This is a genomic window from Pseudomonas sp. sp1636 (assembly GCF_030376615.1).
In the GTDB taxonomy this organism is placed as follows: domain Bacteria; phylum Pseudomonadota; class Gammaproteobacteria; order Pseudomonadales; family Pseudomonadaceae; genus Aquipseudomonas.
On record NZ_JARRAB010000007.1, the window covers coordinates 1 to 57,671 of the forward strand.

A 57,671-nucleotide genomic window follows, 5' to 3' on the forward strand; every position below is an offset into this window, starting at 1 on the left:
GTATTCCAAACCCCCCATCCGTGAAAACGGGTGGGGGGTTTGTCTTTGCGCGTGAGAAACACCGGCTTAATATCTCGCATCTAAATTTCCCTTCTGAGGCTGGAATTACCAATGTCCACCCCTGCGATCCGTTCCGGGCTTGCTGCTTTGCCGGACGCCTACAAAGCAGTGCTTTATGTGTTGGCACTATCTTTCCCTGGCAAACATAAAACCGCTTTGCTCGAGCAGCTGCGCGACATGGGGGTGCGAAACTCCCCGACCAGAGCCCTGGATGGAGCAGCATTGGGCGAGATATTGGCGATGCTGCACAAGCTCGACTGGGTTTCCCTTGGCGGCGGCGGGCAGCCCTATTGCTTGCCGCCAGAGCGGCGCAATCTGGTGTTGCAGCAGCTCAATAGCGACGTCAGCAAAGACAGCTGGTTGCTCGCGTTACGCAGCAGCATGGCGCCGCCGCGCAGTGCCTGGGATATACCTAGCCAGGCGAACCAGCGGTTGAGTCTGTGGTTAGACATTCTGGGCGGGCAAGCGGACGACGTGCAGCAGGGTTTGGCTCTGCTGCAGTCGAGTTCGCTGCGTCATACTCTGACGGACGAGTCGCCTTGCCAGCAACTGCTGGCTGACGAGCCGGGAAAGCAGGTGTTTGCCACGCTCAAGCATGAGGTCAAAAGCCTGTTGCTGGAGGATTATCTGAGCCAGGTGAACTGGCAGCTGCAACCGGCAGAAGAGGCTTATCGGCAGGGGCTGGCCTTGCTCGTGGGCTCTTCGCTCAGTCCGGATTTGTCGTTGCAGCTGATGTTGCAGGCTCTGTGGCGTGGAGACTGGGTGCAGTATGAGGTGCTGGGGCAGGGTGGTCTGGCGTTCATGCAGCAGTTCATTCTGCAGGTGTTGCGTGGTCAGTATCCGCAAGCCTTGCTGGCAATGCAGGAGTGGATGCAGGCGATCAAGCGGCAAAGTAAGAAGCGCAAGGTCGACCTGCCGCCGATACTCAATGGTTTTTATTGCCTACTGTTGCTCGCCAGTGCGGACAAGCAGCTGTACCCGGCGCTCAAGCAGGCGGTCAGCCTGGGGCTGAAAGAGTATTACGGCCGTGCTTATCCGGCGCTGCAGATGCTGGTCGAGCAGCAGCAGGGCAGTGTCAGGCGGCCTGATCCAGAGTTTAGTGGGGCGTTGTCGCTCAATGGTTTTGATGGCTTGCTGCTAGCGCTGGGCTTGTACTGGGCAGATGCTGCGGTGGTGCGTGAGCCGGCTTGGTGCGAGCAGCTCGGCGGCTTTCGCGACAAGCTTGCGGCGGCTGGTTATCACTGGCTAAGCGAGGAGCTGGATGCTCTGCTGGCGCAGCAGTTTGGCCAGCCGCGGCGACAGCCGGACTGGCATCAGGTGGCCGGCCTGGTGCCGCTGGTCGGCCTTTATCAGCGTCAGGAAGCCTGGCAGCATGCCCTGACCGCGCTATCTCTGCTCAAGCCGGGCAAGACCGAGTCGAACACGACGCAGGCCCAGAAGTCGGCGCGACTGGCCTGGTTTGTCACGTTCAGCCCATATCAACTGAGCGTCGAACCGCGCGAGCAGAAGCTCGGCGCCAAGGGGCAGTGGAGCAAGGGGCGCGCCGTGGCACTCAAGCGTTTGTTCGAGGACGGCGACAGCCTGGATTTCCTGCTGGAGCAGGATATCCAGGCCATCCGCCAGATCCAGCTCGGTAGCGATTACTACTATGGCGGGGCGCGCTACGAATTGCCTGCGGAGCAGGCTTTGCCTCGGCTGCTTGGGCATCCGGCCTTGTTCTGGGCCGATGCGCCAGATGTACGGATCGACCTGCTACCCGGCCAGGTCAGCTTGCAGCTCAAGTCTCAGGGGGCGCAGATCCACCTCAGGCTCGAGCCGAGTGGCGTGCAGGGCAGCCCAGGTGTGTTGTTGCGCAAGGAGACGCCGACGCGCCTGCTGGTTTATCCGATCAGCCGTGAGTTGCGCCAGATCGGCGATATCGTCGGCGACGGCCTGAGTGTGCCGCAGGCCGCCAAGGCGCAGTTGATCGAGGCAATAGGTGCAATAGCGCCGCTGTTGCCGATTCACTCGGATCTGCCCGAGCTGGCTGGTCATCTCGACAGCGTTTCCGCAGATGGCACGCTGTATGCCCATTTGTTGCCGCTGGAGGCTGGCCTGCGCCTGCAGCTGTTGGTGCGACCCCTGGCCAGCAGCAGTTGGTTCAGGCCTGGCCAGGGATTGGAAAACGTGCTCGGTGAGCTGGACGGTAAAGCGCTACAGGCCAGTCGCGACCTGCGCGCAGAAACTGCTTCGTTGCAACGAGTGCTGCAGGCCTGCCCGGCGCTGGCACAGGCCGACAGCGATGGTCAGGAGTGGCAGCTGGCCGAGCCGCAGGATGCCCTGCAGGTCTTGAGTGAGTTGCAGGCACTGGAGGGCGACTGGCTGCAATGCGTCTGGCCGGAAGGCGAGCGCATGCGGATCAAGGCTCGGCCGGGCATGGGCCAGCTCAAGCTCGGGCTCAAGCAGCAGGGCGACTGGTTCGTGCTCAGTGGCGAAGTGCAGCTGGACGATGGCCGCGTGCTGCACCTGCGTCAGCTGCTGGAGTTGCTCCAGTCCAGCCCTGGGCGCTTCCTCAAGCTCGGCGAGCAGGACTGGCTGGCGCTGAGCGAGAGCCTGCGCAAGCGTTTGGACGAACTGACCCACCTGGCCGATCGGGTCGGCGATGACGGTCTGCGCCTGAATCTGCTGACCACGCCGCTGTTGGCCGGCTTGGCGCAAGAGGCCGGCGAGTTCCAGGCCGATGCCGGCTGGCAAGCGCACCTGGACAAGCTCGAATCGCTCAAGCACTTCCAACCGCAGCTGCCGAGCACCCTGCAGGCCGAGCTGCGCGACTACCAGCGCGAAGGCTTCGACTGGCTGGCGCGCCTGGCCCAATGGGGGGTCGGTGCCTGCCTGGCCGATGACATGGGCCTGGGCAAAACCGTGCAAACCCTGGCCCTGTTGCTGCACCGGGCGCCGGCCGGGCCGCAACTGGTGGTGGCGCCGACCTCGGTGGCGCTCAACTGGCAGGCGGAAACCGCGCGCTTTGCGCCAACGCTCAGGTTGCACATCTATCAGCAGAACCGCCACCTCGAAGGGTTGGGGCCGCTGGATCTGGTGATTGTCAGCTATGGCCTGTTACAGCAGGACAACCAGGCGTTCGCCAGCCAGCACTGGACCAGTGTGGTGCTGGATGAAGCCCAGGCGATCAAGAATTCGCAGAGCAAGCGCTCGCAAGCGGCGATGACCTTGCAAGCGGACTTCAAGCTGATCGCCAGTGGCACCCCGGTGGAAAACCATCTGGGCGAGCTGTGGAACCTCTTTCGCTTTATTAACCCGGGCCTGCTCGGCAGCCAGGAGCGTTTTGCCCAGCGCTTTTCCACGCCGATCGAACGTGGCGAACCGGGTGCGCGCAAGGCGTTGAAAGCTTTGATCCAGCCGTTCATCCTGCGGCGGCTGAAAAGCCAGGTGCTTGACGAGCTGCCATCGCGTACCGAGATCACCTACAAGGTGCCGTTATCCAGCGAGGAGAAGCACCTCTACGAGGCGCTGCGCCAACAGGCCCTGGATACGCTGAGCACCACGGCGCCGGGCAAGTCGCTGCAGGTGTTGGCGGAAATCACCCGTCTACGGCGCTTCTGCTGTCACCCGAGCCTGGTCGTGCCGGGTTGCGGCCTGAGTGGCAGCAAGCTGGCGGCCTTTGCCGAAATTGTCGAAGAGCTGCTGGATAATCGCCATAAAGCGCTGGTGTTCAGCCAGTTCGTCGACCATCTGAGCATCATTCGTGGTTGGCTCGACGAGCAAGGCATCAGCTATCAGTATCTGGACGGCGCCACGCCGCCGAAGGAGCGCCAGGCGCGTATGGCGGCCTTCCAGGCGGGCAGCGGCGAGATCTTCCTGATCAGCCTGAAAGCCGGTGGCACCGGGCTCAACCTGACCGCCGCCGACTACGTGATCCATCTCGACCCCTGGTGGAACCCGGCGGTGGAGGATCAAGCCAGCGACCGTGCCCATCGCATGGGGCAGCAACGCCCGGTGACGATCTACCGGCTGGTCACCGAACACACCATCGAGGAGCAGATCGTTGCCCTGCACGGACAGAAGCGCGACCTTGCCGACAGTTTGCTGGGCGGTGGTGAGGTCAGCGGCAAACTCGATGCCGATGCGCTGCTGAGCCTGCTCAAGGGCGACCAAGTGCAGCAGATAAGCTGAGGCGCGGGTGGCTGCGAGGTCGGTGCCTGAAACGACAAAGCCCCAGATTTCCACCTGGGGCTTTGTCGAATATTTGGCGCACCAGGCGGGATTCGAACCCACGACCCCTGCCTTCGGAGGGCAGTACTCTATCCAGCTGAGCTACTGGTGCAGCGCGGGCGCAATCATACGCATGTCGTGAGCGGGCGTCCATGCTGGCGGTTTGTGTGTGATTGCGCACGCATACGGCGGTTTTGTCGGGGCTGATCACCGGGGTCACCCTTGAGCGGCTAGTTCGTTAATTTTTTCGAACAGACTATTGCCCTTTACCCCTCGTGACCCTAGGATTCGTTTGAGATTTCAAACGTTCTCGCTAGCCCCGTTCGAAACCCTGCGCAACCGGGATCGTTCGTACTCTAGGCTGATGGCCAAGAATTGATCGCGCGCGGCAGCGCGCCTGCCAGAAGATTTTTATATGGGCGCCTGCCCGTGTGCCAACCACAATCGTCCGACGCCTGGGTGTCGGGAGTTTAGGAGACTGCCATGCAATTGAAAGACACCCAGCTGTTCCGCCAACAGGCTTATATCGACGGCAATTGGCTGGACGCCGACAGTGGCCAGACTATCAAGGTCAACAACCCGGCCACCAATGAGATCATCGGCAGCGTGCCGAAGATGGGGGCCGCCGAGACCCGGCGCGCCATCGAGGCGGCCGACCGTGCCCTGCCGGCCTGGCGTGCGCTGACCGCCAAGGAGCGCGCGACCAAGCTGCGTCGTTGGTTCGAGCTGATGATGGAGAACCAGGACGACCTCGGCCGGTTGATGACCATGGAGCAGGGCAAGCCACTGGCCGAGGCCAAGGGTGAGATTGCCTATGCCGCCTCCTTTATCGAGTGGTTTGCCGAAGAAGCCAAGCGCGTGTACGGCGACACCATTCCCGGCCATCAGGCTGACAAGCGCATTCTGGTGCTCAAGCAGCCGATCGGCGTGACTGCCGCGATTACGCCGTGGAACTTTCCGGCGGCGATGATCACCCGCAAGGCTGGCCCGGCCCTGGCTGCCGGTTGCACCATGGTGATCAAGCCGGCTTCGCAGACCCCGTTCTCGGCCCTGGCCCTGGTCGAGCTGGCGCACCGTGCCGGCATTCCCAAGGGGGTGCTCAGCGTGGTCACCGGCAGCGCCGGCGATATCGGTGCGGAGCTGACCGGCAACCCGATCGTGCGCAAGCTGTCGTTCACCGGCTCGACCGAGATCGGTCGCCAGTTGATGGCCGAGTGTGCCAAGGACATCAAGAAGGTATCGCTCGAGCTGGGCGGCAACGCACCCTTTATCGTGTTCGACGATGCCGATCTGGATGCCGCGGTGGAAGGCGCCCTGGCGTCCAAATACCGCAACGCCGGGCAGACCTGCGTCTGCGCCAACCGCCTGTATGTGCAGGACGGCGTGTACGACGCCTTCGCCGAGAAGCTGATGGCCGCGGTGGCCAAGTTGAAGATCGGCAACGGCCTGGACGATGGCATCACCACCGGCCCGCTGATCGACGCCAAGGCCGTGGCCAAGGTTCAGGAACACATCGCCGATGCGGTCGGCAAGGGCGCCAAACTGGTCGCCGGCGGCAACAGCCTGGGCGGCAACTTCTTCGAACCGACCATTCTGCTCAATGTGCCGAACCACGCCGCGGTGGCCAAGGAAGAGACCTTCGGTCCGCTGGCGCCCTTGTTCCGCTTCAAGGACGAGGCCGAAGTGATCGCCATGTCCAACGACACCGAGTTCGGCCTGGCCTCCTACTTCTATGCCCGCGACCTGGGTCGGGTGTTCCGTGTGGCCGAGGCGTTGGAGTACGGCATCGTCGGCGTCAATACCGGAATCATCTCCACCGAGGTGGCGCCGTTCGGCGGAATCAAGGCCTCCGGCACCGGCCGCGAAGGTTCCAAGTACGGCATCGAGGACTACCTGGAAATCAAATACCTCTGCCTGGGTATCTAGTCGGTCGCTACTGCGCTTTGGCGATGCCGCGTTGGCGGTATCGGTAAGGCAAAAGAATTATGCCCCCGTGGCCGGGAGGGCCGTAGCAGTCGATCATCGTATGCTGCTGCCGCGCTAACCCGGTCATTTCATCCTTGAGCCACGCCGACCGATGAGCGGCGAATGAGGACACCATGAGCAAGACCAACGAATCCCTGATGCAACGCCGCACTGCCGCCGTCCCCCGTGGCGTCGGCCAGATCCACCCGATCTTCGCCGACCGCGCGCAGAACGCCACCGTCACCGACGTCGAGGGCCGCGAGTTCATCGACTTCGCCGGCGGCATCGCGGTGCTCAACACCGGCCACCTGCACCCCAAAGTGGTGGCGGCGGTGCAGGAGCAGCTGAGCAAGCTGACCCACACCTGCTTCCAGGTGCTGGCCTACGAGCCCTACGTCGAGCTGTGCGAGAAGATCAACGCCCGGGTGCCGGGCGACTTCGCCAAGAAGACCCTGCTGGTCACCACCGGCTCGGAAGCGGTGGAGAACGCGGTGAAAATCGCCCGCGCCGCCACCGGCCGCGCCGGGGTGATCGCCTTCACCGGCGGCTACCACGGTCGCACCATGATGACCCTCTCGCTGACCGGCAAGGTCAATCCCTATTCGGCCGGCATGGGCCTGATGCCCGGCGGCGTGTTCCGCGCCCAGTACCCCTGCGCATTGCACGGGGTCAGCGTCGACGACGCCATCGCCAGCATCGAGCGGGTGTTCAAGAACGACGCCGAGCCGCGCGACATCGCCGCCATCATCATCGAGCCGGTGCAGGGCGAGGGCGGCTTCTATGTGGCGCCGAAAGCCTTTATGCAGCGCCTGCGCGCCCTCTGTGACCAGCACGGCATCCTGTTGATCGCCGACGAGGTGCAGACCGGCGCCGGGCGTACCGGCACCTTCTTCGCCATGGAGCAGATGGGCGTGGCCGCCGACCTGACCACCTTCGCCAAATCCATCGCCGGCGGGTTTCCCGTGGCAGGCGTGTGCGGCAAGGCCGAGTACATGGACGCCATCGCCCCCGGCGGCCTGGGCGGCACCTACGCCGGCAGCCCGCTGGCCTGCGCCGCGGCCCTGGCGGTGATCGAGGTGTTCGAGGAAGAGAAGCTGCTGGAGCGCTGTAAGGCGGTGGGCGAGCGTCTGGTCACGGGCCTGAAAGCCATCCAGGCCAAGCACAAGGCGATTGGCGAGGTGCGCGCCCTCGGGGCGATGATCGCCGTCGAGTTGTTCGAGGACGGCGACCTGCACAAGCCGAATGCCGCGCTGGTCGGCCAGATCGTCGCCAAGGCCCGCGACAAGGGCTTGATCCTGCTGTCCTGCGGCACCTACGGCAACGTGCTGCGGGTGCTGGTGCCGCTGACCGCCGAAGACGAGTTGCTGGATCGCGGTCTGGCGATCATCCAAGAGTGCTTCGACGAACTGGCGTAAGCGCAAACGCAGCATGGAAAACCCGCTTCGGCGGGTTTTCTTGTATCCGGGGTGCCGTGCTCAGCATTGTGGGGTTACGCCGCGTCGTGAGCGTCATGCCAGCTTCGTAGCCTGGATAAGCGCCAGCGCAATCCGGGAGCGGTTTGGCGCCGGGCATTGCTCCCCGGATTGCATCCGGGCTACGAAGCGGGCCACAGGCCACCGCAGCAGGCCGTAAGCATCCATCGGCGGCGACGAAAAACAGGTTCAAGCGGCGTCTGCGTAGTCCCCTGGGCCGGTGCGGCGATATTGTCGTCAGCCGATTCTGCGCTAGCTGTATAAGCTTGGTATAACCAGTTGGCGCCAGATCATTGGCCGCGTCTGTAACAAACAGGCATAACCGCTCTCTAGTTCTATATGCCAGACACACGTCGCATGGGCATCGGCGCGGCCAGCGGATCGGCCGTAGCGTGGCCGCGACGTTCTTCGCCAAGGAGTAAACCGTGCACGCCATGCTTCCCCTGCTCGACCAACTGGCTTTCCCGGCGATTCGCCGCGGTTCGCTGGAAGCCTTGCAGATCAACCTGACCTATCGCTGCAACCAGCGTTGCCTGCATTGCCACGTGAATGCCGGGCCGAGCCGTAGCGAGGCGATGACCGACGAGAGCCTGGCCTTGCTGCATCAGGTGATAGACGCCCATCCGGTGCAGACCCTGGATCTAACCGGCGGCGCCCCGGAGATGCACCCGCGTTTTCGCGAGATCGTGACGCACGCCCGCCGCGAAGGCTTACGCGTTATCGACCGCTGCAACCTGACCATTCTCGGCGAGCCCGGCTATGCAGATCTGGCCGATTTTCTTGCCGCACAGGGCGTCGAGGTCAGCGCCTCCTTACCCTGCTACTCGCGCGATAACGTCGACCAGCAGCGCGGCGACGGCGTGTTCGATGCCAGTATCAAGGGCCTGCAACAGCTCAATGCGCTCGGCTATGGCCAGGCCGGCAGCGGCTTGCTGCTGAACCTGGTGTACAACCCGCAAGGGCCCAGCCTGCCGCCGCCGCAAGCCGCGCTGGAGGCCGACTACAAACGCCACCTGCTGGAAGATTTCGGCATCCGTTTCAATCACCTGCTGTGCATCACCAACCAGCCGATCGCGCGTTTCGGCAGCACCCTGGTCAGCAAGGGTCAGTTCAATGCCTACATGCAGCTGCTGCGCGACAGTTATCGTCCGGAAAATATCGAGCCGTTGATGTGCCGGTCACTGGTCAGCGTCGACTGGCAGGGCTATCTGTACGACTGCGACTTCAACCAGATGCTCGACTTGCCACTTGAGTTGCAGGGCCAGTTGATCGCTCGTCAGCGCCCCCATTTGCGCGATCTGCTGGGCGCCAACCTGGCTGGCAACCCCATAGTCACCCGCGATCACTGTTTCGCCTGCACGGCCGGGCAGGGCTCGAGCTGTGCTGGCGCGTTAAATTCATAAGGATCGAACCATGCAACCCACCAGCATCACCGGGCTGTTTTTCTGGGGTTTTCTGCTGGCCTACGGCGTCTTGATGCTGGCGCTGGCGCCGCGCACGGTGACCCTCGGCGGCTTCTTCAATGGCGAGGACAACCGGGGCCGCGGTGCCGCGCCCTGGCTGCTGACCTCGAGCATCTTCATCAGCTGGATCTTCGCCAAGTCGGTGACCAACGCCGCCAACCTGGGCGCCAGCTACGGCTTGGTCGGCGGTCTGGCCTACGCCATGTACTGGCTGTCGATCCCGCTCACCGGCTTCGTCATCTACCGCCTGCGCCGCCGTTTCGCCGCCACCGGGCTGGTGAGTTTCCTCAGCCGCCATTACGGTCGTGGCGCCGCCCTGGCCTTCTCCGCCGCCATTCTGATCCGCCTGTTCAACGAGGTGTGGAGCAACACCGCAGTGGTCGGCGGCTATTACGGCGACTCCGGCAGCCTCGAATTCATCGGCGCCGCGTTGCTGTTCACCGCCGTGACCCTGGCCTACAGCCTGCGCGGCGGCCTGCGCAGCTCGATCCTCACCGACGCGGCGCAGGCGGCGATCTTCGTCGTCGCCCTGGTCTGGGTGCTCGGCCTGGTGCTGCCGCAACATTCGCCCGCCGAGCTGGCCAGCACCAGCCACTGGGCGCTGAATGCCGGCGTCGACCTGCTCCTGGTGGCCGGTCTGCAAGCCTTCAGCTACGGTTTCCACGATCCGGTGCTGACCGACCGCGGCTTTATCAGCGACGAAAAGACCATGCGTCGCTCCTTCGTGATCGCCGGGGTGCTGGGTTTTTTCGCCATTCTGGCCTTCAGCCTGATCGGCGTGCATGCCCAGCTCAGCGGCCTGGCCGCCTCCGACAACGTACCGGCGGCGCTGGCCAAGACCCTGGGCATCGGTGCCTTGCTGGTGATGACGGTGGTGATGGTGTCGGCTGCCGGTTCGACCCTGGACTCGACCTTTTCCAGCCTGGCCAAGCTGGCCGGGCGCGAATTGCCGCAATTGGCCGGCCGCGACCTGGGCCAGCAGGCGATTGCTGTGGGCATGGCGGTGATGGTGGTCTTTGCCCTGCTCGGCAACCTGCCGATGCTCGCCGGCACCGACATCCTCAAGGCCACCACCATCAGCGGCACCATGGTCATCGGCCTGGCCCCGGTGTTTATCCTGCACGGTCTGACCGTACCGACCCGGTTGGGTTTTCACCTGAGCTTCTGGGGCGGGCTGGGCCTGGGTGTGGCCCTGACCCTGGGTTGGATTCCGCAGAGCTGGGCCATCGGCGAAGGCAAGTACGCCCTGCTACTCGGCACTAACCTCTATGGCCTGGGCCTCTGCGTGCTCGGTTATCTGCTCCCCGGCTGGCTGTGGGGTCGAGTCTGATGCGCGCCGGCCGCGATTGCCCGCTGGATTACCGCCTGCCCCGCGATGCCTTCGCCGGCGAGCCGCTGTTCGACTGCCAGAGTCTGTATGTGGTCGGTGGCCTCTACGGCAATCGTCAGGCCCTGGCCGCGCTGGAACAACGCCTGGGCGCAGAGCCGGGTGCGCGGGTGGTGTTCAATGGCGATGCCCACTGGTTCGACCGCGACCCGGTTATTTTCCAGGCCATCGAGCAGGGCTTGGGCGGACACCTGGCCTTGCGCGGCAATGTCGAAAGCGAACTCGGCCGTGCCCACGACAGCGGCGCCGGTTGCGGCTGCGCCTACCCCATGACGGTGGATGACGGCGTGGTCGAGCGCTCCAATGCGATTCAGCTCGAATTGAAGCAAACCGTGCAGGGCTTGCCGGGCATGGCCGCGCGCCTGGCCGCGCGGCCCAGCACTGCGCTGGTCAGCGTCGGCGGCCAGCGGGTGGCGATCAGTCACGGCGACGAGCATTCCCTGGCCGGCTGGAACTGCGCCCGCGAAGCGCTGGCCGAGCCCGGGCGTCAACGGCAATTGGACGACTGGTTGGCTGCCAACCGGCTCAGGGTGCTGGCCACCAGTCACACCTGCACGGCCGTGGCGTTGAACTTGCGTCAGGGAGCGTTGATCAATAACGGCGCGGCCGGCTTGCCGAATTTTGCCGGCGGCCGCTATGGGCTGCTCAGCCGCATCGCCACCACGGCCCATCCGGCGGCGTTGTATCGCTGCCAGCGCGAGGCTCTGTTTATCGAGGCACTGCCGTTGCACTACGCTCACGATGCCTTTCTCGCCGATTTCGACCGCCAGTGGCCAACCGCCAGCCCGGCGGCGCAGTCCTATCGCCCACGCATTCTCGGCGCCGGCGCGGAGCAACCGCAGCGGGCTCTGCTGGCCGGCTTCAGCCTGTGCCAAGGCCTCTGCGCACTGGAGGCGCTGGATCGATGAACAGTCGCAAACTGGCCTTGCTGGGCCTGATCCTGGCTTTACTCGGCAGCTTCTGGGTCTTCGACCTCGGCCAGTACCTCAACCTGGAAGCGCTCAAGGCGCAGCAGGCGGCGCTGAATGCCCAGGTCGCGAGCGATCCCTGGCAGGCGGGCGGGCTGTTCTTCCTCGCCTATGTCGCGGTCACCGCCTTGTCGCTGCCCGGCGCGGCCTTGATGACCCTGCTCGGTGGGGCGCTGTTCGGTTTGTTCGAAGGCTTGCTGTTGGTGTCCTTCGCCTCCACTCTGGGCGCGAGTCTGGCCATGCTCAGCAGCCGCTTCCTGCTACGCGACTGGGTACAGGCGCGCTTCGCCCAACGCCTGGCCGGCATCGATGCCGGGGTCGAACGCGAAGGCGCCTTCTACCTGTTCGCCCTGCGCCTGGTGCCGGTGTTCCCGTTCTTCCTGATCAACCTGGCCATGGGCCTGACCCGCCTGCCGCTGCGCACCTACTGGTGGGTCAGCCAGCTGGGCATGCTGCCGGGCACCCTGGTCTACGTGAACGCCGGTCGCGAGCTGGGTCGGCTGCAGTCGCTGGGCGGGATTCTCTCGCCGGGGCTGCTCGGCGCCTTCGTCCTGCTCGGCCTGTTCCCCTTGCTCGCACGCAAACTGCTCGACCTGGTGCAGGCGCGCCGGCGGTATGCCGGCTGGCATAAGCCCAAGACCTTCGAGCGCAACCTGCTGGTGATCGGCGCCGGTGCCGGCGGCCTGGTCAGCGCCTATATCGCCGCGGCGGTGAAGGCCAAGGTCGGCCTGATCGAAAAGCAGCAGATGGGCGGCGACTGCCTGAACACCGGCTGCGTGCCGTCCAAGGCGCTGCTGCGCTCGGCCAGGCTGGCCCATGAATTGAAAAAGGGCGAGGCGCTGGGCTTCGCCGGCGTGCGCGGCGCGGTGGATTTTCCTGCGGTGATGGCGCGTATTCAGCGGGTGATCGGCGAGATCGCGCCGCACGACTCGGTCGAGCGCTACAGCGGTCTGGGCGTCGAAGTGATCCAGGGCGAGGCGAAAATCCTCTCGCCCTGGACGGTGGCGGTGAACGGCCGGATCCTGAGCAGCCGCAGCATCATTATCGCCGCCGGCGCGCGCCCGCTGGTGCCGAAGATTCCCGGCCTGGAACAGGTGCGCGGCTACACCTCCGACGACATCTGGAGCCTGCGCCAACAACCGCGCTGGCTGCTGGTGCTGGGCGGCGGGCCGATCGGTTGCGAGCTGGCCCAGGCCTTTCAGCGCCTCGGCAGCCAGGTGATCCAGGTGGAACTGGCCGAGCGCCTGCTGCCGCGCGAGGATGCCGATGCCAGCGCACTGTTACTCGCCAGCCTGCAGGCCGACGGCGTCGACGTGCGCCTGCAGCACCGCGCCGAGCGCTTCGAGCTGGTCGATGGCGAGCAGCGCATGGTCGCCCGTCGCCTCGACACCGGCGAAGAGGTGACCATCGCCTTCGACTGCCTGCTGCTGGCCCTCGGCCGGGTGGCCAATGTCAGTGGCTACGGGGTCGAGGAGTTGGGTCTGACCCTACGCCCCAACGGCACCCTGGAAACCGACGAGTATCTGGCCACCCGCCTGCCCAACATCTATGCGGTGGGCGATGTCACCGGCCCCTATCAATTCACCCATGTCGCCGCGCACCAGGCCTGGTATGCCGCGGTCAATGCGCTGTTCAGCGGCTTCAGGCGCTTCAAGGCGGACTACCGGGTGATTCCCTACTGCACCTTCACCGACCCGGAAGTGGCGCGGGTCGGCCTCAGCGAAGGCGAAGCCAGGGCGCGGAACATTGCCTATGAAGTGACCCGCTACGGCATCGACGACCTCGACCGGGCGATAGCCGACGAGGCCGCCCAGGGCTACGTGAAGGTGCTCACCGTGCCGGGCAAGGACAAGATTCTCGGCGTGTGCATCGCCGGCGAGCATGCCGGCGAACTGCTCGCCGAATACGTGCTGGCGATGAAGCACAACCTCGGCTTGAACCAGATCCTCGGCACTATCCATAGCTACCCGACCCTGGCCGAGGCCAACAAGTACGCGGCCGGCGAATGGAAGCGCGGCCATGCGCCGCAGGGGCTATTGCGTTGGGTCGAGCGTTTTCACCGCTGGCGGCGCGGCTGATGCGCCGGCTAGTGATCGCACTGTTGCTGGCGGCACCGCTGGCTCAGACCGTACTGGCCCAAACCGATAACCAACTGACGCCTTGGACGGCCGGCCCGCCGCAAGGCGAGTGGTCGGCGCCCTGGCGCGAGGCGAATATCCCCAAGCTGAAAAACCCCGAGCGCAGCCTGGTCGCGCAGGAGGGGCGCGCGGTCTTGCGTATTGAGGCCGCGGCCGCGGCCGGCGGCTTGCTGCATCCGCTCGACCTGCCTGGCGACCGGCCCTGGCAACTGAGCTGGCAATGGCGCACCGAGCAGCGCCTGGAGCAGGCGCGTTTCGCCACCCGCGAGGGCGACGACTACGCCGCCAGGGTCTATGTGCTACTGGATTACCCGCTGGCCAGCCTGGCGTTCCTGACCCGGCAGAAGCTGCGCCTGGCGCGCACCTTCTTCGACCCCGACCTGCCGGCGGCGACCCTCAGCTACGTCTGGGATAACCGCGCCGCACCCGACAGCCATGCCCGCAGCGCCTACAGCGAAACGGTGGAGATGCGCGTGCTGCGCGGGCCGCAGGCGCCGCTGGGGCAGTGGCTGGAGGAGCGCCGCGATCTGCGCGCCGACGCCATCGCCGCCTTCGGCAGCGCGCCGCGGCGGATTCTCGGGGTGGTCTTCGCCGCCGACAGCGACAACACCGGCGAGCGCGTCGAGAGCTATTTCGCCGCGCCGCAGTTGCAAGCTCGGCCCTGAGCGTCTGAGCGCGACAGATGGCCCCCTGATCTTTACCATATGGGCACCGTTGCGCTTGTGAACGAATGGGAACTTCGGCTCGATGAACCATTATGACTTGCTATTGATCGGTGCCGGCCACGCGCACCTCGGCGTATTGCGCAGTTGGACGCTGCTCGAGCGACCGCCTGGGCGCATTGGCCTGCTCAGTGCCGGGCATGAGGCGTGGTATTCGGGGATGTTGCCGGGCTTGTTGAGCGGCCGCTACCGCGCGGCGGATTGCCAGATCGAGCTGGCGCCACTGTGCCGGGCGGCCAAGGTCGAGCTGATTCTCGGCCAGGCCGAAACACTGTCTGCCGTGCAGCAACAGCTGCACCTGGCCGATGGCCGGGGCCTGAATGCCGATTGGCTGTCGCTGAATGTCGGCGGTGCCGTCGCCCGTCCGCCGCAACAGGATCTTGGCATGCAGGTGTTGGCGGTAAAGCCCTTCGCCGACTTTCTTGCCGGCTGGCAAGCCTGGCAGGCCGACCCGCAGCCGGTGGCGATTCTTGGCGGTGGCGCGGCCGGGGTCGAGTTGGCCCTGGCCTTGGCCGGCCAGGTGGCGGAGCTGGCGCTGTTCTGCCGTGGGTCGTTGTTGGCGGGGCACCCGGCCGGTTTGCGTTTGCGCGCCCTCGGCCATCTGCGCCAGCAGCGCGTACAGGTGCGCGAACATTGCCCGATCAGCCGCATCGACGGCGACTGCCTGTTCAGTGCTGACAAACCGGTCTGGCGGGGCTCGCGCCTGATCTTGGCCAGTGGTGCGCGGGCCTTGCCTTGGCTGGCGCAGAGTGGCTTGCGCTGCGATAAAAACGGCTTCGTGCAGATCGCGGCGACCCTGCAAAGCCATTCCCATCCGCATATTTTCGCCGTCGGCGATTGCGCCAGCCTGCCCGGTGCGCGCAAGAACGGGGTCTACTCGGTGCGCCAGGCGCCCGTGTTGGCGGCCAACCTGGCGGCCGCGCTACGGGGCTCGCCGCTGCGCGCTTATCGCGCCCAACGCCAGAGCCTGGCGCTGCTCGCCACCGGCGATGGCGGCGCCTTGCTCAGTTGGCATAACTGCAGCGCCGGCGGGCAGCTCTTCGGCTGCTGGAAGGATTACCTCGATCGCGGCTTTATCCAGCGCCATCGTCTTTCCGGCTAGTCCTGTGCTACCAAAGTGCCATGGTCTAGCGCGGCATTGCGTGATCGAATCAACTGCCGTTGCGCAGGGCGGTTGTCGAGACGAGCGGATCGCTGCCTACAGATTACCCCGCAGCTGCCGATTCACTGAGTAGGCGAGCGATTCGCCGGCATTGCGCGCACGGCCCAGGTGCTGGAGCAGCAGGTGCGCGAGTGGGGTGAATAAGGATGCAGTTGGTTCTGGTCTCGCCAGCATAAAAACTATGAGGTTCGTCATGCGCTCAGTCATTACCCACTCTCCCGCCGCCTGCCTGGTTCACCTCCTCGGACTGGTCGCCTTGGTCGTGGCCTATTGGCAATTCCAGCTGCCCGGCTACCTGAGCATTGCATCGCTCCTGCTGCTGGCCCTGTGGCCCTGGTTCGGCCCCTGGCGGCGCCGTGACGACTCGGTTTCGGCCAACAGCACGGCGGCTGCGGACTTCACCGAACTGAGCCGCAGCCTGTCCCAGCACACCTGCCATAACGCCTTGTCCGCCGCCCAGGTGGCGCATACGGTGCAGCAATTGGCCGATAAACTGAAGTCGCAGTTGCTGGCGGTCGAGCAGATCAGCCAGGGCGCAGACGCCATCACCCACACCGAACAGGACAGCGCCCGGCGTGCCGAACAGACCCTGAATGCCGCGCAGACCGTGCGCCAAAGCAGTGCCGACGGTCAGCAGGCGTTGCTCCAGGCGATTGCCAGGATGCAACGCTTGAGCGCGCAGACGGCCGCCAGTCGCGAGTTGATCGATGGCCTGAGCAGCCGTACCGAACAGATCGAGCAGGTCACCCAGGTGATCCAGTCGATTGCCAGCCAGACCAACCTGCTGGCGCTCAATGCCGCCATCGAAGCGGCGCGCGCCGGGGAACAGGGACGCGGCTTCGCGGTGGTCGCCGACGAGGTGCGCAACCTCGCCGCGCGCACCGCCACGGCCACCGAAGAAGTCGGCCAGATGGTCAGCGATATCCGCCAGCAGAGCTCGGCGGTGGTGGCGCATATCCAGGAACAGGCCAGCGAGCTGGATCAGGCCGCCCGGCAGATCGAGGGGACTGGCGGGCAGTTGCACGGCATCGCCGAGCTGGCCGTGGATGTGGAGAACCAGGTGGCGCAGATCAGCGCAGGCGCGGCGAGCAATCACGAACGTCTGGCCAGCCTGTTCGTCGCCGTCGAGCAATTGCGCGGCGACGTGCATGCCAGCGAGGCGCAGACCCGCCAGCTGGGCGACGCCGCCGGGCAACTGGTCGGCCAGGCCGAAACCGTCAGCGAGCAGCTCGCCGAAGTGGGCCTGGACGATTACCACCAGCGCATCTATGACCTCGCCCGCAAGGGCGCCACGAACATCGCCGCCCAGTTCGAGGCGGACATCCAGGCCGGCCGGATCGGTCTCGACGACCTCTTCGACCGCCACTATCAGCCGATCCCCGGCAGCTTTCCGGCCAAGTACAAGACCCGCTTCGACCACTATGCCGACCAGGTCTTGCCGGCGCTGCAGGAACCGATGCTGGGGTGCCACGAAGGGCTGGTGTTCGCCATCGCCAGCACCCCGGAAGGCTACGTGCCGACCCACAACAATGCCTTCAACCACCCGCCGACCGGCGACCGCGCGCGCGACATGGCGAAGAGTCGCGGCAAGCGCCTGTTCAACGACCGCACCGGCCTCCGGTGCGGCAGCCATCAGCAGCGCTTGCTGTTGCAGACCTACATGCGCGATACCGGCGAGCTGATGCACGACCTGTCCGTGCCCATTCAGGTGCAGGGCCGCCACTGGGGCTGCTTGCGTATGGGCTACAAGCCCGAACTCTGAGCCGCTGTTGGAGCTGTGCCGCAGGGTGCAATGTTTAGCCTTGGTGCAACTGAAGGTGTGAAAAGGCGGATTTAACCTCGGCTTGGCTCTGTGCGAGCCTCTTTGGCCATGAATCCCCCCGCCTATGCCGTCTTTCGCCCCCAGTTCTTTCCGTCCCGGCGGGAACGGGCGTTCCTCGGTGCCGATCGGCTCAATCCGTTGCTGCCTGAAATGCTCGCGTTCTGGGCGCGCTGGCATTGTCGCCACGCGCGCCCGCCGGATGCCTCTTTCGTTCTAATCTGAATAAGCCGGCGGCACCCGCGCGCCGTCCTTCCGCCGATTGTGTCCTGCCGCCCCCCCCTGCGGTGTTGCAGGCCGGACGTGCGCCCCTTGGCGCTAACGAGAGCCCCATGCCATTCGCCTCAGTGCAAGATGCCCAGCAGTTCCTGGCGCACCACCCCGATATCGAACTGTTCGAGCTGTTCATCCTCGACGCCAATGGCGTGCCGCGCGGCAAGTTGTTGCACCGCGACGAGCTGCTCGCCGTGTATGCCAGTGGCCGGCCGTTGCCGAGCACCATCCTCGGCCTGAGTATCAACGGCGACGACGTCGAGGATTCCGGGCTGGTCTGGGAGGTTGGCGACATCGACTGTCGCGCCTACCCGCTGGCCGGCAGCCTGAGCCGCATGCCCTGGCGGCAGATCCCCACCGCCGCGGTGCAGGTCAGCATGCACCCCAGCGAGGGCATGCCCGCCACCGTCGCCGACCCGCGGCACCTGCTGGTGCGGGTGATCGATGCGCTCAAGGCCGAGGGTTATCACCCGGTGATGGCCTGCGAGCTGGAGTTCTACCTGCTCGACCAGCAGCGCGACCACCAGGGCCGCCCGCAGCCGGCGCTAGACCGCGACGGCGGCCGCCCGCGCAGCACCCAGGTGTATGGTCTGCGCGAGCTGGAGCAGATCGAACCCTTTCTCAAAGACCTCTACGCCGCCTGCAAGCTGCAGGGGATCCCGGCGCGCACGGCGATTTCCGAATACGCCCCGGGGCAGGTGGAAATCACCCTGGAGCACGGCGATGCGTTGCTGGCCATGGATCAGGCGGTGCGCTACAAGCGCCTGGTCAAGGGCGTGGCGCATAAACACGGGATGCAAGCCTGCTTCATGGCCAAGCCCTTCGATCACCTGGCCGGCACCGGCATGCACATGCACGTCAGCCTGGCCGATGGACAGGGCGGCAACCTGTTCGCCAGCGAGGCGCCGGCCGGCACGCCGCTGCTCGGCCAGGCGGTCGCGGGCATGCTCGCCAGCCTGCTCGACTCCTTGTTGCTGTTCTGCCCCAACGCCAACTCCTACCGGCGCTTCCAGGCCAACAGCTATGCGCCGCTGGCGCCTACCTGGGGCGTGGACAACCGCACCGTGAGCCTGCGCGTGCCTGGCGGGCCGGCCATTACCCGGCATATCGAGCACCGCATCTGCGGCGCCGATGCCAACCCCTATCTGGCGGCGGCGGCCATCCTCGCCGGTATCCACCGGGGCATCCGCGAGCGGCTCGATCCGGGCGCGCCTATCGAGGGCAACGGCTATGCCCAGGCCAAGACGTTGCTGCCCACCGACTGGCTGACCTCGATCCAGGCTCTGGAACAGTCCGCTTGGGCACGCGAGGCCTTGGGCCGCGAGTTTCTCGACGTGTACCTGGCGATCAAGCGCAGCGAGTACCGCCAGTTTATGGCCGAGGTCGGCGAGCAGGACTGGCGCTGGTACCTGAACCAGGCCTGAATCCCTCGCGGCCGAGCGGCCGGCGCCTGGTTTTTCGAGCATTCGCCGGCTGGCGATGCCTATCGCCAGCCGGGGCCGCAGAGGCGCAAGTGGCTACATGGCCATCCACTGCTCGGTCAGCGAGCGGGTGTGGCGATACACGGTCATGGGCGCAAAGGCCCGGCCGGAGGCGCTTTGCAGGGCGCTGCTCTGGCTGTTCAGGTCGTTTAGCGCGGCTTTCAGGTATTCCCAGCGTACTTTCAGCTTGCTGACGCCGGCCACGGCCTTGGCCTCCAGCGCGCTGAGCTCGCCGTCGACGGAGGGCACCAGCTTGCGTTCATCCTGGCCGAGGTAGGTATCGGTCTGCTCACGGGCGATTTCGAAATTGCCGAGGTAGGAGCGGCTCAGGTACTGCACGGAGAGGAATTCGAGCTTGGCAGCCAGCTCGCTGTCGCCCTCCGACGACAGCTGACGGGCTTCATGCAGCAGGCCCAGCAGCGCCTTGCTCAGTTCTTCCGGGTAGCGCCAGGGCATGTTTTCTTCTTGCGGGCCAAAAGCCACGCCACGGCGGATCTGCAGCACCAGCTCCTGGTGCGCGTTGCGCAGCGCAGCGCTGCCTTGCGGCAGGCTTTGCACGGCGGCCGCCAGCATCTGCAGGTCGGTTTCGAGGGCGTTCAGGTGTTTCTTTTGGAAACCTTCGCCGCGTAACAGCATCAGGCTGCTGGTCGCTCGGCTGGCCTGCACCTGCACCTGCTCCTGCGGGCTGACCGCTTTGGCGAAGACCAGTGGCGAGAGGCTGGCGAGGGCGCCGAACAGCCAGAGTAAAACGGGACGAAATAGCGACTTGTTGCGCATTTCGGGGAGCTCCTTGTTATTTTTTTGAGCAATGCGGAGACAGTGGGTCGTTCGATCAACCCGCAAGAGGGTACTGCTCCCGTAGTTTGTCGGCATGCCTCGAAAGAGTGATTTCGTCGCAAGTTTGCGCTCAAGGATTGGCACCAGACGCCGGAGCATTGCGCCCGCGCCTCAGTCGGATGCCAGCAGCGAGACGGATTTGACCTGCACCCACAGCGCCTGCTGTTGATGGATGCCCAGGGCGTCGAAGGAATAGCGGGTGATGCGGGCGATCATCGGCTCATCGCCGACCCGCAGGCTGACCAGCATCTGCGCCTGGTTGTCCAGCGCCAGCCAATGCTCGACCCTGGCCGGCAGCAGGTTGAGCAGGCTGGTGTCCCGGGCCTGCTGCAGGCTCAGGCTGACATCCCGCGCCTTGATCTTGACCCGCACCGGCTTGCCGGCGGCCAGGGGCGCATGGGTTAGCTGCAGCAGGGCATCGGTGCCGCGCAGACGGATGCTCAGCAGGCGATAGTCAGGGTCGTAGTGGCTGACGATGCCATCGACCACGGCCTCGGCATCCTCCTCGAAGACGAAGGGCAGGTCGCTCCTGAGCAGGGTTTCCTTCAGCGGCCCGCTGGCCTGCACCCGGCCCTCATCCAGCACCACCAGATGATCGGCCAGGCGCGCCACCTCGTCGGGCGAATGGCTGACGTAGAGGATCGGGATCTCCAGCTCCTGGTGCAGGCGCTCCAGATAAGGCAGCACCTCCAGCTTGCGTTTGAGGTCGAGCGAGGCCAGCGGTTCATCCATCAGCAGCAGCCGCGGGCTGGTCAGCAGGGCGCGGGCGATGGCCACGCGCTGGCGCTCGCCGCCAGAGAGTTTGTCCGGCATGCGCTGCAGCAGATGGCCGATGCCGAGCAGTTCGACCGCCTGCTCCAGCGGCACCCGGCGGCTATGGGCGGGGATACGCTTGAGGCCGAATTCCAGGTTGCGCCGCACCGACAGGTGGGCGAACAGGTTGGCGTCCTGGAACACATAACCCAGTGCGCGCTGGTGCGGCGCGACGAACTGGCCCTGGGCGCTGTCCTGCCACAGCTCGCCATTGACCTGCAGGTACGCGTCGGGCGCCCGGTCGAGGCCGGCGAAGCAGCGCAGGCAACTGGTCTTGCCCGAACCCGAGTGGCCGAACAGCGCGCTGATGCCACGGCCGGGCAGGCACAGGTCGACATCCAGGGTAAAGCCGCCGCGCTCGATCTTGAAGCGTGCGCGGATCAGTTTTGGCGCCGCCTGGGGCGGAGCCGGCGGCTTGCCGCTGAGCAGTCTGCCGATCATTGCCAGCCCTGCCTGACACGGCGACCCGAGTAGAGCGCCAGCAATACGACGAAGGAGAACGCCACCATGCCGCCAGCCAGCCAGTGGGCCTGGGCGTACTCCAGGGTTTCCACATGGTTGTAGATCTGCACCGAGGCGACCTGGGTCTTGCCGGGGATATTGCCGCCGATCATCAGCACCACGCCGAACTCGCCCACGGTGTGGGCGAAACCGAGGATGGCCGCGGTCATGAAGCCGGGCCTGGCGAGCGGCAGCACCACCGTGAAGAACGCATCCCAGGGCTTGGCGCGCAGGGTCGCCGCCGCCTCCAGCGGGGCGCGGCCGATGGCCTCGAAGGCATTCTGCAGCGGTTGCACGACGAAGGGCAGCGAATAGAACACCGAGCCGATCACCAGCCCGCTGAAGGTGAAGGTCAGGGTGCCCAGGCCGAGGCTCTGGGTCAGCTGACCGATAACGCCGTGCGGGCCCATGCTCACCAGCAGGTAGAAACCGATCACCGTGGGCGGCAGCACCAGCGGCAGGGCGACGATGGCGCCGAGCGGCTTCTTCAGCCAGGAGCCAGTGCACGCCAGCCACCAGGCGATGGGCGTGCCGATCAGCAACAACAGCAGGGTGGTCAGCGAGGCCAGCTCCAGGCTCAGCAGAACGGCGTCGAAGTCGGCTTGGGTGAGAGGCATCGCGACGCTACCTTGAGAGTTTGTAGCCGTAGGACTCGATGATGAGGGCCGCTTGCGGGCCTTTCAGGTACTCGAGCAGGGCATGGGCCGCAGGATTGTTCGCGCCGCGCTTGAGTAGCAGTGCATCCTGCTTGATCGGCTGGTACAGCTCCTCGGGCACTATCCAGGCCGAGCCGCTGCTGAGCTGGCCGTCCTGGTACACCTGCGACAGGGCGACGAAACCCAATTCGGCATTGCCGGTCGACACGAACTGCAGCGTCTGGGTAATGCTCTGGCCCTCGACCAGCTTGCCCTTCAGCGCGGCGCCGAGGCCGAGCTTAGCCAGCACCTGGGTGGCGGCCAGGCCGTAGGGCGCGGCTTTCGGGTTGGCGATGGCCAGGTGCTTGAACTGGTTGGCCTTGAGCACCGCGTCGCTGCCGTCGAGATAGGCGTCCTGCGCCGACCACAGCACCAGGCTGCCGATGGCGTAGGTGAAACGCGAGCCGGGCACGCCGGCAGCGGCGCTTTCCAGCTTGGCCGGAGTGCTCTCGTCGGCGGCGAGGAACACCTCGAAGGGCGCGCCATTTTGAATCTGCGCATACAACTGGCCGGTGGCGCCGTAGGCGGCGAGCAGCCTGTGCCCGCTGTCCTGCTCGAAGGCGCGGGCGATGGCCTGCAGCGGCGCGGTGAAGTTGGCGGCCACGGCGACTTGCACTTCCTCGGCCAGGGCGCTGGCGCTGAGCGCCAGGCCGGCGAGCAGCGCCAGGCATGTTTGGGCTATAGGGCGATGCATGTAACGACTCCTCCTTGGCTTGCGGATAACGCCAGGGTGCTATCCGTGTTTGCTCGGGCACTTTAACCTGCGCCAACCGTTATATACAAAGAAATATAGCGGTTGGCGATCGGCACCTCAGGGGGCCGGGATGCCACGGCAGGGCGGCTGGCCGGTGTTTGTTCGGTGGGTTGGGCGAGGCACAACGGACATCGCGCGGCTCACGCGCGGCGCCAGACGCTGGCCAGCCAGGGTTGTTGTGCGCGCGGCAAACCGGGCGGACGGTAGTAATGCTCCAGTTCGACGAAGCCGGCAGTGCCGAGCAAGAGCCGCCAGTTGGCCAGGTCGTAGTAGGCGCCGTAGCGGTCGCCGTTCCAGCCTTCCTGGTTATCCCCGCGCGGGTTGGAGCTGAGCAACACGCCGCCCGGCTTCAGCGTGGCGTGCAGTTGGCGCAGCACCCGTGGCAGCTCCTGGCTGGGGATATGGAACAGCGCGGCGTTGGCGAAGACGCCATCGAACTGCGCGGCCGGCAGGTCGAGGGCGAGAAAGTCCTCCAGCCAGACCTCGCAGCCACTGTCGGCGCGGGCCATCTCGACGAAGCGCGGGCAGCCGTCCAGGCCGATGGCGCTGTGCCCGAGGGCGCTGAAGGTGCGCAGGTCGCGGCCCGGGCCACAGCCGAAATCGAGGATCCGGTAGGGCGGTTGGGCCTGGATATGGCCGAGCAGGGCGGCGATGTTCTGGCTGACATCGTGCTCGCGGGTGCCCGCGCGGAATGCTTCGGCGCTGGCCTGGTAGTGCGCCAGGGTCAGGGCGCTGATCCGGGCAAGTTCGTCGGCAGTCAGGGGCATCTGGGCAAACCTCGGACAAAAGCAGAGCACTATTAAAACCTATCTGCCGGTTCGCAGGTTCGGCGTGTGGCGCAAACGCCGGTTGATAAGGGCGCGAACCGGCCAAGCCGCTCGAGGGCGAGCATCGGCACGGCTCTGGAGGGGGCAATCAACAAGCGGTTGGCACCGTGCTGCTTTGCACCATCAGTCTTGCGGCGGCGCGCGTTATAGTGCTTCTGCCGTTTAACCCCAGTGGATACGCCGCCGATGCCTACGCTGCCCGCCGAGCACGCCGCCCCGCCACCCATCAGCCTGTTCGAGGCCTTGCTGTTCTGGCTCAAGCTCGGCTTGATTAGCTTCGGCGGCCCGGCCGGACAGATCGCGATCATGCACCAGGAACTGGTCGAGCGGCGCCGCTGGATCTCCGAGCGGCGTTTCCTGCATGCGCTGAACTACTGCATGCTGCTGCCCGGCCCCGAGGCGCAACAACTGGCCACCTATATCGGCTGGCTGATGCACCGCACCTGGGGCGGGGTGATCGCCGGGGGGCTGTTCGTGCTGCCGTCGCTGTTTATCCTGACCGGCCTGTCCTGGCTGTATATCGCCTTCGGCGACGTGCCGCTGGTGGCGGGGATCTTCTACGGGATCAAGCCGGCGGTGACCGCCATCGTCATCCAGGCCGCCTGGCGCATCGGCTCGCGGGCGCTGCAGAACCACTGGCTGTGGGGCATCGCCGCGGCGTCCTTCGTCGCCATTTTCGCCCTCGATGTGCCGTTCCCGTTGATCGTGCTGGGCGCGGCCTTGCTCGGTTATCTCGGCGGCCGCCTGTTGCCGGAGCAGTTCAGTATCGGCGGCGGCCATAGGGCTACGGATAAATCCTTCGGCCCGGCGCTGATCGATGACCACACTCCCGCACCCGAGCATGCGCGTTTTCGCGCCTCGCGCCTGGCCCTGATCGTGGCGGCTGGCGCCGTGCTCTGGCTGCTGCCGATGGGCCTGCTGGCCTGGCTGTACGGCTGGGAGGGCACCCTGACCCAGATGGGCTGGTTCTTCACCAAGGCCGCGTTGCTCACCTTCGGCGGCGCCTACGCGGTGCTGCCCTACGTCTACCAGGGCGCCATCGGCCATTACGGCTGGCTGACCCCGACCCAGATGATCGACGGCCTGGCGTTGGGCGAAACCACGCCGGGGCCGCTGATCATGGTGGTGGCCTTCGTCGCCTTCGTCGGCGCCTATGTGCAGCAGCTGTTCGGCCCCGAGCAAGCGTTTGTCGCCGGTGCCCTGGCGGCGAGCCTGGTCACCTGGTTCACCTTCCTGCCGTCGTTCCTGTTCATCCTCGCCGGCGGGCCGCTGGTGGAAGCGACCCATGGCGAACTGCGGTTCACCGCGCCGCTGACCGGCATCACCGCCGCGGTGGTCGGGGTGATCCTCAACCTGGCGCTGTTCTTCGGTTACCACGTGCTCTGGCCGCAAGGCTTTGCTGGCGCCTTCGACTGGCCCTCGGCGCTGATTGCGCTGGCGGCGGCGTTGGCTCTGCTGCGCTACAAGCGCGGGGTGATGGAAGTAATCGGCGCCTGTGCGTTGGCGGGCTGGCTGGTGCATATGTTGCTGAGCTGAGTGGGAGGTGTGTGATGAGCCGAATTTCGCTTTGTGAACTGCTGGAATGGCAAGCGGCGGGCAGGCAATTCACCTTGCTGGATGTGCGTCGCGCGGGTGTGCGCCTGGCCGACGCGGCGGAAATTGCAGGGGCGCAGTGGCGCGATCCGGAAGCGCTGTTTAGTTGGAAAGAGCAGATCCCCCGGGATCGGCCGGCGATCCTGTATTGCGCCCAGGGCCACGAGATCAGTCAGGGCTGCGCGGCCACGCTGCAGGCGATGGGGCTGGATGCGCGCTACCTGATCGATGGCTATGCGGGCTGGCACGCCGCCGGCCGGCCCACCCAGCGCCTGTCAATTTAGCCGGCGGCTGGCTAGCGCATCAGAGAAACCAGCGGTACTCCCGGGCATTGAGTTCGTTCATAAAGGCCAGGTGATCCTGGCGCTTGTTCTCGCAGTAGACCATGACGAACTCGCTGCCCAGGCCCTGGTTGACCACGGGGTGGTCGCGCATCGCCGCCACGGCGCTGAGCATGTCCTGGGGGAAGTCGATGCCGCTCTGGCGGTTCTGGTTGAGCGGGGCGATGGGTTCGCGCTGGGCCTCCAGGCCGTGTTCCATGCCCGTGAGAATGGCCGCCAGCACCAGGTAGGGGTTGGCGTCGGCGCCGGCCAGGCGGTGTTCGATGCGCAGGTTGCGGCCGTCCGATTCGGGGATGCGGATGCACGCATCGCGATCCTCGAAACCCCAGCTGGCGCGGCTGGCGGCGTTGACCATGGCGCCGTAGCGGCGGTAGGCGTTGTGGTTGGCGGCGAAGATCGGCATGCAGTGCGGCAGCAGCTCCAGGCAGCCGGCCACGGCATGCCGCAGCGGGCGTTGTTCGTCCGCCGCCAGCAGGTTGTGGCCGGCGGCGTCGTACAGGCTGACGTGCACGTGCATGCCGCTGCCCGGCGCCTGCAGGTAGGGCTTGCTCATGAAGCTGGCGCGCTGGCCGTGCTTGAGCGCCACGCCACGGGTGCTGCGGCAGAACAGCGCGGCCCAGTCGGCGGCGCGCAGGCCGTCGGCGCAGTGGCCGAAGTTGATTTCGAACTGGCCGGGGCCGAGTTCGGCGGTGATCACGTTGGCGTCCACGCCCTGCTCATTGGCCGCCTCGACGATCTCGTGCAACACGTCGGAGAAGCGCGACAGGCGTTCGATGTGCATGTTCGGCTGGTCGTCGGCATCGCCGCACAGCGGGTCGCGGGGGAACTGCGGCAGGCCGTCCTTGAGGGTGCGGTCGAACAGGTAGAACTCCAGCTCGAAGGCCACCACCGGACGGATGCCGCGCTGTTCCAGGCGCTTCAAGACCCGCGCCAGCACCTCGCGCGGCTCGAATTCGATGGGTGCGGCGGTGCCGTCGGAGCTGATCAGCATCTGCCCCAGCGGCTGGTTCTCCCAGCGCACCGGCTTGAGGGTGCCGGGGATCAGGCGGCGCGGCGCATCCGGGTCGCCGTCGTTGAAGCAGTAGTCGCCGATCGGGTGCAGGCCGCCCTGGGCGCCGAGCAATACGCAGTTCTGCGGGATCTTCAGCGGGCTGCCGGCGGCGACCTTCTCCAGCATCTCGACCGGGTAGCGCTTGCCGTAGAAATGCCCGGGGATGTCCAGGCTGATCAGGTCGACGTAGCGCACCGCCGGATGCTGGGTGCGGAAGGCGCGGACTTCGCTGAGCAGGTCGGGGAAATTATTGGTGTCGGTCATGCTGGGGCTCCTGCGGGTGCGGGTCATTTAAAGACCCAAAGCACCCGCGTCGGTTGATCGGTCAGGTTGGCGTAACGGAACTGGCTGTGCGGCGGCAACTGGAAGCTGTCGTTGGGGCCGAGCGTCACGGCTTGCGGGTCGTCGCCCAGCCAGATGCTCAGCTCGCCTTCGAGGACGAAACCGCCTTGCTCGTCGCTGTCATTGAGGTGGCCCTCGCCGCTGCTGGCGCCGGGCTCCAGGTAGCTGTCGAGCATGGAAAACCCGGCCGAGATGCGCGGCGACACCAGCACGTCGGTGATCCCGCCGCCGTAGTAAAGCGTGCGCCGCTCGCCGGGGCGGGTCACCCAGGGCAGCGCGCGCGGTTTGCTCAGGCTGTAGAAATAGGTGGTCGGCACGCCGAGGGTTTCGCTGATCGCGGTGAGGTCGGCCACGGTCGGCCGCGACAGGCCGCGCTCGACCTGGGAGAGAAAGCCCAGCGAACGGCCGATGCGCTCGGCCAGCTCGCCGAGGGTGAGGTTCTTGTGCTTGCGCAGGTCGCGAATCAGTATCGCCAGACCTTCTATTTCGTCCTGCATGTCCATGGGGTGCCCTCTCATCGCGGCTAGTTCGTAGGGTGGCTCAGACGATATCGCGCAAGCGGTACCAGGCCTTGCCGATGGCTTCCAGCGGCGCGGCGAGCCAGGCACCGCCGGGGAAGCGCGGGTTGTCGATGGCCTGGTACAGCGCCAGCAGTTCAGTGTCGCCGAGAATCGCCTCGCTCACCGCGCGGGCGCCGGCCAGGGTTGGCAGCACGCCGTGGCCGGAGAACCCCTGCAGCCAGTAGCGTTGGCCCTGGCGGCCGATGTCCGGGGTGCGTTTCAGGCTGACGTCGATCTGCCCGCCCCAGGCGAATTCCAGCGCGACCCCGCGCAGCTGCGGGAACACCCGTTCCAGGTAGGGCCGGGTGGCGCCGGCGACGTCCTTGGGAATGCCGCCCAGGTAGGTACAGCCGCCGCCGAACAGCAGGCGGTGATCCGGGGTCAGGCGGAAGTAGTCGGGGACGAACTGGTTGTCGATCACGCAACTGTCGTGCGGCAGCAGCGAGCGCGCCAGGGCTGGGTCGAGCGGCGCGGTGGCGACCTGATAGGAGCCCACCGGCAGCAAGCGGCCGGACAACTGGCGATCGAGGCGGTCGATATAGGCGTTGCAGGCCAGCACCAGCGCATCGCTGCGTACTTCGCCGTGCGCGGTGCGGGCGATAAAGCCGTCGCTGGTTTCCCGGTAAGCCAGCACCTGGCTCTGTTCGAAGATCTGCCCGCCGGCCTGCTCGATGGCGCGGGCCAGGCCCTGGGCCAGTTTCAGCGGGTTGAGGTGGGCCGCCTCGGGGTCGTAGAGTGCGGCCAGGTAGCGTGGGCTGGCGATCCACTCGGGCAGTTCCTCGGCCTCGATAACGCGCAGCTGCTCATAGCCCCACTTGGTCGCGGCCTCGTGCTGGGCTTCGCGCAGTTGCGCGATACGCCGCCGTTGCACGGCGGCCCACAGGCTGCCGACCCGGTAATCGACGTCGAAGCCATGCCGCCCCGGCAGTTCGCGCAGCTCCGCGGCGGCCCAGCGCATGCTGTCCCACAGGCGGCGGCTGCGTTCCAGGCCAAGCGCCTGCTCCAGCGCCGGCATGTCGCACGACCAGCCGAGCAACGCCTGGCCGCCATTGCGCCCGGAGGCGGCCCAGGCCACCCGGCTGGCTTCCAGCAGGATCACCCGCTTGCCGGCCAGGGCCAGGCGCAGCGCCGTGTGCAGGCCGCTGAAACCGGCGCCGACGATCAGTACCTCGCAATTCAGGCGGTCGTGCAGGGTTGGCCGCAAGGCAAGCGGGCCGGGAAAGGTGCGCGCGTAATAACTGGCGACATGCTGGGCGGATTGTTTGAACACGGCACGACTCATGAAATTAACAGTGTTAGATTTCATGAAAAATACACTATTTATTTCATATGGCCAAGCCGCCACTCGCCGTGCCGATCAGCCATGTGCCGGTAACGGTCTGTTAGCGGCGCCTGTGCGGGCCTGTGCATCGCTTGGCAGAGCTGCTCGCTCAGGTTTGGCGGACCTGGTTGCGACCGCCGTGCTTGGCCGCATAGAGGGCGCGGTCGGCCCGCTCCAGCAGTTCGCCGGCATCGTTTACGCCTTGTTCGGTCGAGGCGATGCCGGCACTCAGGGTGACCGAGAACTGAGTGCCGTCGGCGATGAAATGCAACGCGGCAAAGCGTTGGCGAATTTCATCGAGAATGCGCAGGGCCTGCTCGGCCGGGCAGTCGGGCAGCACCACGAGGAACTCTTCGCCGCCATAACGGCCCAGGCTGTCGACCCGGCGCAGGCGCTGGCGCAGCAGGTTGGCCAGGGCGCGAATCACGTTGTCGCCGGCGACATGGCCGTAGCTGTCGTTGACCTTCTTGAAGAAGTCGATATCCAGCATCGCCACGCTGGCCGGCTTGCCGCTACGCTGCGCGCGTTCCAGCTCGATGCCGACCTGTTCCTTGATGTCGGCATGCTTGAGCAGGCCGGTCAGGCTGTCGCGTGACAGGGCGATGCTCAGCAGGCGGGCGCGCTGGGCCCGGGAGAACACGGTGGAGATCAGGGCGTTGTCGGCGATGGGTTTGCTGACGAAGTCGTCGCCGGCCTTGATCAAGGCATTCATCTGCCGGGTGATATCGGTCTCCGCCGACAGGTAGATGATCGGCACCCGCAGCCAGTCGTCGTTGAAGCGGATGATCTGCGCCAACTCGGGGCCGGTGCAGTCCGGCATGTTGACGTCGAGCAGCACCACCTCCGGGTTGAAACGGCTCATGGCCGCGAAGATGCCCGAGGGTTTTTCCAGCACCTCAACCAGCATGTTGGCGCCGCGCAGGATCAGGCTGTAACGGCTGGCCAGGTCGTGGTCGTCATCGACGATCAGCACCCGGTAGGGCTCGCCCTGCTGCTGGGCGAAACAGCGCTCCAGACGATTTTCCAGTTGGGGGATGTCCACCGGTTTGGTGAAGTAACCCATGGCGCCGATGCGTACCGCTTGCAGGTGGGTGGCGAAGTCGTCCTGGGTGGTAATCACCAGCAGCGGCAGGGGGTGTTCCAGGCGCTGCTGCAGGGCCGCGGCATACGCCAGGCCGGTTTGCGCGCTATCGCCCAGATTGACATCGATGATCAGTGCATCCGGCAGGCGCCGTTGCAGGGCCGCATCGAAATCGTCGATACGACTGAAGTGCTCGGCGTGGTAGCCGAAATTGCTCAGGGTCAGGCGCATGTTCTCGCCGATGCTGGCTTCGTCTTCGAGGATGTAGATGCGCTGGACGTCGGTTTCTGCTTTCTGGGCGGTTCGCGGGCGAGCAGGGGTGGGGCGCTGAGCGGCGCTCGGCAGGCTTTGTGCGGTGAATTGTTGCAGTTGCTGGATGAACGCCTGCAAGCCCTGGTCTTTCAGGCGCAGGTTTTCCAGGCAGTGGCTGGCCTGTTGTTCGAGTTCACGGGCACGTTGGCCGATGCTGGCGAAGCCGAAGGTGCCCGCCGCTCCTGCCAGTTTGTGCAGTTGATCGCGCAGGCTGCGCAGCTGCAACAGTTGCGTCTCGTGGTCACCGGCTTGCAGCAGTTGCACCTTGTTGGCCAGCTCGGGCAGTTCCTGCGCCAGGCGCGCGGCGAATTTCTCGCTGAGCAGCTGCAGTTGGCGTTGCAGTTCGCTGCTCGGGGGGGACGGTTCAGCCATGCGCACTGCTCCATATTTGCCGGATCTGGGCGGCCAGTTGCATCGGGTCGAAGGGTTTGATGATCACATCGCGGGCGCCCAGGCTGCGGTAGTGCTCGATCTCGGCGGGTTGCACCTTGGCCGTCATGAATACCACCGGTATCCGGCCGATATCCACCAGTTGGGCGATTTTCGCCAGCGTTTGCGGGCCGTCCATGTCCGGCATCATCACATCCAACAGGATGAAGTCGGGGGCAAAGCCCTGCACCTGATCCAGCGCCGCCTGACCGCCCGAGCAACTCAGCACCTTGAACCCGCCGACAGCCTCCAGGGCCACCTTGGCCACTGCCTGGATCGAGGGGTCGTCTTCCACATGCAGGATGCGCGACAGTTCAGGCATGGGTGATCTCCTTGGCGGACAGCAGACGCGCGAGAATAGCGAGCAAGTGTTGCGCGTCCGTGGATGATTTGACCAGTGCGGCGTCCACCAGTGGCAGTTGCCCGCTGGGCAGCGCAGTGGACGAGAGTACCACCACCGGCAGGTGCGGATGCTGCTGGCGGATCTCCTCGAGCAGCGCCAGAGCATTCCCGTCGGTCAGGTTCGGTTCCAGCAGGATCAGGTCGAAGCTGCCGTGGGCCAGCGCCAGGCGCGCCTGGGCCAGGCTGTCGGCCGGGGTGAATGTGGCGAGGGAATGGCCCTGCTCGGCGATCGCCCGGCACAGCTCGAGGTCATCCTCGATATGCAGCACCCGGGCGCTGGCGGGCAGACCTTGCTGGGCGTGACGCAGACTGCCCGGCGGCGGTTGGTCGTTGGGTGGGCTCTGCTCAGGGTGTGCGGGCAGCTCGAACCAGAAGGTGGCCCCCTGGCCGGCAACCGAGTCGAAGCCGATCTGCCCGCCCATGCGTTCGATCAGTTCCTTGCTGATGGCCAGACCCAGGCCGGTGCCGCCCCGCTGCCGGGTGTCGCTGGCATCGGCCTGGGAAAACTTGGCGAAGATGTTCGCCTTGAACGCCTCGGGAATACCTGGCCCTTGGTCGCGCACGCTGACCCGCACCTGCTCGCCCCGCAGCTGCACGGCAAGCTCGACAGTCTGTCCGGCCGGCGAGAACTTGGCCGCATTGGACAGCAGGTTGGCCAGCACCTGGGCCAGGCGCTGGCTGTCGACCCGTACCCGGGTATCCGGCATGGGGTCGAGCAACTGCAGGTGCACCCGGTACGGGCTGGCATAGGGCTGGTTCTGCGCGATGGCCTGTTCGAGCAACGGGCGCAGGGCGTGCTCGCCGAGCTCGATAGGCATCTTGCCCGCCGCCAGTTTGTCCATGTCCAACAGGTCGTTGATCAGCTGGCTGAGTTGCTGGCTGTTGTCCTGGGCGATCGACAGCATCTGCTGCATGCTCGCCGGCACCGCGCCCAGTGCACCGCCGTTGATCAGCCCCAGGGAACCGGCGATGGCGGTCAGTGGGGTGCGCAGTTCGTGGCTGACGGTGGAGACGAACTCGGTTTTCATCCGTTCGATGCGCTTGCGTTCGCTGAAGTCCTGGATCTGGGCGACGAAGTGCGCCGGCCGGCCCTGGCCATCGCGCACCAGCGACACGCTGAGGAGCACCCAGATGATCCGCTTCCGGTTGTCCAGGTAGCGCTTCTCCATCTGGTAGCCGTTAGTCAGTCCGGCCAGCAGCTCTTCGACATTTTCCAGGTCGGCGGCCAGGTCGTCGGGGTGGGTGATCTGTTGAAAGTCGGTGGCCAGCAGCTCCTCGTGGCTGTAGCCGAGCATGCGGCAGAGCTCGTCGTTGACTTCCAGCCAACGGCCCGCGAGGCTGACCAGCGCCATGCCCTGGGGCGCGGTGTTGAAGGCATTGCTGAACAGCTGTTGACTGAGCTTGAGTTCGTCTTCGATCTGCTTGCGCTCGCTGATGTCCCAGATGAAACCGTCCAGCCACAGCAGGTGGCCCTGGCGGTCGTATTCGCCACGGCCTTTTTCCCGCACCCAGACACTGTGACCGGCGGCATGCTGGAGTCGGTAGGTCAGTTCGAAGGTTTGCTGGCTTAAGATCTGTTCCTTGACGCCGTAGGTGCTGGCGAGGTCGTCCGGATGGATCACGCTGGCATAGCTGCGCACCCGGTTTTCGATAAAGTCGCTGGCCGGGTAGCCGCTCAGGCGTTCGATTTCATCGCCCATGAAGCGCATGCTCCACTCGGCGTCGTGGCGGCAGCGGTAGACCACCCCGGGCAGGTTGGCGACCATGCCGCGAAAGCGGCTCTCGCTCTTTTGCAGGGCACGGGTGGCCTGCTGCAAGGCGCTGACATCGGTGGCGATGCCCAGGTAACCGTGGATGCCCTGTTGTTCGTTGCGGATGGCGCTGATCGTCAGGTTGACGATGCGTTGCTCGCCGTTCTTGCGCAGATAGACCCACTGTTGGGTGTGCGCGGCCCCGCCCTTGAGCTTGGCGACGAACACCTCGAAACCCTGGATATCGCGGCCAAGCTCGCGGCTCAATTCGCTGCCGCGGGCGCGCAGCTCTTCGGGCTGGTGGAACAGCATCGCTGAGTGCTGGCCGATCACCTCTGCGGCCGAATAGCCGGTGAGCAGTTCGGCGCCAGGATTGAACAGGTTGATCATGCCGCTGGTATCGGTGGCGATGAGGGAGACGCCGGTGGCCGAGTCGAGCACGGCTTGGAGGAAGGCGCGGGCCTCATGCACCTGAGCCTCGTGTTGTTTGACCTCGCTGACGTCCTGCACGGTGCCGGTCAGGCGGGTTAGCCGGCCCTGCTCGTCCGCCTGCAGGCGGGCCAGTTCATGCACCCAGCGGATCTCGCCGTCGGGCCGCACGATGCGATGCACCACGTCGTGTAAGCCACCCGCGCGCGCGCGTTGTTCGCTGGCCTCGACCAGGGCCAGGTCGGCGGGGTGTACACAACGTTTGAAGGCCTCGATGGTCGGGGTCAGGCGTTCGGCGTCATGGCCGAAGATGTCGAAGATAGTGCTGGACCAGGACAGTTCGCCCGTTTCCAGGTTGGCTTGCCAGTGGCCCAGACGGGCGATCTGCTGGGCCTGATCCAGGCGTTCGAGCAGGGTCTGCCGGGTCTGCTCCTGCTGTTGGCGCTCCAGGGTCGAGCCGACCCAGCGGGCGAACAGGCGCAGGAATTCGCGGTCGGCCTCGTCGAAGGGCTGGGTGCGCGCCTCGGGCGAGGCGAAGCACAGGGTGCCGAAACGCTGGCCGGCGACCCAGATGGCGATGCCGAGATAGGTTTCCAGGTTGAACAGCGGGTAGCCGGGGTGCGCGGCGTGAACCGACTGGCTCATGTGTTCGATGGCCAGGACTTCGTCGCTGTGCAGGGCGAGGCTGCAGTAGGTGTCGCCCAGGGGGAAATGCTGGCCGTCATGCAGGGTGCCCGCGGGTGAGACCTGCACCCGTACCTGGTAATCCTCGGCCTCGATCTGGCCGATGATGGCCACTGGCACCTGATAGAAACTGGCGCCCAGTTGCAGGGCCTGGCGTAGTTGCTCCTGGCTGCTCAGGGTGGGCAGGCCGGCAATCTCGTTGAGTGCGCGCAGGGCCGCTTGCTGGCGCTGTAGATACTGCTGAGCCTGCTCGCGTTGCACGTCGCGGCGCAGCGCCTCGATCAACTGGCCCAGGGTGGCGAGCAAGGGCTGCAGCTGCTCGGCCAGGGCGTCCCGGTAACCCTCGGCGCAGTTGGCCAGGCCGAGCATGCCCACCAGGCGGCCGTGAGCATGGATCGGCAGGCCGGCAAAAGCCAGCAGAGGCGGGTGCCCCTCAGGTAAACCGCCGCTGTGCGGGTGCTGCGCCGGCGCGTTGCTGATCAGGGGCTCGCCGCTACGCATGACCTGGCCGAACAGGGTGTCGAGGTTGCGGAACTCCATGCCTTGCGCCGAGCGTTCGGCCGAGAGCGCGGCACTGGCGCTATCCCAGGCAATATTGCTGATGCTGTAGGTGTGCAGATAGGGCGCGCCCTGTTCATCGGCGAGCACTTCGCCGATGAAACCGAACTCGCTGGCGGTCAGTTCGAGGATGCGCTCGAGCAGTGCTTCGAAGGCTTCGCGCTGGTTCTGGGCGGTGATATAGGCCGCCTGGGCCTGAGCGATGAGCGCCAGCAACTGGCGCGACTGTTCGCTTTGCTGGTGCTTGTGCTGCAGTTCGTCGCGGTGGCGACGAATCAGGGTTTGGCTGGCATGGCGGGTGCTCAGCAGCAGGAGCAGGAGCAAGGCCTCGGCAGCCAGCCAGGCCAGCAGCCATTTGCCGATCAGCCACTGCTGGTCGCTCCGGTGGCGGACGTACTGCGTGCTGATATCGCGCCAGGTCAGGGCGATGGCCGCGCTGCCTGGGCTGGGGAGGGCGGCGGGCAGATAGTTTGGCAGCACTACCTGGTTGAGCAGGTAGGTGCGACCCTGATCCTCAAGCAACTTGAGGGTGTTGCCGCTGGCGGGGGCAGGCAGCAGCTGTTGTGCTTGCCAATGTTGCACCTGGACGCGTGAGAAACCTGCCAGGTGCCAGTAGTCGTTCAGGCCGCGCAGTGCCTGGCCGTCGAGCGGCGGTTGCTGCTCGGTGCGCTTGAACAGCAGGGCGACGCCAGCATCCAGTTCCTGATCCAGTTGTTGCAGGTCGTTGTGCAGGTTCAGGGTGACTTCCAGGGCGCCGACGGTCACGGGTTTGCGGGTGCCATCCACCTGCAGCGGGGTGATGGCACGCATCACCAGGTTGTCGACGCCAAGCCCCAGGCCGGCCTTGCTTTGTTGAGCCTGCAGGGCATCGTCCAGCATCGGGCGTTGCGCAGCGGGGCGGTCGCCGAAGCGTTCCGGCTGGTGCACGCGCAGCAGCACTGTTGTGGTGGGTGCGAGATGAACGTAGAGATTGAACGGGTGGCTGGCCTGCAGGTTGCGCCAGCGTGGGGCCAGGCGGGTGTAGAGCTGGTTGCGGATGGCGTTCGCGGCGGCCTGATCCGGGGAGCCGCTGCGGTGCAGGGCGTAGGCCTGACGCACCAGCTCGATGACCCAGGAGTCGGCGGCAATGCTCTCTGCCAGCAGCTGGGCCTGATCCTGTTGGCGGCGTTGCGTACTGTGCAGGGCCAGGCGTTGCAAGTCCGCCTGCTTGGCCATCTGCAGCTGCCAGAAGGTTTCCCGTTCGCTCAGGGCGAGCCAGCCCAGCGCGGCAAAGAACAGCGCCAGGGCGAGGCTGCCGAGACCGACTATCCAGCGGATCGCGGCGGATATTTTCCTGGTCTTCATGCGCGACATCCTCAGCGAACCGGCTGCATTCAGGCCAGCCCGGCGAGACGCCGCAGGCGCGCCTGGTCGTTGCTGTCGCCGCTGGCGTCCAGCTCGCAGGCGGCCAAACGCATGAGTACGGAGGCGCGCTTGACGCTGTTGTTGGGCAGGGCATAGCAGGCGCCAATCAGTTCGCGCAGCGCCATGGGCAGTTGCCAGCGCGCCTTGATGGCAATGGCGAAGGGCGAACTGAATTGGCCAAGCGCTTGCGCCACCTGCGCCTCGCCGAGGCGGTGGCCGCGTGTTGCCCAGGCCTGGGCCAGGTAGAGCACGCAGAGTTCGCCCATGCGGTGCAGCAATGCCGCGCAATGAAAGGGTGCCGGATCCAGCTCGCACTGGCGGGCCAGGGTCATGCTCTTTTCGGCCAGCTGTTCGCTGGCATCCAGATGGGCGTCGGCGAGCCTGCGCAATAGTGGATTATCCAGGGCGCTGGCCTGGCGCAGGGCCAGGCCCATGGCCAGGTTGAGGCTGGTCGCCGCGCCGAGTTTTTGCAGCGCTTCAAGCAGGCTGATGCAAGGGCGGCCGGCGCCGTTGTAGGCGCTGCTGTTGGCCACGGTCAGTAAGCGGGCATTCAGCGCCGGGTCGTGGCGCCAGTCCTCGGCCAGTTCGCGCAGGCTCAGTTGCTCATCCTTGAAGTGTTGCCGTAGACGATCGCGGATGCCCTGGCTCAGCGGCAGATCCAGCTCGCCGGCGGGCAGTTTTTCCAGGTAAGCGACAAGGTCTTCATCGCTGGCGAGGGCGACCGCAGAATCTTGCGCCCCGAGCGCCGGCAGTAATTTGTCCAGGCTGGCGGCCACGCGCGAGGCCTGGAAGGGTTTGCTGATAAAGGCATTGATGCCCAGTGCGCGGACTTCCACCACGCTGCTGCGGTCGCTGCGGGCGCTAACCATCACCAGCGGCAGCTGGCGGTTTTGCTGGCGAACCCGCTTGAGCAGCCGAGTGCCTTCGCCGTCCGGTAGGTTCCAGTCGCTGATGACCAGGTCGCTGACGCGTTGTTGCCAATCCGCCAAGGCCTCGGCCACGCTGCCCAGGCAGATGACTTCGGCGCCCGGGCGCAGGCTCAGAACGATCTGCTTGAGCAGGTCGGCGATCCAGTGATCGTCTTCGAGAATCATTACCCGCATAGATGTCAGCTATCCCTTGGCTCTGCCGCTAATGATGCATGATTGGCCGCAGGTGCCGCTACGGCCCGCGTCTGCTCGGACTCGACCGGTTGTGGTCGGCCGAACAGATAACCCTGGCCATAGTCGCAGCCTATCTGGCGCAGGAACGCCATCTGCTCCGGCCGTTCGATGCCTTCGGCGAGTACCTTGAGATCCAGGCTGTGACCCAGGGCCACCACCGCGCGGGTAATGGCGACATCGTCGCTGTCGTGGGGCAGGCCGCGGACGAAACTCATGTCGAGCTTGAGTTTGTGCACGGGCAGGCGCTTGAGCCGGGCCAGGGAACTGTAGCCGGTGCCGAAGTCGTCGATGGCCAGGCGTACCCCCAAGGCCCGCAGGCGCCCGAGCAGTGTCAGGGCCGCATCCGGGTTGTCCATCACCGCGCTTTCGGTGACTTCCAGTTCCAGGCAGGCGGGATCCAGGCCGGTGGCGGCCAGCACCTGGGCCACCTGCAGATCCAGCTCGCCGCGGCTGAACAGCCGGCTGGAGACGTTGACCGCGACGAACCGCGGCACTTGCGCCTGGGCCTGGGCTTGGGCTTGCCAGCGCACCATCTGCCGGCAGGCTTGTTCCAGCACCCAGGCGTCGATGGCGCCGATCAGGCCGCTGTCTTCGGCGATCGGAATGAATTCCCCGGGCGCAACCAGGCCGCGTTGCGGGTGTTGCCAGCGCACCAGCGCCTCGGCGCCGATCAGCTTGCCGTTGGCCAGTTCGTGCAGCGGTTGGTAGTAGACGCGCAGTTCATGGTTAGCCAGGGCGTGGTGCAGGGCGCTGATCAGGTCGACGCGCTGGCGGGCGAATTCGGTCAGTTCCTGGGTGTAGAAGGCGTAGCCTTCGCGGCCGCTGCTCTTGGCCTTGGACAGCGCCGAATCGGCGTTGCGCAGCACCTGATCGAGATTTTCGGCGTCGCCGGGGAACAGGCTGATGCCGATGCTGGCGCTGATGTAGAACTCATGGCCGTTGAGGCTGAAGGGGGCGCCCAGGCTGCTCAGCAGTTGCTGGGCCAGGCTGGCGGCCTGGGGGGCATCCAGGCAGTGTTCGTAGAGCAGGCCGAACTCGTCGCCGCCGAGGCGTGCCAGGGTCATGCCTTCGCCCCGTTGTGCGGCCAGCCGCTCGCCGACCGCCTTGAGCAGCAGGTCGCCGATGTTGTGGCCCAGGCTTTCATTGATGTGCTTGAAGTGATCGAGGTCGATCAGCAGTACCGCGCCTTGTTGTTCGGATTTGGCCCGTTTGAGGGCGTTTTCCACCCGCTCGGTGAAGAGCAGGCGGTTGGGCAGACCGCTCAACGGATCATGGTGGGCCAGGTGATCCAGTTCGCTCTGCGAGCGCTTCAACGCGCTGATGTCGGAGAACACCGCGACGTAGTGACTGACCGCGCCTTGCTCGTCGTGGATGGCGCGGATACGTTGCCACTGCGGGTAGATTTCGCCGTTCTTGCGCCGGTTCCAGATTTCCCCGCTCCAGCTGCCCCGGACTGCCAGGGCGTGCCACAGGCGTTGGTAGAATGCCCGGTCGTGGCGGCCCGAACTCAGGTGGTTGGGCCGACGGCCGATGATTTCCTCGGGGCTGTAGCCGGTGATGCGGGTAAAGGCCGGGTTGACGTGGACGATCTTCTGCTTGCTGTCGGTGACCAGCACCCCGTCCTGGGTCGCGTCGAACACGGCGGCGGCCTGGCGCAGGCTGTGTTCATTGGCGCGGCGCTGGCTGATGTCGCTGGCGGTGCCGATAAAGCGCTCCGCTCGGCCCTGGGCGTCGAGTTGCAACTGCCCGCGTGACTGGATCCAGCGGTAGTCGCCATCCTGGTGGCGCATGCGCGAGGTGGTTGTGTGAGGTTCTTGACTGGCGTTTTGCAAAGTACGGGCGAGCGCCTGTTCCTGCTCGGCGCGGTCGTCGGGATGCAGCTGCTGCAACCAGCGTGCCCGGGTGCCGTCTAGCGTCTTGGCTGGCAGGCCGAGCAGGGCGGTATAACCGGACGAGAAACACACCTTGTCGCTGCGCAGATCCCAGTCCCACCAGCCCTCCTGAGCGGAGTCCAGAGCCAGGCTCAAGCGCTCTTCGCTGGTGCGCAGCGTTTGGCGCAGGCGGGCCTGCTGGCGCAGGTGGGAGTGCAGGATCAGGTACAGCAGGACACTGCTGAGCAGGACGAAGCACAACCCCTTGAGCAGTTGCACCTGTTCGGCGCGTTCGGCCGGCAGGTGCAGCCAGGCCAGCAGGGCATCGCCGAAGAAGACCCAGAGCCCGGCAGCCAGCAGGTAGGTCAGAGTCAGGCGCACCGCTCCTTGGTGTAGGCTCATAGGTTGTAGATCCGCGCTCTTGGTCAGTGCAGTGATAATAGAGGATGAAACGACCCGACAGGGTTATCTAAAAGACCAACTGGTTTTATGATCCATGCCGGGGATAATGCGATTGTGGCCGGCGAGACGCTGAAAAAACTCTCGCCTGCTGCGAATGCCTGGAGACCGTCGTCGCGACGGCGGCCGATGTTTTCACAACCTCTGCGTCTCTCAGGCACGCCATGGTTTCCTTTCAAGAGGCTCTCGGCTCATGTGGTACAACGGTTTGCTCGATCTCTCGGTGTGGCAGTTGATCGCTGCCGTTCTGCTGATGACCCACATCACCATCGTCGGCGTCACGGTGTACCTGCACCGTTATTCTGCCCATCGCGCCCTGGAGTTGCATCCGGCGCTCAAGCACTTCTTCCGTTTCTGGCTGTGGTTGACCACTGGGCAGAACACCCGCGAATGGACGGCCATCCACCGCAAGCACCACGCCAAGTGCGAAACCGTCGACGACCCGCACAGCCCGCTGATCAAAGGCCTGGGCACGGTACTGCGCAGCGGCGCCGAGCTGTATCGGCAAGAGGCGAAGAATCCGGAAACCCTGCGCATCTACGGCAAGAACTGCCCGGACGACTGGATCGAGCGCAATCTCTATTCGCGCTATACCTTCGCCGGCGTGACCCTGATGGCGCTCATCGACCTGGCCCTGTTCGGCGTGATCGGCATCAGCGTCTGGGCGATCCAGATGATGTGGATTCCAGTCTGGGCGGCCGGGGTGGTCAACGGGCTCGGCCATGCCGTCGGCTATCGCAACTTCGAGTGCCGCGACGCCGCGACCAACCTGCTGCCCTGGGGCATCCTGATCGGCGGCGAAGAGCTGCACAACAACCACCACACCTATCCCAACTCGGCCAAACTGTCGGTGCGTCAGTGGGAGTTCGATATGGGCTGGGCCTGGATCAAGCTGTTCAGCCTGCTCGGTCTGGCCAAGGTGCAGCGCGTGGCGCCGATTGCCCATCGCATTGAGGGCAAGCGCCTGCTGGACATGGACACGGCCATGGCGATCCTCAACAACCGCTTCCAGATCATGGCGCAGTACCGCAAGCTGGTGATCGGCCCGCTGGTCAAGCAGGAACTGGCCAAGGCCGACGCCTCGGTGCGCCACCAGTTCCGTCGTGCCAAGCGCCTGCTGGGTCGCGAACCGAGCCTGCTGGAAGATCGGCAACAGGCGCGCATCGACGCCATGCTGGCGCAGAGCCAGGCGCTCCAGGTGATCTACGAGCAGCGTCTGGCGCTGCAGCAGATCTGGCTCAAGACCAGCGCCAATGGCCATGACATGCTCGAGGCGATCAAGCAGTGGGTGCACGAGGCGGAAACCAGCGGGATTCAATCGCTGCGTGATTTCGCCGAACAGTTGAAGACCTATTCGCTGCGCCCGGCCGCGGTTGCCTGAGCGGCTGTGAAAAACCCTCGCCTGCTGCGGCCGCCTCCAGGCGTCCGCAGCAGCGTTGCGCTCGATATTTCACACCCTCCGAGCGCTGCCGATCGAGCGTTTACGCCCGAGGGCGAGTAGCCGCGGCCACGGTAGGCATTGGCGATTTTCCGCCGAAGTTGGTTCCTCGGTTGGCGAAAACCCGCCTGTAGGTGCTTGAGCGCCTCGCAAGATCCCCCCCTTTCTTCGCTGAAACGCCCCGAGCTAGACGGGGCGTCGCCGGCCTGTCGGCGCTTGGCACAATATCTGCGTATGGCACTGGGTCGCTGAGTCCGGCAGCTGAAGGTCGATCCCGCGCGACCGCTGTGCCGAATGCCATTCGTCCAGAGGTGCTGGGCGCTCAATTGACACGGCGAATGCAGGCCGTCTACTCTGATATGGCTTTTTGTAAATTGGTAATACCAATATTCAGATAAGAACAATTCTAATAAAGCTGTCGAGGTTCCTCATGTCGATCAAGTTTGTAGCGCTCGCGGCGCTGTTTCCTGGTTTGCCACATCAGCAGGACGCATTCCTGCCGCCCCGTGTTCTGGCATTCGCCGGGATAGCCCGGCGCCTCGGCCAAGTGGCCATCGCCCCCTGATTTCCTGTTCACCTCGCATGCCGCCGCCGGGCTATCCGGATCGGCGAGGCGCGCGGGAGTGAGCCCACGAATTCGGTGCGTGCTACCTCTTCGCTGTCGAAGTCGGTGCCCAAGCCGATGTGCCACCCTAAAAACACTGGAGAAGACCATAATGAGAAAGACCTCCCTGGCGCTGGCCGTAGCCGTCGGCACCCTGGGCTTGTCCCTGAGCCAAGTCGCCAACGCCGAGTTCATCAAGGACAGCAAGGCCAGCCTGGATCTGCGCAACTTCTACTTCAACCGGGATCTACGCGACACTACGGCGGCCCAGCAGTCCAAGCGCGAAGAGTGGGCCCAGGGTTTCATCCTCAAGGCCGAGTCCGGGTTTACCGAAGGCACCGTCGGCTTCGGCCTGGATGCCTATGCCGGTCTGGGTCTGAAACTCGACTCTTCCGACGAACGCGCCGGCACCAACCTGCTACCGAACAGCTTCGGCGACGAAGGCCCAGGCGAGTATTCGGAAGCCACCGCCACCCTCAAGGTCAAGGCTTCCAAGACAGTCGCCAAGATCGGTGGACTGATGCCCAAGCTGCCCAGCATCGCCGCCAACGATTCGCGCCTGTTGCCGCAGACCTTCCTCGGCGCTCATCTGAACAGCCAGGAAATCGACGGCCTGACCCTCGATGCCGGCCAGCTGCGCGAACTCAACCAGCGCGACTCCACCGACTTTCAGGATCTCAGCCTGAACGCTGGCGCCAAGCGCAACTTCAAATTCACCGGCAATGGTAACCAGGGCGACGACTTCAACTTCGCCGGCCTGACCTACAAGCCGCTGGACAACCTGACCACCGCCTACCACTACGGCGAGCTGGAGCAGCTGTACAAGCAGCACATCTTCAACGTCGTGCATGTGTTGCCGATTGCCGACAAGCAGAGCCTGAAGACCGACCTGCGCTATGCGCGCTCCACCGACGACGGCTCGAGCAACGTCGATAACAAGGCCTTCGGCGCCATGTTCACTTACGGTCTGGGCTTCCACAGCTTCGGCCTGGGCTACCAGAAGATGAGCGGCGACACCGGCTACGCCTATATCAACGGCACCGACCCGTTCCTGGTCAACTACGTGCAGATCGGCGACTTCGCCAACAAGGATGAAAAGTCCTATCAGCTGCGTTACGACTACAACTTCGCCGGTCTGGGCATTCCCGGCCTGACCTTCATGACCCGCTACCTCAACGGCGACAACATCGATCGTCTGAACGCGGCTGGCGAAGGCAAGGAGTGGGAGCGCAACAGCGAACTGATGTACGTGTTCCAGGACGGCGCCCTGAAGAACCTCGGCATTCGCCTGCGTAACGCCACCGTGCGTTCCAACGTCGGTAACGACCTCGACGAGAACCGTCTGATCGTCAGCTACACCCTGCCGCTGTTCTGACAACCCAGTTGTTGACGGGGCGCTGATCAGTTGCATCCTGACCGGCGCCGAACCATGAAGAAGCCCGGACTCTGTTCCGGGCTTTTTCATGGCTATGTCCCCATTATGTGTTGCAGGCGCGATCTCTTGTGGAGGGCCGCGCCTGTTCCTGACAGGCTAGCGGCATTTCCCACATCCATGTGGGTCACGCGACCCCGCGGCGAATGCAGCCCGCAGGGTTGCCTGCCCATCGTTTCGCGGTATAAGCCAAAGCTCGCCCCGAGGTCGGGCCGGCTACGGATCGCAGGCCGTTCGTGCCTGGCGATACAACACCTAACGGGCACAGAGCCTTTGTCATGGTTCTGTCCCCGTGACCTGTTGCGCCCGATCGCCGCCGCGATGGCGATCAACCGCCAGACGCCGGTCGGACGTGACGCCGCTCAACCGCGCAGCCTGGATAGGGGCGGTTTTCCTGCTAAGGTAGAGGCCCGCCGTCTCGCCTGATTGATCGTCCATGCCCGAGCTGCCCGAAGTCGAAACCACCCGCCGCGGTATCGCCCCCTTTCTCGAAGGCCAGCGGGTCACCCGGGTGATAGTGCGTGAGCGTCGTTTGCGCTGGCCCATTCCAGAGGATCTGGATGTGCGCTTGTCCGGCCAGCGCATCGAGTGTGTCGAACGGCGCGCCAAGTACCTGCTGATCAAGGCCGAGACCGGTAGCCTGATCAGCCACCTGGGCATGTCCGGCAGCCTGCGCCTGGTCGAGTGCGGTCTGCCGGCGGCCAAGCACGAGCATGTGGACATTGAGCTGGAGTCGGGTCTGGCCCTGCGCTACACCGATCCGCGGCGCTTCGGCGCGCTGCTCTGGAGCAGCGACCCCTTGCGGCACGTATTGCTCAGCAAGCTCGGCCCCGAGCCGCTGACCGAGTGGTTCGACGGCGAGCGTTTGTACCGGCAGTCGCGTGGCCGTTCGATGGCGGTCAAACCCTTCATCATGGATAACGCGGTGGTGGTCGGGGTCGGCAATATCTATGCGAGCGAAGCGCTGTTCGCCGCCGGCATCGATCCACGCCGCGCAGCCGGTTCGATTTCCCGGGCGCGCTATATGACCCTGGCGGAGCAGATCAAACGCATCCTCACGCATGCCATCGAGCGCGGCGGCACCACCCTGCGGGACTTCGTCGGTGGCGACGGCCAACCGGGCTATTTCCAGCAGGAACTGTTCGTCTACGGGCGCGGCGGCGAGTTCTGCAAGCAATGCGGCACGACCCTGCGCGAACTCAAGCTGGGCCAGCGCGCCAGCGTTTATTGCCCGCGCTGCCAGCGCTGACCCTGAGCTTGTGGTTCGCTGGGGTTCGAAAGGCCGGTGTGGGTCTTTTATAGCTATTGACGGCCGTCACGCTGACAATCGGCGGCGCGCTGTTATAGTTACTGGCACTGCCTCCTAATAGCTGAAGGATCGCCCCGATGAAACTGTTTCGCTCGACTGCCGTTGTCCTGGCGCTGACCACTGGCTTGCTGGCACTGCCGGTACAGGCGGAAGTGGTGCAAAACTCCAGTGGCGATCCGCTGTACACCGCCAATGCGCCCAAGGCTTTTTCGATGGTCGGCGACCTGGTGATCGCCCGGCCCTTGCTGATCGGCGCTACCGCCATCGGTGCCGTGGCCTTTGTGGTCAGCCTGCCGTTCACCGCCTTGGGCGGGAATGTCGGCGAGGCGGCTCAGGCGTTGGTGGTCGAACCGGGCAAGGCGGCCTTCGTGCGCTGCCTGGGTTGTACGACCAGCGGCTACAACAAAGGCTGACCCTGCTGCATGCCTGACCCTGGCCGCAATCTTCGGCATCGATTGCGGTCGCTCAGCTGGATTCTGCTGTTCGCCCTGCTGGCCCTGAGCTTCTGGTTCAGTGCCGGCTGGTTGGCCCTGTGCGGCGGACTGGCGCTGTTCCTGTTCGGCATGCAGTGCCTGGAGGAAGGGCTGCGCCAACTGGCCGGTGGCAAACTGGAACGCCTGCTGGCGCTGAGCACCGCGACACCCTTCAAAAGCCTGATGTTCGGCGTGAGCGCCACCCTGCTGGTGCAGTCCAGTTCGTTGGTGTCGCTGTTGACCATCGCTTTCCTCAGCACCGGCCTGATCCAATTGGCGGCGGGAATCGCCATCCTGTTTGGTGCCAATCTGGGCACCACCAGCGGTATCTGGCTGCTGGCCCTGGCTGGACAGAACGTCAGCCTCGGCCCGCTGGCGTTGCCCTTGCTGGTGTTTGGTGTGCTCGGCAGCTTCACCGGTTCGCGGGGCTCCGCGGTCGGCCGCGTGGTGCTGGGCGTGGCGTTCCTGTTTCTCGGCATCGACCAGATGAAGGCCGGCTTCTCCAGCGTGGCCGGCGACTTCGATCCCCTGCACTATCAACTGCCCGGCATTGCCGGCCATCTGCTGTTTACCGGCGCGGGCTTGCTGATCACGGTATTGCTGCAGTCCAGCCATGCCACCCTGATGCTCACCCTGACGGCCCTGGCGGGTGGCCAACTGGCATTGGAGCAGGGGTTGGCAATCGCCATCGGCTCCAATCTGGGCAGCACGGTCACGGCGGTGATCGGTGCCCTCGGCGGTTCCCGCGTGGGGCAGCGACTGGCCCTGGCGCATGTGCTGTTCAACCTGGCCAGCGGGGCCCTGGCGCTGGTTCTGCTGGTGCCGTTGGCTACCCTGGTGCGCTGGCTGACGGCGCCCATGGGCCTTGGCGGCAACCTGCCGATTCAGCTGGCGCTGTTCCATACGCTGTTCAATGCCATGGGCGTGAGCCTGTTCTGGCCGTGGCAGGGTGCGCTGGTGGATCTGCTGGAGCGCTGGCTGCCGGATCGCGAAGAGCCCCGGGTGCTGATCACCGAGGTGGCCCCGTCGGCGACCGGGCCGACGCGCGCCCGTTATCTGGACGAAAGTGCCCTGGCCAGTGCCGACAGCGCGGCTCAAGCGGTGGTACTGGAGTTGCAGCACCTGGCCCGTCTCAGTCTGGAGGTGATTTGCCACGCACTCTATGTGCCGGTGGATCGGCTCGAGCGCAGTCGCCAGGACGAACGCCTGCTGAGCGCCCGCCCCGATTCGCGGGCGCTGGATGCCGAGCAGCTCTACCAGCGGCATATCAAGGGAGTGTACAGCGACCTGCTGAGTTTTATGAGCCGCCTGGAAGTCAGCCTCGATCAGGCGCATCAGCACTTCTGGGTCAGCTGCCAGCTGGCGGCGCTGCAACTGGTGGACGCGGTGAAAGATGCCAAGCATTTGCAGAAGAATCTCGGCCGCTACCTGCGCCAGGACGACAGCGTTACCCGCCAGAGCTATGTCGAGCTGCGTCGACACCTGCTCGGGGCGCTCCATGAGGCCCGCGAACTGGGTCGGCTCGAGCTGCCCGATACGCTCTGGGACGAGCGCCTGCGGCAGTTCGACGAGGGTGCGGCAGGCTTCGACAGCGCCTTTCGCCAGCGTCTGTTCGCCGCCGTGCGCGAGCGGCGGCTGGATGGCCAGCAGGCCAGTTCGCTGATGAATGACCTCGGCTATGTCAGCCGTATCACCCAGAGCCTGCGCAATGTGCTGCTGCTCGGTCAGGGCGAGGGTAACGAGCTGTTCCGGCCGCTGCGCCAACTGGTGGCCGAGGATGGCCCATTGATCCAGCTGGATTGACTGATGCCTACGGTTGCGGCGGCGTAGCTACTGCGCTGGTGCCGACGCCGCGGGGGTCGCTGGCGGCTTCGACCCGTTTGCCTTGCTTGTCCCAAAACAGCACCTGCTGGTTGCCGTAACGACGCTGCAGGGCCTTGAGTCGATGGCCGCGGGCTTGCAACGCGGCGCTTTGCGCCGGGCTGAAGGCGTCCGGTTCGTGCTCGATCAGATCCGGGCGGTACTGATGGTGATAGCGGGCGACGCCGGGCCAGCGGGCAATCGGCTGGCCGTCGAGGTACTCGAGCATCGCCAGCAACACCATGCTCGGGATGCGGCTGCCGCCGGGGGTACCGAAGCTGGCGAATTCCGTGCTGCTTTCGATAAAGCTCGGGCTCATGCTCGACAGCGGGCGCTTGCCGGCGGCAATGGCATTGGCCTGGCTGCCGGTCAGGCCGTAGGCGTTGGCGCCCTGGACATCGGCGGCGAAGTCGTCCATTTCGTCGTTGAGCAGCACGCCGGTACCGGGCACGGTGAAGGCGGCGCCGAACGGCAGGTTGATCGACAGGGTCGCCGCCACCGCATTGCCGTCGGCATCGAGTACCGAGAAGTGGGTGGTGTGGTCGCCTTCGTGCCAGCCGCCGGCGGGCGGCAGGCTGGCGCTGGGTGTGGCTTGCTGCGGGTCGATGCTGGCGGCCAGTTGTTTCATATAGCTGGGCGCGAGCAACTGCTGCAGCGGGTTAGCGACGAAGTCCGGGTCGCCGAGCAGGCCGCGGTCGCGGTAGGCGCGGCGCAGCGTTTCGACGACCAGGTGGGTGCGTTGCACCGGCTCGGCCTGGCGCCAGGGCAGTTGCTGCAAGATCAGCAGGCTCTGCGCCAGGGCCAGGCCGCCCGCCGAGGGCGGCGGTGCGCCGATCAGCTCGCGGCCGTCAGCCAGGGGCACGCGCAAGGGTTGGCGCTCGACGATGCGATACTCGGCCAGATCGCGCAACGACCAGATGCCGCCAGCGGCGCGCACGCCATTGACCAGCTTCGCGGCGACTTCCCCGGCGTAGAAGCCGGCATGGCCATCGCGAGCCAGGCGCTCCAGGGTTGCGGCCAGTTGCGGTTGACTCAGCAGGGCGAATTCTGCGGGGATTTCGCCTGCATCGTCGAGGAAGATGCGGGCGCTTTCCGGGTCGTCGCGCAGGGCGGCCAAACGCCAGTTGGCCCGTTCACGGTAGACCCGGTCGATGCCAACGCCGTCGCGGGCCAGGCGAATCGCCGGGGCCAGCGAGTCGCGCAGCGGCAACTGGCCGAAGCGTTCGGCCAGCAGCACCAGGGCGGCGGGCAGCCCGGGAATGGCGGCGGCCAGCGGCCCATTCAGCGATAGCGGCTTCCGTACCTCGCCATCGCGCCGGTAGAGGTCGACATGGGCGGCCAGGGGCGCCCGCTCGCGGGCGTCGAGAAAGCGATAGGTCGGTTGGCTGCCGGCTTCGCGCAGAAGGAAGAAGCCGCCGCCGCCCAGGCCCGAACTGTAAGGTTCCGCCACCGCCAGGGCGGCGCCGATGGCGACCGCCGCATCGAAGGCGTTGCCGCCCAGGGCCAGGGTTTCCTGGCCGGCGACGGTGGCGGCGGGATGGGCGCTGACGATGGCGGCCTGGTTGGGCGCTGCCTGGGCCGGCAGGCTGCAGATCAGTAGCAGGGTGGTGAGGACGATTCTCTGCAACATGGGGGCGATCTGTACCGTGCTTCGGGGAAGCCGAAGCTTAGCAGCGATTGGTCGGCCGATCCGGGAAAGGCGTGCGAGGCGGTCGGTGCGTAGGGCGTACTCGCCCAGCAGTACGCCATTCAAGCGTTCAACTGGCCGGATGGCGGCGGACTGTTCGCTGCGCTCCTGAGCCCGCACTACGGATTGGGTTCCGGATCCGTAGGGCGGACAGGCCGTGCGCCAGGGCGCGGTCAGCCTCTCAGGCCTTGCCGGTAATGATCAGGTACTTCTCCATCAGCTCGTCCTTGCTCTCGACGTGGTTTTCGTCGAGCGGGATGCAATCCACGGGGCAGACTTGCTGGCACTGCGGCTCGTCGTAGTGGCCGACGCATTCGGTGCACAGGTTGGGGTCGATCACGTAGATCTCCTCACCCTGGGAGATAGCGCCGTTCGGGCACTCGGGCTCGCAGACGTCGCAGTTGATGCAGTCGTCGGTGATGATTAGGGACATGGAATAAACACTCCTGCCGCAGCCGTTGGCGGCGACATATTCAAACAACATTCAAACAACAGCATCCCAGCAACAATAGGCGGACAACAGGCGGGTAATGCTGGACGAATTGTGCCGGATTGTTGCAGCGGGCGCCATGTGCGGGCGGGCTTGTCCGCCCACACGGAACCCCGGTTCAGTGTTTGAACCGTTCGTTCAGGGCGTCGGCCACGGCAGGATGGACGAACTTGCAGATATCGCCACCCAGCGCGGCGATCTCGCGCACCAGGGTCGAGGAGATATAGGAGTATTTTTCCGACGGAGTGAGGAACAGGCTTTCCACGTTCGGCGCCAGTTGGCGGTTCATGTTGGCCAGCTGAAACTCGTATTCGAAGTCCGAGACCGCGCGCAGGCCGCGCAGCAACACATTGGCGCCTTGCTCCTGGGCGAAGTGCGCGAGCAAGGTGGAGAAGCCGACCACCTCGACATTGGGCAGGTGCTTGGTGACTTCGCGGGCCAGTGCGACCCGTTGTTCGAGGGGGAACAGCGGGTTTTTCTTCGGGCTGGCGGCTACCGCAATGATCACGTTGTCGAACAGGCGCGCGGCGCGCTCGACCAAATCGCCATGGCCTTTGGTGATGGGGTCGAAGGTGCCGGGGTATAACACTCGATTCATCGTGACGTCCTGGCGGATCCGTTGGGGAGTCGGATGGTAGCGCAGCGAGGAACTGCGGCCAAGTCAGGCGTGTGCGCCACGCACTTGGCCGGCCCGTGGATGCCCCGCCATCAGGCGTGCTTGAGGCGCTCGGCCAGTTGGCTCGCCAGTTGCGCGGTCAGGCCATAGATCGACAATTGCGGGTTGGCGCCGATGCTGGTGGGGAACAGCGAGCCGTCGTGGATCGACAGGTTGCTCAGTTGGTGGTGCCGGCCCAGGCTGTCGGTGACCGCCTGCCGTGGGTCTTCGCCCATGGCGCAGCCGCCCATTACGTGGGCGCTGCTCAGGCGGGTGCGGTACAGCTCCAGGCTCAGCTCGTCGATCAGCTTCTGGGCTGCGCCCAGGGTCTTTACGTAGCCGGCGTCGGCGTGCAACGGCAGCACGGCCTTGGCCCCGGCGGCGAACTGGATCTCGGCCATGCTGTGGAAGGCGCGGCGCACCCCATCCCAGCTGTAGTCGGTCATCCGGTAGTCGAGTACCGGGCTGCCGTCGCCGCGCAGTTCCACCGTGCCTTCGGCGCTGTCGGGGTGGAAGCCGTCGCGCAGCAGGGCCAGCATGACGTTGGTGTGCGGCAATTGTTCCATGCGCAGGGCGTTGTCGACGCCGAAGCGGCCGAGCAGGGTGGCGGTCAGCGCCGGATGCAAGGGCGGCACCTCCAGCTTGTAGGACATGCGTCCGGCCGTGCCGTCGAGCCATTGGAAGTGGTCGGAGTAGATCGACTGCGGCGCGCCGTAGAAGGGGTTGATCCGCTGCTCGAACTGCGCGGCGGAGAAGTTCACCAGGTGCAGGAAGGTGCGTTTGCCGGCGCGCCGGTGTGGGTCGGGGGCGCCCGAACGCAGGAGGATGCCGGGGGTGTTGATGCCGCCGCCGGCGAGGATGTAGTGCTTGGCCTTGACCCGGATCTTGCGCCCGGTCGGCGCCACGCAGCGTTCGTCCATGGCCAGGCATTCGATGCCCGCGACCCGCTCGCCGTCGAGCAGCAGGCGTTCGGCACGTGCCAGGTAGAGCAGCTCGCCGCCTTTTTCCAGGGTCGCCGGGATGCTGGTGACCAGCATCGACTGTTTGGCGTTGGTCGGGCAGCCCATGCCGCAGTAGCCGAGGTTCCAGCAGCCGCGCACGTTGCGCGGGATGACTTTCCAGTGGTAGCCGAGCTGCTCGCAGCCGCTACGGATCACCTGGTTGTTGGCGTTGGGCGGCACGGCCCAGGGCGCGACGCCCAGGCGTTGTTCCATCTGCTCGAACCAGGGCGCCATCTCTTCCTCGCTGTGGCCGCTGACGCCATGCTCCCTGGCCCAGTGCTGCAGGGTCGGCGCGGGGGTGCGAAAGCTCGAGGTCCAGTTGACCAGGGTGGTGCCGCCGACCGCGCGGCCCTGGAGGATGGTGATGGCGCCGTCCTTGCTCATCCGGCCGATGCCTTCCTGGTACAGCTGTGGATAGGCCTCGGCCTCCTGCATCTTGAAGTCGCTGCTGGTCTTCAGCGGGCCTTCCTCGATCAGCAGTACCTTGTAGCCGGCGGCGCTGAGGATTTCCGCGCTGGTGCCGCCGCCCGCGCCGGTGCCGACGATGGCCACGTCGGCTTCCAGGCTCAGGTCGTGCTCCAGGCGTGCGCCGTTATGGGTTTTCCAGCCGCGGGCCAGGCCTTCGGCGAACAGATCGGGTACAGGCATTTAAGGCTCTCTTTCTTATGGTTTCGCGTATGCAAGGCTGAGCGAGCTAGAGCCAGGCTAGGCGCGCAGCCAGCCGTCAGACTGTAGGCGGGCCGGGGTAGCCGCAGTGGGCCCAGGACTCGGCGCGCCCGTACCAGCTCATCATCACCAGTTGCAACAGCGAGGCGTGGCCCATTTGCAGCAAGCCGATGGAGCTGTTCTGCCAGCGTTCGAGAAAAGCGCGTACCTCGCTTGCCGAGGCGTTGTCCCAGCGTCCCCAGATGCCGGTCAGCGGCCCGCGGGTCAGTGGCATGGCCAGCACGTCGAACAGCTGCACGGTCAGTTTGAGCAGCTCGGGGGACAGGTGGTTGAGGCTGTAGTCGAGGCTTTCGAGGGTGCCGCTGACCGCCTGCGCCATCATTGTCGGAGCCACCGCGCCTTCCAGCAGCACCGGGATCAAGGTCTGGAGGAAGGCCAGGTCGGTTTCGCGGATCACGCTAAAACCGGCCTTGGGCGTGCTGGCCGAGCAGCCGCTGAGGGTCGCGGTCAGCCCGGCAGTGGCGAGTAAGGCCGAGCCGAGCAGGCCGACTTTCAGCAGATTGCGCCGCGACAGGCCCGACGAATCAAGAGTGGTGTCGTGCATTATTGTTATCACCGATACGGCTTTGGTTAACGGACGAACAACTTGTAGACCAGTTTCTGCAGCGCCTTGCCATAGGGCGGGTAGATCAGTTTGGCGGCGTTGAAACGCTGTTTGATGAATACGCCCTTGGCCTTGCTGAAGGTCAGGAAACCTTCGTGACCGTGGTAATGGCCCATGCCGGAGGGGCCGACGCCGCCGAACGGCAGGTCGTCCTGGGCCACGTGCAGCAGGCAGTCGTTCAGGCACACGCCGCCCGAATGGGTCTCGTGCAGCACGCGTTGCTGCTCGCGTTTGTCGTAGCCGAAGTAGTACAGCGCCAGCGGGCGGGCACGCCGGTTGACGTAGGCGAAGGCATCTTCGATGCGCTGATAGGGGATCACCGGCAGCAGCGGGCCGAAGATCTCGTCCTGCATCACCTTCATCTGGTCGCTGACGTTCAGCAGCAGGCTGTGCGGCATGCGCCGGCCTTGCGCCTCGGGGAACAACGGCAGGATGGTCGCGCCCTTGTCTTCGGCATCGCTGAGGTAGCCGTTGAGGCGCTGCTGCTGGCGCTCGTTGATGATCGCGGTGTAGTCGGGGTTGTCCTGCAATTGCGGGTAGAAACCCTGCACCGCGGCGCGGTAGGCGGCGACGAAACCTTCGACGCGATCTTCGGGCACCAGCACATAGTCCGGCGCCACGCAGGTCTGCCCGGCGTTCATGGTCTTGCCGAAGGCGATGCGCTCGGCGGCGTCCGCCAGCGGTACATCGGCGGAGACGATGGCCGGCGACTTGCCGCCCAGCTCCAGGGTCACCGGGGTCAGGTTCTCGGCGGCGGCGCGCATCACGTGCCGGCCGATGCTGGTGGCGCCGGTGAACAGCAGGTGGTCGAACGGCAGCCTGGAAAAGGCCATGCCGACCTCCGCTTCGCCCAGCACCACGCTGACCAGGTCTTCGGGGAATAGCTTGGCCAGCAGCTCCTTGAGCAGCTGCGAGGTGGCCGGGGTCGACTCGCTCATCTTGATCATCACCCGGTTGCCGGCCGCCAGCGCGCCGACCAGCGGGCCGATGGCGAGAAACAGCGGGTAGTTCCACGGCACTATGACGCCGACCACGCCGAGCGGTTGGTAGATCACCTTGGCCGAGGCCGGCATGAACGGCAGGCCGACGCTGCGCCGCGACGGCTTCATCCATTTCCTGATGCGTTTGCTGGCGTAGTGGATGCCGTGCAGGCTGGGCATCAGTTCGGCGAGCAGGGTCTCGTCGGCGGAGCGGTTGCTGAAGTCCCGGGAAATCGCCTGGATCAGCGGGCCTTGCGCATGGGTCAAGAGTTCGCGCAGGGCCTTGAGCCACTGCATGCGCTGCTCCGCGCTCGGCATCGGGTTGGCCTGATACGCCTGGCGTTGCAGGGCGAAGGTGGTTTCCAGCGAGCTGATCGGCTGTTGCGGCAGGTTCGGTTCCAGATAGGCGATGTCGGCGACCATGGGGCGGTTCCTCGGCGATCCAGCAGGGCAACCCGTTGCGCCGGCGAGCAGGCGGCTTGGGCGTGGCAAAAGTGCTGCTGGATTTTTAGAGCAATTGCTCTAATCTGTCAAATCACCTGAGAATTGCAGGCTTGGCGTGTGGCCATTCGGCTAGCGCCGCAGGCGCTTCACCCTGTACCTTTGCCGGGCTTTTGAGTCGAGATCGAGCAATCCATGGCCATTCCACCGAAAACCCGCGAGCGTATCGTCCAGGCCAGCCTCGAGTTGTTCAACGCCCAGGGCGAGCGCAGCGTCACCACCAATCACATCGCCGCGCACCTGGGAATTTCGCCGGGCAACCTGTACTACCACTTCCGCAACAAGCAGACGATCATCGCCGAGCTGTTCGGCCAGTACGAACGCCATGTCGACGGTTTTCTGCGCCTGCCCGAAGGCCGTGCCCTGACCATCGCCGACAAGACCGTCTACCTGGAGGCGCTGCTCGCGGCGATGTGGCACTTCCGCTTCCTGCACCGCGACCTGGAGCACCTGCTCGACAGCGATGCCGAGCTGGCCGAGCGCTACCGGCTGTTCGCCCAGCGTTGCCTGCAGGGCGCGCAGAGCATCTATCAGGGCTTCGTCGAGGCCGGCATCCTGCAGATGACGGCGCCGCAGATCGAGGCGCTGGCGCTCAATGCCTGGATCATCATGACCTCCTGGGTACGCTTCCTCTGCACCACCTGCGGCCAGCCTGGCGGCCTCAGCGAAGCCATGCTGCGTCGTGGCATCTACCAGCTGCTGGCCCTGGAGGCGGGCTATATCGCGCCGCAGGCGCGGGAGGCGGTCGACGCCCTGTACCGCCGGCTGCATGTGCCGCTGGAACAGGTGCTCTGAATCGAGACTGGCGTAGGCGGGTCGGGCCGCGGCGCCAACTGTCGGTACACGCAAAACCTGTTGCGCCGTAGCCCAGCCTAGGCCAGCGTCTCCAGCCACTCGGGGATGCGCCGCTCCAGGTAATAGCCCGGCCGCCGAGGTGAACCGTCGATAAAGCCGACATGGCCGCCATGCTCATGCAGTTCGAATTCGATGCTTGGCGACAGCTCGCTGGCCTTCGGCAGGCTATGGCGGAACACGAAGGGGTCGTCGGCGGCCTGGATGATCAGGCTCGGGGTTGCGACGCTGCCCAGGAAGTAGCGGCTCGAGGCGCGGCGGTAGTAGTCCTCGGCATCGGCGTAGCCATGTAGCGGCGCGGTGATGCGGCCGTCGAAATCCCAGAAAGTGCGCATATTGTCCAGGGGGCCGAGTTTTTCCAGGGTGGACAGGCGATCGGCCATGCCCTGGTGGGCGAACAGGCGCTGTTTGTCTTTCACGTAGGCCACCATTTCGCGCATGAAATGGCTCTGATAAACCCTGGAAAAGCCCAGGTCGAGGCGATCCGCACACTGATCCAGGCGAAACGGCACCGACACCGCTACGGCGCCTTGTACCTGGCTGGCGCCGCCGGTTTCGCCGAGGTACTTGAGCAGCACGTTGCCGCCCAGGGAATAGCCGACGACGTACAGCGGGGTCAGCGGCCGTTGTGCGCGCAGATGGCGCAGCGTTTCGGCCAGGTCGTCGCTGGCGCCGGAGTGGTAGCCGCGCGCCAGCAGGTTGGGTTCGCCCGAGCAGCCGCGCCAGTTCAGCGCCACGCTGGCCCAGCCGCGCGCGGCCAGGGCCTGTTGCAAGCCGAGCACATAGTGCGAGCCGGACGAGCCGGTCAGGCCGTGCAGCACCAGCACCAGGGGCGCCTCGGCGGCATGCGGGCCGTGCCAGTCGAGGTCGAGAAAGTCGCCGTCCTCCAACCACAGGCGTTCGCGCTGGCGCTGCAGTTGCGGCGCCTTGCGCCACAGCGGGCTCCACAGGGTCTGCAGGTGCGGGCCGGGTAGCCACCAGGCGGGTTTGAAGTGCGTGTTCATGCTGGTAGCCCGTGGCCTCAGCCAGCCTGGGCGCTGCGCTGCCACAGCGCGTAATACACCTGGCCGGCCTTCTGTTCGCGGTGCAGGCGCCAGTTGCCGGGCAGGCCGAGGCTGGAGGGCGGGTTTTCGCTTTCGCTGTAGATCCAGGCATCCGCCGCCAGCCAGCCGTGTTGTTCCAGCAGGTTGCAGGCGGGCAGGAGCAGATTCTGGCCGAACGGTGGGTCGAGAAATACCAGGTCGAACGGCGTGACGGCCTGGTTCTGCAAGTAGGCGAGGGCATCGCTTTGCAGCAACTGGCCGTTGTCGCAGTGCAGGGTCTGCAGGTGGCCGCGCAGGCTGGCGATGGCGCCGGGGTTGAGATCCAGCGCCAGGGCACTGCCGGCTCCGCGCGACAGCGCTTCGAGAAACAGCGCGCCGCTGCCGGCGAACGGGTCGAGCACCTTGGCGCCTTCGACGTAGGGCGCCAGCCAGTTGAACAGGGTTTCGCGCACGCGGTTGGGCGTGGGGCGCAGGCCGGCGGCCATGGGGAAGTTGAACTGGCGCGAGCGCCATTGCCCGCCGATGATCCGCAGTTGGCCATCGCCACCATGGGCGGTTGCCGCTTTGTTTGGCTTGCGCATCAGTGCTCCGGTACGGCAGAGGGTTGTTCGACGGGTTTGTCGCCGGGCGGCGGCAGTTCCTGCTGGGCCACGGTCGGTCCGACGCTGACGATGACCAGGGCGTCCGGGTCGAGGTGCTTGGCCATGGCGGCCTTGACCTGCTCGGTAGTGAGGGCTTGCACCGCACGCATGAAGTCTTCCAGGTGGCTCAGCGGCAGGTCGTAAAAGCCCATGGAGCCGAGTTGGCCGACGATCGCGGCGTTGCTCGCGGTGGACAGCGGGAAGCTGCCGGCCAGCTCGCGCTTGGCGTTGTCCAGTTCTTCCCGGGTCGGGCCGCTGGCCAGGTAGTCGCGCAGCATGTCCTTGACCAGTTGCAGGGTGCCGGTGCTGAGTTCGGCGCGGGTCTGCAGGTTGATCATGAACGGCCCGCGCGCCTGCATGGCGCTGAAACCGGAGTAGACGCCGTAGGCCAGGCCGCGCTTTTCGCGCACCTCGCTCATCAGCCGGGTGCCGAAACCGCCGCCGCCGAAAATCTGGTTGCCCAGATAGAGCGCGGCGTAGTCCGGGTCGCGGCGGTCGATGCCGAGCTGGGCGATCATCAGGTGGGTCTGGTTGGACGGGAACTCGATATGGCTGAGGCCGGCTTGCGGCGCGTCCGGCTGGGCAATGAGGGGCAGGGCCGGGCCTGCGGGCAATGCGGCGGAGACTTGTGCCGTGAGCGCTTCGGCTTCGCCGCGCGAGAGGTCGCCAACCAGGGCGATCACGGCGTTGCCGGCGGTGTAGGCCTTGGCATGGAAGGCCTGCAATTGCTCGCGGCCGATCGCCGGGACGGACTGTTCGTTGCCTTCGCTGGGGTGGGCGTAGGGGTGCTTGCCGTAAAGCCGCTCGAACAGTTGCAGGCTGGCCAGTTTGCCGGGGTTCTGCTTCTGGTACTCGAAGCCGGCCAGCACCTGGTTCTTGATCCGCAGCAGGGCGTCCTCGGGGAAGGTCGGTTGGCCGAGCACCTGGTTGAACAGTTGCAGGGCCGGCTCGCGTTTGTCCGCGGCGCTCAGGCTGCGCAGGCTGGCCACCGCCATGTCGCGGTAGGCGCCGTTGCCGAAGTCGGCGCCCAGGCTTTCGAAGCCGGCGGCGATGGCGCCGACGTCCTGGCCCGGCACGCCTTCGTTGAGCATGGCGTTGGTCAGCATCGCCAGCCCTGGCATGCCGTCATCCTGGCTGCTGCCGGCGGCGAAGGTCAGGCGCAGGTCGAACATCGGCAACTCGCGCGCCTCGACGAACAGCACCTTGGCGCCCTCGGCGGTTTGCCAGGTCTGGATCTCCAGATTGCGCCGGCTCGGTGCCTGGCCGTTGATTGCAGCCAAGGACTCGATCTTCGCCGGCGCCTCGGGCGCGGGCTGGACGTCGCCGGTGGGGGCGTCGGCACGGTTGGCCAGCAGGAGCAGGATCGCCAACAACGCCAGTACCGCCAGGCCGAGCAGGCCGTAGCGCAAACCATTGCGCTCACTCATCGTGCTTCTCCTCGGGTAGAACATGGGCGACGCTCAAGCGCTCGCGGGTAAAGAAGGTGTTCGCCGCGCTCTGGATATCGGCCGGGGTGACCGCTTCCAGGTCGGCCAGCTCCTGATCCAGCAGCGTCCAGGACAGGCCGACCGTCTCCAGTTGGCCGATGGCGGTGGCCTGGCTGGTGATCGAGTCGCGCTCGTAGACCAGCCCGGCAATGACCTGGGCACGCACGCGGGCCAGCTCCTCGGCGGAGGGCGGGTTCTGCTGCAGATCCCGCAGCTCGCGCCACAGGCCGGCTTCGGCTTGCGCCAGGGTCTTGCCGGTTTGCACATTGGGCGTGGCGGACAGCACGAACAGGCTGTCGCCGCGCGGATGGGCGTCATACCAGGCGGAGGCCGCGGAAACCAGTTCCTCGCCACGCTCCAGGCGCGACGGCAGGCGGGCGCTGTAGCCGCCGTCGAGCAGGGTGGCGAGCAGGCGCAAGGCATGCACCTGGCGCGGGGTTTCGGCGGTGGCCAGGCCCGGCACGTTGAAGCCCAGCAGCAGGCTCGGCAGTTGGGTTTTCAGGTGCAGGGTGATCCGCCGCTCGCCCGGCGCGGCCAGCTCGCGGGGGATTTTCGCCGCGGGCACCGCGCGTGCGGGGATGGCGCCGAAAT

Annotated in this window: 43 protein-coding genes and 1 tRNA gene (1 of these 44 running past the window's edge); 20 read left to right on the forward strand and 24 right to left on the reverse strand. The window is 65.6% G+C overall.

Annotated elements, in window-relative coordinates; genetic code table 11:
• Positions 1 to 282: 282 nt before the first annotated feature.
• The gene (locus P8H27_RS08745) at positions 283 to 4,230 is read left to right on the forward strand and encodes a DEAD/DEAH box helicase (protein WP_289636832.1); all 3,948 of its coding nucleotides are present in this window, start codon (positions 283 to 285) and stop codon (positions 4,228 to 4,230) included.
• Between the two features lie 74 nt (positions 4,231 to 4,304).
• On the opposite strand, the gene P8H27_RS08750 is transcribed toward P8H27_RS08745, so the two are convergent.
• Positions 4,305 to 4,381, reverse strand: a tRNA-Arg gene (locus tag P8H27_RS08750).
• A gap of 371 nt (positions 4,382 to 4,752) precedes the next feature.
• Between P8H27_RS08750 and gabD the strand changes: the two genes are divergently transcribed.
• From gabD to P8H27_RS08800, 10 genes are all read left to right on the forward strand, one after another.
• Positions 4,753 to 6,195 carry an NADP-dependent succinate-semialdehyde dehydrogenase gene (gabD, locus tag P8H27_RS08755; RefSeq protein WP_289636834.1) on the forward strand — a complete coding sequence of 481 codons (1,443 nt, stop codon included), beginning with the start codon at positions 4,753 to 4,755 and terminating at the stop codon, positions 6,193 to 6,195.
• Positions 6,196 to 6,368: 173 nt separating this feature from the next.
• On the forward strand, positions 6,369 to 7,649 hold the full coding sequence (gabT, locus tag P8H27_RS08760) for a 4-aminobutyrate--2-oxoglutarate transaminase (RefSeq protein WP_289636835.1): 1,281 nt from the start codon (positions 6,369 to 6,371) through the stop codon (positions 7,647 to 7,649).
• Between the two features lie 491 nt (positions 7,650 to 8,140).
• Positions 8,141 to 9,109: an arsenosugar biosynthesis radical SAM (seleno)protein ArsS gene (gene arsS / locus P8H27_RS08765; RefSeq protein WP_289637047.1), complete on the forward strand. Its 969-nt coding sequence runs from the start codon at positions 8,141 to 8,143 to the stop codon at positions 9,107 to 9,109.
• 10 nt (positions 9,110 to 9,119) lie between these two features.
• Positions 9,120 to 10,499 carry a sodium:solute symporter gene (locus P8H27_RS08770; protein WP_289636837.1) on the forward strand — a complete coding sequence of 460 codons (1,380 nt, stop codon included), beginning with the start codon at positions 9,120 to 9,122 and terminating at the stop codon, positions 10,497 to 10,499.
• Positions 10,499 to 11,464: a hypothetical protein gene (locus P8H27_RS08775; protein WP_289636839.1), complete on the forward strand. Its 966-nt coding sequence runs from the start codon at positions 10,499 to 10,501 to the stop codon at positions 11,462 to 11,464. The genes P8H27_RS08770 and P8H27_RS08775 overlap by 1 nt, the downstream gene beginning before the upstream one ends.
• Entirely contained in the window at positions 11,461 to 13,602 is a 2,142-nt protein-coding gene (locus P8H27_RS08780; RefSeq protein WP_289636841.1) for an FAD-dependent oxidoreductase, read from the forward strand. Before P8H27_RS08775 ends, P8H27_RS08780 begins: the two co-directional genes overlap by 4 nt.
• Complete coding sequence (locus P8H27_RS08785; protein ID WP_289636842.1) at positions 13,602 to 14,327, forward strand: DUF3047 domain-containing protein; 726 nt, start codon at positions 13,602 to 13,604, stop codon at positions 14,325 to 14,327. Before P8H27_RS08780 ends, P8H27_RS08785 begins: the two co-directional genes overlap by 1 nt.
• Before the next feature lie 82 nt (positions 14,328 to 14,409).
• On the forward strand, positions 14,410 to 15,486 hold the full coding sequence (locus P8H27_RS08790; protein WP_289636843.1) for an FAD-dependent oxidoreductase: 1,077 nt from the start codon (positions 14,410 to 14,412) through the stop codon (positions 15,484 to 15,486).
• A gap of 253 nt (positions 15,487 to 15,739) precedes the next feature.
• Entirely contained in the window at positions 15,740 to 17,308 is a 1,569-nt protein-coding gene (locus P8H27_RS08795; RefSeq protein WP_289636845.1) for a methyl-accepting chemotaxis protein, read from the forward strand.
• A gap of 389 nt (positions 17,309 to 17,697) precedes the next feature.
• Positions 17,698 to 19,062 (forward strand): glutamine synthetase family protein, encoded by a 1,365-nt coding sequence (locus P8H27_RS08800; RefSeq protein WP_289636846.1) that lies wholly within the window; start codon positions 17,698 to 17,700, stop codon positions 19,060 to 19,062.
• Positions 19,063 to 19,155: 93 nt separating this feature from the next.
• Here P8H27_RS08800 and P8H27_RS08805 read toward each other — a convergent pair whose 3' ends face one another.
• The 5 genes from P8H27_RS08805 to P8H27_RS08825 all read right to left on the reverse strand — a co-directional run bounded on the left by P8H27_RS08805 (position 19,156) and on the right by P8H27_RS08825 (position 23,486).
• Positions 19,156 to 19,896: a hypothetical protein gene (locus tag P8H27_RS08805; RefSeq protein ID WP_289636847.1), complete on the reverse strand. Its 741-nt coding sequence runs from the start codon at positions 19,894 to 19,896 to the stop codon at positions 19,156 to 19,158.
• 171 nt (positions 19,897 to 20,067) lie between these two features.
• Positions 20,068 to 21,210, reverse strand: coding sequence for a molybdenum ABC transporter ATP-binding protein (modC, locus tag P8H27_RS08810; protein WP_289636848.1), 1,143 nt, complete (start codon positions 21,208 to 21,210; stop codon positions 20,068 to 20,070).
• A complete protein-coding gene (gene modB / locus P8H27_RS08815) occupies positions 21,207 to 21,887 on the reverse strand; it encodes a molybdate ABC transporter permease subunit (protein WP_289636849.1) in 681 nt (226 codons plus the stop codon). The genes modC and modB overlap by 4 nt, the downstream gene beginning before the upstream one ends.
• A 7-nt stretch (positions 21,888 to 21,894) precedes the next feature.
• Positions 21,895 to 22,659: a molybdate ABC transporter substrate-binding protein gene (modA, locus tag P8H27_RS08820; RefSeq protein WP_289636850.1), complete on the reverse strand. Its 765-nt coding sequence runs from the start codon at positions 22,657 to 22,659 to the stop codon at positions 21,895 to 21,897.
• Positions 22,660 to 22,859: 200 nt separating this feature from the next.
• The gene (locus P8H27_RS08825) at positions 22,860 to 23,486 is read right to left on the reverse strand and encodes a bifunctional 2-polyprenyl-6-hydroxyphenol methylase/3-demethylubiquinol 3-O-methyltransferase UbiG (RefSeq protein ID WP_289636851.1); all 627 of its coding nucleotides are present in this window, start codon (positions 23,484 to 23,486) and stop codon (positions 22,860 to 22,862) included.
• 246 nt (positions 23,487 to 23,732) lie between these two features.
• Here P8H27_RS08825 and chrA point away from each other — a divergent pair, with 246 nt between their 5' ends.
• Positions 23,733 to 25,082, forward strand: a complete 1,350-nt coding sequence (gene chrA / locus P8H27_RS08830; protein WP_289636853.1) for a chromate efflux transporter — start codon at positions 23,733 to 23,735, stop codon at positions 25,080 to 25,082.
• A 14-nt stretch (positions 25,083 to 25,096) separates the two neighbouring features.
• Positions 25,097 to 25,423, forward strand: coding sequence for a rhodanese-like domain-containing protein (locus tag P8H27_RS08835; RefSeq protein WP_289636855.1), 327 nt, complete (start codon positions 25,097 to 25,099; stop codon positions 25,421 to 25,423).
• Between the two features lie 19 nt (positions 25,424 to 25,442).
• Here the strand turns inward: P8H27_RS08835 and P8H27_RS08840 are convergent, their stop codons facing one another.
• From P8H27_RS08840 to P8H27_RS08875, 8 genes are all read right to left on the reverse strand, one after another.
• Positions 25,443 to 26,795 carry a glutamine synthetase family protein gene (locus P8H27_RS08840; RefSeq protein ID WP_289636856.1) on the reverse strand — a complete coding sequence of 451 codons (1,353 nt, stop codon included), beginning with the start codon at positions 26,793 to 26,795 and terminating at the stop codon, positions 25,443 to 25,445.
• 23 nt (positions 26,796 to 26,818) lie between these two features.
• On the reverse strand, positions 26,819 to 27,376 hold the full coding sequence (locus tag P8H27_RS08845) for a helix-turn-helix domain-containing protein (protein WP_289636858.1): 558 nt from the start codon (positions 27,374 to 27,376) through the stop codon (positions 26,819 to 26,821).
• 37 nt (positions 27,377 to 27,413) lie between these two features.
• The gene (locus tag P8H27_RS08850; RefSeq protein ID WP_289636860.1) at positions 27,414 to 28,703 is read right to left on the reverse strand and encodes an FAD-binding oxidoreductase; all 1,290 of its coding nucleotides are present in this window, start codon (positions 28,701 to 28,703) and stop codon (positions 27,414 to 27,416) included.
• Positions 28,704 to 28,863: 160 nt separating this feature from the next.
• Entirely contained in the window at positions 28,864 to 30,519 is a 1,656-nt protein-coding gene (locus P8H27_RS08855; RefSeq protein ID WP_289636862.1) for a diguanylate cyclase, read from the reverse strand.
• On the reverse strand, positions 30,512 to 30,898 hold the full coding sequence (locus P8H27_RS08860) for a response regulator (RefSeq protein WP_289636863.1): 387 nt from the start codon (positions 30,896 to 30,898) through the stop codon (positions 30,512 to 30,514). The genes P8H27_RS08855 and P8H27_RS08860 overlap by 8 nt, the downstream gene beginning before the upstream one ends.
• Positions 30,891 to 35,744 carry a PAS domain S-box protein gene (locus P8H27_RS08865; RefSeq protein ID WP_289636864.1) on the reverse strand — a complete coding sequence of 1,618 codons (4,854 nt, stop codon included), beginning with the start codon at positions 35,742 to 35,744 and terminating at the stop codon, positions 30,891 to 30,893. The genes P8H27_RS08860 and P8H27_RS08865 overlap by 8 nt, the downstream gene beginning before the upstream one ends.
• 29 nt (positions 35,745 to 35,773) lie before the next feature.
• The gene (locus P8H27_RS08870; RefSeq protein ID WP_289636867.1) at positions 35,774 to 36,907 is read right to left on the reverse strand and encodes an HDOD domain-containing protein; all 1,134 of its coding nucleotides are present in this window, start codon (positions 36,905 to 36,907) and stop codon (positions 35,774 to 35,776) included.
• 5 nt (positions 36,908 to 36,912) lie between these two features.
• Positions 36,913 to 39,240 (reverse strand): bifunctional diguanylate cyclase/phosphodiesterase, encoded by a 2,328-nt coding sequence (locus tag P8H27_RS08875; RefSeq protein ID WP_289636868.1) that lies wholly within the window; start codon positions 39,238 to 39,240, stop codon positions 36,913 to 36,915.
• A 250-nt stretch (positions 39,241 to 39,490) separates the two neighbouring features.
• On the opposite strand from P8H27_RS08875, the gene desA reads away from it, so the two are divergent.
• From desA to P8H27_RS08905, 6 genes are all read left to right on the forward strand, one after another.
• Positions 39,491 to 40,678: a delta-9 fatty acid desaturase DesA gene (gene desA, locus P8H27_RS08880; RefSeq protein ID WP_289636870.1), complete on the forward strand. Its 1,188-nt coding sequence runs from the start codon at positions 39,491 to 39,493 to the stop codon at positions 40,676 to 40,678.
• A gap of 487 nt (positions 40,679 to 41,165) precedes the next feature.
• Positions 41,166 to 41,300: a hypothetical protein gene (locus P8H27_RS08885; RefSeq protein ID WP_289636871.1), complete on the forward strand. Its 135-nt coding sequence runs from the start codon at positions 41,166 to 41,168 to the stop codon at positions 41,298 to 41,300.
• Positions 41,301 to 41,451: 151 nt separating this feature from the next.
• A complete protein-coding gene (locus P8H27_RS08890; protein WP_289636873.1) occupies positions 41,452 to 42,714 on the forward strand; it encodes an OprD family porin in 1,263 nt (420 codons plus the stop codon).
• Between the two features lie 493 nt (positions 42,715 to 43,207).
• Positions 43,208 to 44,020 (forward strand): bifunctional DNA-formamidopyrimidine glycosylase/DNA-(apurinic or apyrimidinic site) lyase, encoded by an 813-nt coding sequence (gene mutM, locus P8H27_RS08895; protein ID WP_289636875.1) that lies wholly within the window; start codon positions 43,208 to 43,210, stop codon positions 44,018 to 44,020.
• Between the two features lie 137 nt (positions 44,021 to 44,157).
• Positions 44,158 to 44,493, forward strand: a complete 336-nt coding sequence (locus P8H27_RS08900; RefSeq protein ID WP_289636876.1) for a multidrug transporter — start codon at positions 44,158 to 44,160, stop codon at positions 44,491 to 44,493.
• 9 nt (positions 44,494 to 44,502) lie between these two features.
• The gene (locus tag P8H27_RS08905; RefSeq protein ID WP_289636877.1) at positions 44,503 to 46,356 is read left to right on the forward strand and encodes a Na/Pi cotransporter family protein; all 1,854 of its coding nucleotides are present in this window, start codon (positions 44,503 to 44,505) and stop codon (positions 46,354 to 46,356) included.
• A gap of 7 nt (positions 46,357 to 46,363) precedes the next feature.
• Here P8H27_RS08905 and ggt read toward each other — a convergent pair whose 3' ends face one another.
• The 6 genes from ggt to P8H27_RS08935 form a co-directional block, all read right to left on the reverse strand.
• On the reverse strand, positions 46,364 to 48,043 hold the full coding sequence (gene ggt / locus P8H27_RS08910; protein ID WP_289636878.1) for a gamma-glutamyltransferase: 1,680 nt from the start codon (positions 48,041 to 48,043) through the stop codon (positions 46,364 to 46,366).
• A 238-nt stretch (positions 48,044 to 48,281) separates the two neighbouring features.
• Positions 48,282 to 48,533 (reverse strand): YfhL family 4Fe-4S dicluster ferredoxin, encoded by a 252-nt coding sequence (locus tag P8H27_RS08915; protein WP_025163485.1) that lies wholly within the window; start codon positions 48,531 to 48,533, stop codon positions 48,282 to 48,284.
• A gap of 175 nt (positions 48,534 to 48,708) precedes the next feature.
• Positions 48,709 to 49,188 (reverse strand): pantetheine-phosphate adenylyltransferase, encoded by a 480-nt coding sequence (gene coaD, locus P8H27_RS08920; RefSeq protein ID WP_289636883.1) that lies wholly within the window; start codon positions 49,186 to 49,188, stop codon positions 48,709 to 48,711.
• Between the two features lie 110 nt (positions 49,189 to 49,298).
• Positions 49,299 to 50,894, reverse strand: a complete 1,596-nt coding sequence (locus tag P8H27_RS08925; RefSeq protein WP_289636884.1) for a GMC family oxidoreductase — start codon at positions 50,892 to 50,894, stop codon at positions 49,299 to 49,301.
• A 76-nt stretch (positions 50,895 to 50,970) separates the two neighbouring features.
• Entirely contained in the window at positions 50,971 to 51,516 is a 546-nt protein-coding gene (locus P8H27_RS08930) for a twin-arginine translocation pathway signal protein (protein ID WP_289636885.1), read from the reverse strand.
• A 26-nt stretch (positions 51,517 to 51,542) separates the two neighbouring features.
• The gene (locus P8H27_RS08935; protein WP_289636886.1) at positions 51,543 to 52,979 is read right to left on the reverse strand and encodes a coniferyl aldehyde dehydrogenase; all 1,437 of its coding nucleotides are present in this window, start codon (positions 52,977 to 52,979) and stop codon (positions 51,543 to 51,545) included.
• A gap of 213 nt (positions 52,980 to 53,192) precedes the next feature.
• On the opposite strand from P8H27_RS08935, the gene P8H27_RS08940 reads away from it, so the two are divergent.
• Complete coding sequence (locus P8H27_RS08940; RefSeq protein ID WP_289636887.1) at positions 53,193 to 53,852, forward strand: TetR/AcrR family transcriptional regulator; 660 nt, start codon at positions 53,193 to 53,195, stop codon at positions 53,850 to 53,852.
• 77 nt (positions 53,853 to 53,929) lie between these two features.
• On the opposite strand, the gene P8H27_RS08945 is transcribed toward P8H27_RS08940, so the two are convergent.
• The 4 genes in view from P8H27_RS08945 to P8H27_RS08960 are tightly spaced (at most 17 nt apart) and all read right to left on the reverse strand, a layout consistent with a single transcriptional unit that may run on beyond the window.
• Positions 53,930 to 54,913: a hydrolase gene (locus P8H27_RS08945; protein WP_289636889.1), complete on the reverse strand. Its 984-nt coding sequence runs from the start codon at positions 54,911 to 54,913 to the stop codon at positions 53,930 to 53,932.
• 17 nt (positions 54,914 to 54,930) lie between these two features.
• On the reverse strand, positions 54,931 to 55,533 hold the full coding sequence (gene rsmD / locus P8H27_RS08950; protein WP_289636890.1) for a 16S rRNA (guanine(966)-N(2))-methyltransferase RsmD: 603 nt from the start codon (positions 55,531 to 55,533) through the stop codon (positions 54,931 to 54,933).
• Positions 55,533 to 57,020 carry a pitrilysin family protein gene (locus P8H27_RS08955; RefSeq protein ID WP_289636891.1) on the reverse strand — a complete coding sequence of 496 codons (1,488 nt, stop codon included), beginning with the start codon at positions 57,018 to 57,020 and terminating at the stop codon, positions 55,533 to 55,535. The genes rsmD and P8H27_RS08955 overlap by 1 nt, the downstream gene beginning before the upstream one ends.
• On the reverse strand, positions 57,013 to 57,671 hold the 3' portion of the coding sequence (locus tag P8H27_RS08960; RefSeq protein WP_289636893.1) for a pitrilysin family protein. 697 nt of this gene lie beyond the right edge of the window; the window shows 659 of its 1,356 coding nt (coding positions 698-1,356); its start codon lies off the right edge, out of view; its stop codon occupies positions 57,013 to 57,015. The genes P8H27_RS08955 and P8H27_RS08960 overlap by 8 nt, the downstream gene beginning before the upstream one ends.

Coding starts and splice junctions, on each gene's coding strand:
- P8H27_RS08865 (WP_289636864.1), bottom strand. CDS start 35,744: ATGAAGACCAGGAAAATATCCGCCGCGATCCGCTGGATAGTCGGTCTC.
- P8H27_RS08845 (WP_289636858.1), bottom strand. CDS start 27,376: ATGGACATGCAGGACGAAATAGAAGGTCTGGCGATACTGATTCGCGAC.
- P8H27_RS08915 (WP_025163485.1), bottom strand. CDS start 48,533: ATGTCCCTAATCATCACCGACGACTGCATCAACTGCGACGTCTGCGAG.
- P8H27_RS08860 (WP_289636863.1), bottom strand. CDS start 30,898: ATGCCTGAACTGTCGCGCATCCTGCATGTGGAAGACGACCCCTCGATC.
- P8H27_RS08925 (WP_289636884.1), bottom strand. CDS start 50,894: ATGCCTGTACCCGATCTGTTCGCCGAAGGCCTGGCCCGCGGCTGGAAA.
- P8H27_RS08900 (WP_289636876.1), top strand. CDS start 44,158: ATGAAACTGTTTCGCTCGACTGCCGTTGTCCTGGCGCTGACCACTGGC.
- ggt (WP_289636878.1), bottom strand. CDS start 48,043: ATGTTGCAGAGAATCGTCCTCACCACCCTGCTACTGATCTGCAGCCTG.
- P8H27_RS08945 (WP_289636889.1), bottom strand. CDS start 54,913: ATGAACACGCACTTCAAACCCGCCTGGTGGCTACCCGGCCCGCACCTG.
- P8H27_RS08870 (WP_289636867.1), bottom strand. CDS start 36,907: ATGCGGGTAATGATTCTCGAAGACGATCACTGGATCGCCGACCTGCTC.
- P8H27_RS08770 (WP_289636837.1), top strand. CDS start 9,120: ATGCAACCCACCAGCATCACCGGGCTGTTTTTCTGGGGTTTTCTGCTG.
- P8H27_RS08885 (WP_289636871.1), top strand. CDS start 41,166: ATGTCGATCAAGTTTGTAGCGCTCGCGGCGCTGTTTCCTGGTTTGCCA.
- P8H27_RS08785 (WP_289636842.1), top strand. CDS start 13,602: ATGCGCCGGCTAGTGATCGCACTGTTGCTGGCGGCACCGCTGGCTCAG.
- P8H27_RS08875 (WP_289636868.1), bottom strand. CDS start 39,240: ATGAGCCTACACCAAGGAGCGGTGCGCCTGACTCTGACCTACCTGCTG.
- gabD (WP_289636834.1), top strand. CDS start 4,753: ATGCAATTGAAAGACACCCAGCTGTTCCGCCAACAGGCTTATATCGAC.
- P8H27_RS08800 (WP_289636846.1), top strand. CDS start 17,698: ATGCCATTCGCCTCAGTGCAAGATGCCCAGCAGTTCCTGGCGCACCAC.
- desA (WP_289636870.1), top strand. CDS start 39,491: ATGTGGTACAACGGTTTGCTCGATCTCTCGGTGTGGCAGTTGATCGCT.
- P8H27_RS08840 (WP_289636856.1), bottom strand. CDS start 26,795: ATGACCGACACCAATAATTTCCCCGACCTGCTCAGCGAAGTCCGCGCC.
- P8H27_RS08780 (WP_289636841.1), top strand. CDS start 11,461: ATGAACAGTCGCAAACTGGCCTTGCTGGGCCTGATCCTGGCTTTACTC.
- P8H27_RS08855 (WP_289636862.1), bottom strand. CDS start 30,519: ATGGCTGAACCGTCCCCCCCGAGCAGCGAACTGCAACGCCAACTGCAG.
- arsS (WP_289637047.1), top strand. CDS start 8,141: ATGCTTCCCCTGCTCGACCAACTGGCTTTCCCGGCGATTCGCCGCGGT.
- P8H27_RS08825 (WP_289636851.1), bottom strand. CDS start 23,486: ATGCCCCTGACTGCCGACGAACTTGCCCGGATCAGCGCCCTGACCCTG.
- P8H27_RS08955 (WP_289636891.1), bottom strand. CDS start 57,020: ATGAGTGAGCGCAATGGTTTGCGCTACGGCCTGCTCGGCCTGGCGGTA.
- gabT (WP_289636835.1), top strand. CDS start 6,369: ATGAGCAAGACCAACGAATCCCTGATGCAACGCCGCACTGCCGCCGTC.
- P8H27_RS08940 (WP_289636887.1), top strand. CDS start 53,193: ATGGCCATTCCACCGAAAACCCGCGAGCGTATCGTCCAGGCCAGCCTC.
- mutM (WP_289636875.1), top strand. CDS start 43,208: ATGCCCGAGCTGCCCGAAGTCGAAACCACCCGCCGCGGTATCGCCCCC.
- P8H27_RS08835 (WP_289636855.1), top strand. CDS start 25,097: ATGAGCCGAATTTCGCTTTGTGAACTGCTGGAATGGCAAGCGGCGGGC.
- rsmD (WP_289636890.1), bottom strand. CDS start 55,533: ATGCGCAAGCCAAACAAAGCGGCAACCGCCCATGGTGGCGATGGCCAA.
- P8H27_RS08930 (WP_289636885.1), bottom strand. CDS start 51,516: ATGCACGACACCACTCTTGATTCGTCGGGCCTGTCGCGGCGCAATCTG.
- chrA (WP_289636853.1), top strand. CDS start 23,733: ATGCCTACGCTGCCCGCCGAGCACGCCGCCCCGCCACCCATCAGCCTG.
- P8H27_RS08935 (WP_289636886.1), bottom strand. CDS start 52,979: ATGGTCGCCGACATCGCCTATCTGGAACCGAACCTGCCGCAACAGCCG.
- modA (WP_289636850.1), bottom strand. CDS start 22,659: ATGCATCGCCCTATAGCCCAAACATGCCTGGCGCTGCTCGCCGGCCTG.
- modB (WP_289636849.1), bottom strand. CDS start 21,887: ATGCCTCTCACCCAAGCCGACTTCGACGCCGTTCTGCTGAGCCTGGAG.
- P8H27_RS08775 (WP_289636839.1), top strand. CDS start 10,499: ATGCGCGCCGGCCGCGATTGCCCGCTGGATTACCGCCTGCCCCGCGAT.
- P8H27_RS08805 (WP_289636847.1), bottom strand. CDS start 19,896: ATGCGCAACAAGTCGCTATTTCGTCCCGTTTTACTCTGGCTGTTCGGC.
- P8H27_RS08795 (WP_289636845.1), top strand. CDS start 15,740: ATGCGCTCAGTCATTACCCACTCTCCCGCCGCCTGCCTGGTTCACCTC.
- P8H27_RS08890 (WP_289636873.1), top strand. CDS start 41,452: ATGAGAAAGACCTCCCTGGCGCTGGCCGTAGCCGTCGGCACCCTGGGC.
- P8H27_RS08790 (WP_289636843.1), top strand. CDS start 14,410: ATGAACCATTATGACTTGCTATTGATCGGTGCCGGCCACGCGCACCTC.
- coaD (WP_289636883.1), bottom strand. CDS start 49,188: ATGAATCGAGTGTTATACCCCGGCACCTTCGACCCCATCACCAAAGGC.
- P8H27_RS08905 (WP_289636877.1), top strand. CDS start 44,503: ATGCCTGACCCTGGCCGCAATCTTCGGCATCGATTGCGGTCGCTCAGC.
- modC (WP_289636848.1), bottom strand. CDS start 21,210: ATGATCGGCAGACTGCTCAGCGGCAAGCCGCCGGCTCCGCCCCAGGCG.